This window comes from Haloarcula salina (assembly GCF_049603855.1).
In the GTDB taxonomy this organism is placed as follows: Archaea; Halobacteriota; Halobacteria; order Halobacteriales; family Haloarculaceae; genus Haloarcula; species Haloarcula salina_A.
Window position 1 is genome coordinate 662,676 of the sequence record NZ_CP187146.1, and the last position, 52,379, is coordinate 715,054.

At 66.8% G+C, this 52,379-nt stretch carries 62 protein-coding genes (2 of these 62 cut by a window edge); 29 read left to right on the forward strand and 33 right to left on the reverse strand.

The annotated features are described in order from the left end of the window. On the reverse strand, positions 1-207 hold the beginning of the coding sequence (locus ACOZ4I_RS03360; protein ID WP_424003023.1) for an Lrp/AsnC family transcriptional regulator. The gene continues 207 nt to the left of window position 1, outside the view; 207 of the gene's 414 nt are visible here — the first part of the coding sequence; its start codon is at positions 205-207; its stop codon lies off the left edge, out of view. A 102-nt stretch (positions 208-309) separates the two neighbouring features. Here ACOZ4I_RS03360 and carA point away from each other — a divergent pair, with 102 nt between their 5' ends. Further along, the gene (gene carA / locus ACOZ4I_RS03365; protein WP_424003025.1) at positions 310-1,356 is read left to right on the forward strand and encodes a glutamine-hydrolyzing carbamoyl-phosphate synthase small subunit; all 1,047 of its coding nucleotides are present in this window, start codon (positions 310-312) and stop codon (positions 1,354-1,356) included. A gap of 576 nt (positions 1,357-1,932) precedes the next feature. Here the strand turns inward: carA and ACOZ4I_RS03370 are convergent. From ACOZ4I_RS03370 to ACOZ4I_RS03410, 9 genes are all read right to left on the reverse strand, one after another. Continuing rightward, positions 1,933-2,556 carry a hypothetical protein gene (locus ACOZ4I_RS03370; RefSeq protein WP_424003027.1) on the reverse strand — a complete coding sequence of 208 codons (624 nt, stop codon included), beginning with the start codon at positions 2,554-2,556 and terminating at the stop codon, positions 1,933-1,935. Positions 2,557-2,827: 271 nt separating this feature from the next. Beyond that, the gene (gene carB, locus ACOZ4I_RS03375; protein ID WP_424003029.1) at positions 2,828-6,079 is read right to left on the reverse strand and encodes a carbamoyl-phosphate synthase large subunit; all 3,252 of its coding nucleotides are present in this window, start codon (positions 6,077-6,079) and stop codon (positions 2,828-2,830) included. Positions 6,080-6,240: 161 nt separating this feature from the next. Continuing rightward, positions 6,241-6,471 carry a hypothetical protein gene (locus ACOZ4I_RS03380; protein WP_424003031.1) on the reverse strand — a complete coding sequence of 77 codons (231 nt, stop codon included), beginning with the start codon at positions 6,469-6,471 and terminating at the stop codon, positions 6,241-6,243. A gap of 207 nt (positions 6,472-6,678) precedes the next feature. Next, on the reverse strand, positions 6,679-7,212 hold the full coding sequence (locus tag ACOZ4I_RS03385; protein WP_424003033.1) for a DUF5815 family protein: 534 nt from the start codon (positions 7,210-7,212) through the stop codon (positions 6,679-6,681). Between the two features lie 55 nt (positions 7,213-7,267). Further along, positions 7,268-8,041: a hypothetical protein gene (locus tag ACOZ4I_RS03390; protein WP_424003035.1), complete on the reverse strand. Its 774-nt coding sequence runs from the start codon at positions 8,039-8,041 to the stop codon at positions 7,268-7,270. Positions 8,042-8,139: 98 nt separating this feature from the next. After that, complete coding sequence (locus tag ACOZ4I_RS03395) at positions 8,140-8,961, reverse strand: hypothetical protein (protein WP_424003037.1); 822 nt, start codon at positions 8,959-8,961, stop codon at positions 8,140-8,142. Between the two features lie 77 nt (positions 8,962-9,038). Further along, positions 9,039-9,449, reverse strand: a complete 411-nt coding sequence (locus ACOZ4I_RS03400; RefSeq protein ID WP_424003039.1) for a DUF7124 domain-containing protein — start codon at positions 9,447-9,449, stop codon at positions 9,039-9,041. A 48-nt stretch (positions 9,450-9,497) separates the two neighbouring features. After that, positions 9,498-9,707 (reverse strand): hypothetical protein, encoded by a 210-nt coding sequence (locus ACOZ4I_RS03405; RefSeq protein WP_424003041.1) that lies wholly within the window; start codon positions 9,705-9,707, stop codon positions 9,498-9,500. Positions 9,708-9,752: 45 nt separating this feature from the next. Next, on the reverse strand, positions 9,753-11,003 hold the full coding sequence (locus tag ACOZ4I_RS03410; RefSeq protein ID WP_424003043.1) for an NAD(P)/FAD-dependent oxidoreductase: 1,251 nt from the start codon (positions 11,001-11,003) through the stop codon (positions 9,753-9,755). A gap of 132 nt (positions 11,004-11,135) precedes the next feature. Here ACOZ4I_RS03410 and ACOZ4I_RS03415 point away from each other — a divergent pair, with 132 nt between their 5' ends. Continuing rightward, positions 11,136-11,741 carry a DUF6149 family protein gene (locus ACOZ4I_RS03415; RefSeq protein ID WP_424003045.1) on the forward strand — a complete coding sequence of 202 codons (606 nt, stop codon included), beginning with the start codon at positions 11,136-11,138 and terminating at the stop codon, positions 11,739-11,741. Between the two features lie 403 nt (positions 11,742-12,144). Here the strand turns inward: ACOZ4I_RS03415 and ACOZ4I_RS03420 are convergent, their stop codons facing one another. Beyond that, complete coding sequence (locus tag ACOZ4I_RS03420) at positions 12,145-13,503, reverse strand: NAD(P)/FAD-dependent oxidoreductase (RefSeq protein ID WP_424003047.1); 1,359 nt, start codon at positions 13,501-13,503, stop codon at positions 12,145-12,147. Positions 13,504-13,583: 80 nt separating this feature from the next. Then, positions 13,584-15,803: a histidine kinase N-terminal 7TM domain-containing protein gene (locus ACOZ4I_RS03425; protein WP_424003049.1), complete on the reverse strand. Its 2,220-nt coding sequence runs from the start codon at positions 15,801-15,803 to the stop codon at positions 13,584-13,586. A gap of 122 nt (positions 15,804-15,925) precedes the next feature. Between ACOZ4I_RS03425 and ACOZ4I_RS03430 the strand changes: the two genes are divergently transcribed. Then, positions 15,926-16,801 carry a homoserine kinase gene (locus ACOZ4I_RS03430; RefSeq protein ID WP_424003051.1) on the forward strand — a complete coding sequence of 292 codons (876 nt, stop codon included), beginning with the start codon at positions 15,926-15,928 and terminating at the stop codon, positions 16,799-16,801. A 31-nt stretch (positions 16,802-16,832) separates the two neighbouring features. On the opposite strand, the gene ACOZ4I_RS03435 is transcribed toward ACOZ4I_RS03430, so the two are convergent. Further along, positions 16,833-17,129: a hypothetical protein gene (locus ACOZ4I_RS03435; RefSeq protein WP_424003053.1), complete on the reverse strand. Its 297-nt coding sequence runs from the start codon at positions 17,127-17,129 to the stop codon at positions 16,833-16,835. Positions 17,130-17,311: 182 nt separating this feature from the next. Continuing rightward, positions 17,312-19,795, reverse strand: a complete 2,484-nt coding sequence (locus tag ACOZ4I_RS03440; protein ID WP_424003055.1) for a BGTF surface domain-containing protein — start codon at positions 19,793-19,795, stop codon at positions 17,312-17,314. Between the two features lie 368 nt (positions 19,796-20,163). Here ACOZ4I_RS03440 and ACOZ4I_RS03445 point away from each other — a divergent pair, with 368 nt between their 5' ends. The 7 genes from ACOZ4I_RS03445 to dnaK all read left to right on the forward strand — a co-directional run bounded on the left by ACOZ4I_RS03445 (position 20,164) and on the right by dnaK (position 26,887). Beyond that, positions 20,164-20,814: an adenylate kinase gene (locus tag ACOZ4I_RS03445; protein ID WP_424003057.1), complete on the forward strand. Its 651-nt coding sequence runs from the start codon at positions 20,164-20,166 to the stop codon at positions 20,812-20,814. A gap of 87 nt (positions 20,815-20,901) precedes the next feature. After that, the gene (locus ACOZ4I_RS03450) at positions 20,902-21,801 is read left to right on the forward strand and encodes a DUF106 domain-containing protein (RefSeq protein ID WP_424003059.1); all 900 of its coding nucleotides are present in this window, start codon (positions 20,902-20,904) and stop codon (positions 21,799-21,801) included. Positions 21,802-21,846: 45 nt separating this feature from the next. After that, positions 21,847-22,425, forward strand: coding sequence for a (d)CMP kinase (gene cmk, locus ACOZ4I_RS03455; RefSeq protein WP_424003061.1), 579 nt, complete (start codon positions 21,847-21,849; stop codon positions 22,423-22,425). Positions 22,426-22,429: 4 nt separating this feature from the next. After that, a complete protein-coding gene (locus ACOZ4I_RS03460) occupies positions 22,430-23,320 on the forward strand; it encodes an RNA-guided pseudouridylation complex pseudouridine synthase subunit Cbf5 (RefSeq protein ID WP_424003063.1) in 891 nt (296 codons plus the stop codon). Between the two features lie 70 nt (positions 23,321-23,390). Beyond that, on the forward strand, positions 23,391-24,011 hold the full coding sequence (locus ACOZ4I_RS03465; RefSeq protein ID WP_424003065.1) for a hypothetical protein: 621 nt from the start codon (positions 23,391-23,393) through the stop codon (positions 24,009-24,011). A 106-nt stretch (positions 24,012-24,117) separates the two neighbouring features. Next, positions 24,118-24,807, forward strand: a complete 690-nt coding sequence (locus ACOZ4I_RS03470; RefSeq protein WP_424003067.1) for a nucleotide exchange factor GrpE — start codon at positions 24,118-24,120, stop codon at positions 24,805-24,807. A gap of 166 nt (positions 24,808-24,973) precedes the next feature. After that, positions 24,974-26,887 (forward strand): molecular chaperone DnaK, encoded by a 1,914-nt coding sequence (dnaK, locus tag ACOZ4I_RS03475; RefSeq protein WP_424003069.1) that lies wholly within the window; start codon positions 24,974-24,976, stop codon positions 26,885-26,887. Positions 26,888-27,089: 202 nt separating this feature from the next. Here the strand turns inward: dnaK and ACOZ4I_RS03480 are convergent, their stop codons facing one another. Continuing rightward, on the reverse strand, positions 27,090-27,896 hold the full coding sequence (locus ACOZ4I_RS03480; RefSeq protein WP_424003071.1) for a TrmB family transcriptional regulator: 807 nt from the start codon (positions 27,894-27,896) through the stop codon (positions 27,090-27,092). Between the two features lie 439 nt (positions 27,897-28,335). Here ACOZ4I_RS03480 and ACOZ4I_RS03485 point away from each other — a divergent pair, with 439 nt between their 5' ends. Then, positions 28,336-28,647 (forward strand): HalOD1 output domain-containing protein, encoded by a 312-nt coding sequence (locus tag ACOZ4I_RS03485; RefSeq protein ID WP_424003073.1) that lies wholly within the window; start codon positions 28,336-28,338, stop codon positions 28,645-28,647. A 23-nt stretch (positions 28,648-28,670) separates the two neighbouring features. On the opposite strand, the gene ACOZ4I_RS03490 is transcribed toward ACOZ4I_RS03485, so the two are convergent. Continuing rightward, positions 28,671-29,183 (reverse strand): hypothetical protein, encoded by a 513-nt coding sequence (locus tag ACOZ4I_RS03490; RefSeq protein ID WP_424003075.1) that lies wholly within the window; start codon positions 29,181-29,183, stop codon positions 28,671-28,673. 130 nt (positions 29,184-29,313) lie between these two features. Here ACOZ4I_RS03490 and dnaJ point away from each other — a divergent pair, with 130 nt between their 5' ends. Further along, entirely contained in the window at positions 29,314-30,462 is a 1,149-nt protein-coding gene (gene dnaJ / locus ACOZ4I_RS03495; protein WP_424003077.1) for a molecular chaperone DnaJ, read from the forward strand. On the opposite strand, the gene ACOZ4I_RS03500 is transcribed toward dnaJ, so the two are convergent. After that, positions 30,463-30,768 (reverse strand): MazG nucleotide pyrophosphohydrolase domain-containing protein, encoded by a 306-nt coding sequence (locus tag ACOZ4I_RS03500; protein ID WP_424003079.1) that lies wholly within the window; start codon positions 30,766-30,768, stop codon positions 30,463-30,465. It abuts the gene before it with no gap. A 79-nt stretch (positions 30,769-30,847) separates the two neighbouring features. Between ACOZ4I_RS03500 and ACOZ4I_RS03505 the strand changes: the two genes are divergently transcribed. Continuing rightward, on the forward strand, positions 30,848-31,594 hold the full coding sequence (locus ACOZ4I_RS03505) for a hypothetical protein (protein WP_424003081.1): 747 nt from the start codon (positions 30,848-30,850) through the stop codon (positions 31,592-31,594). Between the two features lie 30 nt (positions 31,595-31,624). Here ACOZ4I_RS03505 and ACOZ4I_RS03510 read toward each other — a convergent pair whose 3' ends face one another. Next, positions 31,625-31,807 (reverse strand): DUF7333 family protein, encoded by a 183-nt coding sequence (locus ACOZ4I_RS03510; RefSeq protein ID WP_424003083.1) that lies wholly within the window; start codon positions 31,805-31,807, stop codon positions 31,625-31,627. Positions 31,808-31,854: 47 nt separating this feature from the next. Then, positions 31,855-32,604: a hypothetical protein gene (locus tag ACOZ4I_RS03515; RefSeq protein ID WP_424003085.1), complete on the reverse strand. Its 750-nt coding sequence runs from the start codon at positions 32,602-32,604 to the stop codon at positions 31,855-31,857. A 131-nt stretch (positions 32,605-32,735) separates the two neighbouring features. Here ACOZ4I_RS03515 and ACOZ4I_RS03520 point away from each other — a divergent pair, with 131 nt between their 5' ends. Next, complete coding sequence (locus ACOZ4I_RS03520) at positions 32,736-33,533, forward strand: halocyanin domain-containing protein (protein WP_424003087.1); 798 nt, start codon at positions 32,736-32,738, stop codon at positions 33,531-33,533. Positions 33,534-33,559: 26 nt separating this feature from the next. Here the strand turns inward: ACOZ4I_RS03520 and ACOZ4I_RS03525 are convergent, their stop codons facing one another. Continuing rightward, entirely contained in the window at positions 33,560-34,090 is a 531-nt protein-coding gene (locus ACOZ4I_RS03525) for an SRPBCC family protein (RefSeq protein WP_424003089.1), read from the reverse strand. Between the two features lie 143 nt (positions 34,091-34,233). Here ACOZ4I_RS03525 and ACOZ4I_RS03530 point away from each other — a divergent pair, with 143 nt between their 5' ends. Further along, complete coding sequence (locus ACOZ4I_RS03530; RefSeq protein WP_424003091.1) at positions 34,234-34,509, forward strand: MarR family transcriptional regulator; 276 nt, start codon at positions 34,234-34,236, stop codon at positions 34,507-34,509. A gap of 92 nt (positions 34,510-34,601) precedes the next feature. Then, complete coding sequence (locus ACOZ4I_RS03535) at positions 34,602-35,675, forward strand: tubulin/FtsZ family protein (RefSeq protein ID WP_424003093.1); 1,074 nt, start codon at positions 34,602-34,604, stop codon at positions 35,673-35,675. A gap of 54 nt (positions 35,676-35,729) precedes the next feature. Here the strand turns inward: ACOZ4I_RS03535 and ACOZ4I_RS03540 are convergent, their stop codons facing one another. From ACOZ4I_RS03540 to ACOZ4I_RS03550, 3 genes are all read right to left on the reverse strand, one after another. After that, positions 35,730-37,076, reverse strand: a complete 1,347-nt coding sequence (locus ACOZ4I_RS03540) for an alkaline phosphatase family protein (protein WP_424003095.1) — start codon at positions 37,074-37,076, stop codon at positions 35,730-35,732. An 85-nt stretch (positions 37,077-37,161) separates the two neighbouring features. After that, entirely contained in the window at positions 37,162-37,287 is a 126-nt protein-coding gene (locus ACOZ4I_RS03545) for a hypothetical protein (RefSeq protein WP_277815034.1), read from the reverse strand. Between the two features lie 133 nt (positions 37,288-37,420). Continuing rightward, positions 37,421-37,954 (reverse strand): inorganic diphosphatase, encoded by a 534-nt coding sequence (locus ACOZ4I_RS03550; protein ID WP_424003098.1) that lies wholly within the window; start codon positions 37,952-37,954, stop codon positions 37,421-37,423. Between the two features lie 306 nt (positions 37,955-38,260). Between ACOZ4I_RS03550 and ACOZ4I_RS03555 the strand changes: the two genes are divergently transcribed. Continuing rightward, a complete protein-coding gene (locus ACOZ4I_RS03555; RefSeq protein ID WP_424003100.1) occupies positions 38,261-38,620 on the forward strand; it encodes a PadR family transcriptional regulator in 360 nt (119 codons plus the stop codon). Positions 38,621-38,700: 80 nt separating this feature from the next. Here the strand turns inward: ACOZ4I_RS03555 and ACOZ4I_RS03560 are convergent, their stop codons facing one another. The 3 genes from ACOZ4I_RS03560 to ACOZ4I_RS03570 form a co-directional block, all read right to left on the reverse strand. Then, positions 38,701-39,255 (reverse strand): DUF7108 family protein, encoded by a 555-nt coding sequence (locus tag ACOZ4I_RS03560; RefSeq protein ID WP_424003102.1) that lies wholly within the window; start codon positions 39,253-39,255, stop codon positions 38,701-38,703. Next, positions 39,248-39,844, reverse strand: coding sequence for a ribonuclease HI (rnhA, locus tag ACOZ4I_RS03565; protein WP_424003104.1), 597 nt, complete (start codon positions 39,842-39,844; stop codon positions 39,248-39,250). Before rnhA ends, ACOZ4I_RS03560 begins: the two co-directional genes overlap by 8 nt. 69 nt (positions 39,845-39,913) lie before the next feature. Then, positions 39,914-40,324: a hypothetical protein gene (locus ACOZ4I_RS03570; RefSeq protein WP_424003106.1), complete on the reverse strand. Its 411-nt coding sequence runs from the start codon at positions 40,322-40,324 to the stop codon at positions 39,914-39,916. A gap of 101 nt (positions 40,325-40,425) precedes the next feature. On the opposite strand from ACOZ4I_RS03570, the gene nreA reads away from it, so the two are divergent. From nreA to ACOZ4I_RS03585, 3 genes are all read left to right on the forward strand, one after another. After that, the gene (gene nreA / locus ACOZ4I_RS03575; protein ID WP_424003108.1) at positions 40,426-41,700 is read left to right on the forward strand and encodes a DNA repair protein NreA; all 1,275 of its coding nucleotides are present in this window, start codon (positions 40,426-40,428) and stop codon (positions 41,698-41,700) included. 25 nt (positions 41,701-41,725) lie between these two features. Beyond that, positions 41,726-41,911 (forward strand): hypothetical protein, encoded by a 186-nt coding sequence (locus ACOZ4I_RS03580; protein ID WP_424003110.1) that lies wholly within the window; start codon positions 41,726-41,728, stop codon positions 41,909-41,911. A gap of 88 nt (positions 41,912-41,999) precedes the next feature. Next, positions 42,000-42,164, forward strand: coding sequence for a hypothetical protein (locus ACOZ4I_RS03585; protein WP_174242921.1), 165 nt, complete (start codon positions 42,000-42,002; stop codon positions 42,162-42,164). 20 nt (positions 42,165-42,184) lie between these two features. Here ACOZ4I_RS03585 and ACOZ4I_RS03590 read toward each other — a convergent pair whose 3' ends face one another. Together ACOZ4I_RS03590 and ACOZ4I_RS03595 are read right to left on the reverse strand one after the other, a co-directional pair. Continuing rightward, positions 42,185-42,322 carry a hypothetical protein gene (locus tag ACOZ4I_RS03590; RefSeq protein ID WP_424003112.1) on the reverse strand — a complete coding sequence of 46 codons (138 nt, stop codon included), beginning with the start codon at positions 42,320-42,322 and terminating at the stop codon, positions 42,185-42,187. An 84-nt stretch (positions 42,323-42,406) separates the two neighbouring features. Further along, the gene (locus ACOZ4I_RS03595; RefSeq protein WP_424003114.1) at positions 42,407-42,694 is read right to left on the reverse strand and encodes a DUF5789 family protein; all 288 of its coding nucleotides are present in this window, start codon (positions 42,692-42,694) and stop codon (positions 42,407-42,409) included. Between the two features lie 156 nt (positions 42,695-42,850). On the opposite strand from ACOZ4I_RS03595, the gene ACOZ4I_RS03600 reads away from it, so the two are divergent. The 3 genes from ACOZ4I_RS03600 to ACOZ4I_RS03610 all read left to right on the forward strand — a co-directional run bounded on the left by ACOZ4I_RS03600 (position 42,851) and on the right by ACOZ4I_RS03610 (position 44,895). Beyond that, a complete protein-coding gene (locus ACOZ4I_RS03600) occupies positions 42,851-43,876 on the forward strand; it encodes a DUF7139 domain-containing protein (RefSeq protein ID WP_424003116.1) in 1,026 nt (341 codons plus the stop codon). Positions 43,877-43,949: 73 nt separating this feature from the next. Beyond that, positions 43,950-44,276, forward strand: a complete 327-nt coding sequence (locus tag ACOZ4I_RS03605; RefSeq protein WP_162412058.1) for a transcription factor S — start codon at positions 43,950-43,952, stop codon at positions 44,274-44,276. A 7-nt stretch (positions 44,277-44,283) separates the two neighbouring features. Beyond that, a complete protein-coding gene (locus ACOZ4I_RS03610) occupies positions 44,284-44,895 on the forward strand; it encodes a hypothetical protein (RefSeq protein ID WP_424003118.1) in 612 nt (203 codons plus the stop codon). Positions 44,896-44,935: 40 nt separating this feature from the next. Here the strand turns inward: ACOZ4I_RS03610 and ACOZ4I_RS03615 are convergent, their stop codons facing one another. Together ACOZ4I_RS03615 and ACOZ4I_RS03620 are read right to left on the reverse strand one after the other, a co-directional pair. Continuing rightward, the gene (locus ACOZ4I_RS03615; RefSeq protein ID WP_424003120.1) at positions 44,936-45,658 is read right to left on the reverse strand and encodes a methyltransferase domain-containing protein; all 723 of its coding nucleotides are present in this window, start codon (positions 45,656-45,658) and stop codon (positions 44,936-44,938) included. A gap of 1 nt (position 45,659) precedes the next feature. Further along, positions 45,660-46,049 (reverse strand): nascent polypeptide-associated complex protein, encoded by a 390-nt coding sequence (locus ACOZ4I_RS03620; protein ID WP_424003122.1) that lies wholly within the window; start codon positions 46,047-46,049, stop codon positions 45,660-45,662. A gap of 122 nt (positions 46,050-46,171) precedes the next feature. Here ACOZ4I_RS03620 and ACOZ4I_RS03625 point away from each other — a divergent pair, with 122 nt between their 5' ends. Next, complete coding sequence (locus ACOZ4I_RS03625) at positions 46,172-47,122, forward strand: AEC family transporter (RefSeq protein WP_424003124.1); 951 nt, start codon at positions 46,172-46,174, stop codon at positions 47,120-47,122. On the opposite strand, the gene ACOZ4I_RS03630 is transcribed toward ACOZ4I_RS03625, so the two are convergent. Together ACOZ4I_RS03630 and ACOZ4I_RS03635 are read right to left on the reverse strand one after the other, a co-directional pair. Further along, positions 47,123-47,575: a hypothetical protein gene (locus tag ACOZ4I_RS03630; RefSeq protein ID WP_424003127.1), complete on the reverse strand. Its 453-nt coding sequence runs from the start codon at positions 47,573-47,575 to the stop codon at positions 47,123-47,125. It lies immediately after the preceding gene. A gap of 36 nt (positions 47,576-47,611) precedes the next feature. After that, entirely contained in the window at positions 47,612-48,079 is a 468-nt protein-coding gene (locus ACOZ4I_RS03635) for a PUA domain-containing protein (protein WP_424003129.1), read from the reverse strand. A 504-nt stretch (positions 48,080-48,583) separates the two neighbouring features. On the opposite strand from ACOZ4I_RS03635, the gene ACOZ4I_RS03640 reads away from it, so the two are divergent. Beyond that, positions 48,584-48,766 carry a hypothetical protein gene (locus tag ACOZ4I_RS03640; RefSeq protein WP_162412049.1) on the forward strand — a complete coding sequence of 61 codons (183 nt, stop codon included), beginning with the start codon at positions 48,584-48,586 and terminating at the stop codon, positions 48,764-48,766. A 43-nt stretch (positions 48,767-48,809) separates the two neighbouring features. Here the strand turns inward: ACOZ4I_RS03640 and ACOZ4I_RS03645 are convergent, their stop codons facing one another. Continuing rightward, positions 48,810-49,307: an NYN domain-containing protein gene (locus tag ACOZ4I_RS03645; RefSeq protein ID WP_424003131.1), complete on the reverse strand. Its 498-nt coding sequence runs from the start codon at positions 49,305-49,307 to the stop codon at positions 48,810-48,812. A 311-nt stretch (positions 49,308-49,618) separates the two neighbouring features. Between ACOZ4I_RS03645 and dapA the strand changes: the two genes are divergently transcribed. The 4 genes from dapA to ACOZ4I_RS03665 form a co-directional block, all read left to right on the forward strand. Next, positions 49,619-50,539 carry a 4-hydroxy-tetrahydrodipicolinate synthase gene (gene dapA / locus ACOZ4I_RS03650; RefSeq protein WP_424003133.1) on the forward strand — a complete coding sequence of 307 codons (921 nt, stop codon included), beginning with the start codon at positions 49,619-49,621 and terminating at the stop codon, positions 50,537-50,539. Next, on the forward strand, positions 50,536-51,285 hold the full coding sequence (gene dapB, locus ACOZ4I_RS03655; RefSeq protein WP_424003135.1) for a 4-hydroxy-tetrahydrodipicolinate reductase: 750 nt from the start codon (positions 50,536-50,538) through the stop codon (positions 51,283-51,285). Before dapA ends, dapB begins: the two co-directional genes overlap by 4 nt. Before the next feature lie 153 nt (positions 51,286-51,438). Further along, positions 51,439-51,570 (forward strand): hypothetical protein, encoded by a 132-nt coding sequence (locus ACOZ4I_RS03660; protein WP_277815033.1) that lies wholly within the window; start codon positions 51,439-51,441, stop codon positions 51,568-51,570. Positions 51,571-51,683: 113 nt separating this feature from the next. Next, on the forward strand, positions 51,684-52,379 hold the 5' portion of the coding sequence (locus tag ACOZ4I_RS03665; RefSeq protein ID WP_424003137.1) for a 2,3,4,5-tetrahydropyridine-2,6-dicarboxylate N-succinyltransferase. Its footprint extends 135 nt past the window's final position; 696 of the gene's 831 nt are visible here — the first part of the coding sequence; the start codon lies at positions 51,684-51,686; its stop codon lies off the right edge, out of view.

Consider the following 52,379-nt stretch of genomic DNA (forward strand, 5'->3'; position numbering starts at 1 on the left):
CACGTCGACGCCCACTTCGATCATCGCTTTGACGTTGCCGGTCCGCGTCGCGACGGTAAAGCGTTCGATGACGCCGTCCTCGACGAGCTGTTCGACCCGGTTTCGCACTGTTCCCTCCGACGTCCCGACCTGGTCGGCGATCTCCGTGTAGGGCGTACGGGAGTCCCGGCGGAGGATCGAGAGTATCTCTCTGTCGAGGTCGTCCATCGAGATGCGAGGCTACTCCCGGTCCCGACTTGAGGATTACGAAATTCGAAACTCGGCTTCGAAAGCAACCCTTATGGCCGACAAAAGTATACGCATCTCGTAATGGCTGACGCATACGTGGCGCTGGAGGGTGACCGCGTCATCGAGGCGCGCGCACGCGCTCCCGGCACCGCCCGCGGCGAACTGGTATTCACAACGGCGTACACGGGCTACGAGGAGAGCCTCACCGACCCTTCCTACGAGGAGCAGGTCCTGACGTTCTCGTACCCGCTGATCGGGAACTACGGCGTCCGAGAGGAGCGCTTCGAGTCCGACCGCGTCCACCCGCGTGCGGCCGTCGCTCGCGAGATGACCGACGACGTGGCCGAGTGGCTCGAATCCGAGGGCGTCCCCGCCGTCGATCACCTCGACACGCGCGACATCGTCACCGAGATCCGCGACGAGGGGGCGATGAAGTGCGGTATCGCCGCCGGCCCCGACGTGACCGAGCAGGACGCGCTCGACGAACTCCACGAGTGCAAGCACATGTCCGACCACACGGACATCGGCGCGCAGGTCTCCGTCGACGACGTGGAGACCTACAACGAGGGCGGCGACGGCGCGACCGTCGCGCTCGTCGACTGCGGCGCGAAGGGCTCCATCATCGACTCGCTGGTCGAACGCGACGCCACGGTCCACGTCTTCCCCTACGACGCGAGCGAGGACGACGTGGCCGCCGTCGACCCGGACCTGCTGTTCATCTCGAACGGCCCCGGCGACCCCCAGAACTTCGAGCAGGCCGGCGAACTCGTCGAGACGTACGTCGGCGACGTGCCGCTTGCCGGCATCTGCCTCGGCCAGCAGGTCGTCGCCAACGCGCTCGGGGGCGAGACCGAGAAGATGGAGTTCGGCCACCGCGGCGTCAATCAGCCGGTGCGCGACCTGCGCACGAACCAGGTCGTGATGACGACCCAGAACCACGGCTACACCGTCGCCGAACCCGGCGAGAAGCTCGACGTGACGCAGATCAACGTCAACGACGACACCCCCGAGGGGCTGGAGAACGACGATCTCGACATCATCACCCGTCAGTACCACCCCGAGGCCAACCCCGGCCCGCACGACTCGCTCGGCTTCTTCGACGACGTGCTGGCGATGACTGGGGAGTAGCGAGGGCTCGAACGGAGTGAGAGGCCTCGTTTTGTGCGAACGGTGAGCGATAGCGAGGGGCGCGACCGCAGGGAGCGGCCCTCGGAATTGCGAGCGGGGAGGGACGACCCGCGAGCAGTAGCGCGGTTCGGAGCGAGGAGTAGCGAGGGGCGCGACCGCAGGGAGCGGCCCTCGGAATTGCGAGCGGGGAGGGACGACCCGCGAGCAGTAGCGCGGTTCGGAGCGAGGAGTAGCGAGGGGCGCGACCGCAGGGAGCGGCCCTCGGAATTGCGAGCGGGGAGGGACGACCCGCGAGCAGTAGCGCGGTTCGGAGCGAGGAGTAGCGAGGGGCGCGACCGCAGGGAGCGGCCCTCGGAATTGCGAGCGGGGAGGGACGACCCGCGAGCAGTAGCGCGGTTCGGAGCGAGGAGTAGCGAAGGGCGCGACCGCAGGGAGCGGCCCTCGGAATTGCGAGCGGGGAGGGACGACCCGCGAGCAGTAGCGCGGTTTTCACTCGCATTGCTCGCTCCGAACCGCGAGAGAGAGAGAGAGAGCGATCCCCGGGTTTCGTCAGCAGCCTCGGAGTCCCACCGTCCCTCACTCGCCGTCGTCGATCGGCTGGCCGCGGTAGTATCGCGTCTGCTTCTCCTCGGGTTCCGGCGTCGGTTCCTGCGGTGCGACGGGGCGACCCCGGTACATGACGCGATTGGCGTCGTCGCCGCCGTCGATGGATTCCGGGGCGTCGGTCTGTCGCTCCTCGATGAACGACGCGGCGGCTTCGAGCACCGACTCGTCGGTCTTGCGGTGGACCCAGCAGTGGAACATCTTCCGCGGGGTTCTGAGTGCGAGGCGATGGGCGCGGAACCCGGTCTTGTACGACACGTCCGCGACGGCCTCGTGCGGGACGGAGATGACCTCGTCCTCGTCGTGCTTCCCGACGAGACAGAGGGTCCGGCGGCCGGTGACGAGGACGACGGTCCGGCGGTCGCCGGCCGGCGAGACGGTCTTTCGCTTGGTCCCGAGGCCGATGCCGCGCTTCCCGTTCGTCAGGACGTACGCCGGCGCTTCCCCAACGTCGAGGTAGGTCACCGGCGGTTCGGTGAGCGGCGGCGACTGGGAGAACCGACCCTCGCGGCCCGCGAGGACCTCCATCGTCACCGAGTCGCTGGACGTCATCTCGGCGAGCGTGAACGCCCTGTCCGCGACGTTCCCGTCACTCATCGCTCGCGGTGGCGGCGACGGTCACAGCGTGATGCATACCCCTACTGTGACAGCGGCAGGTAAGAGAATTACGAACGTGGTGTTTTTCGCGCCACTTGGTAGTGAGTAATGAATTGTGCAGGTATTTTGTTGAAGACGACAACGAGACTCTCTCGTCGTATCACGATTCGAAACCCGAACAGCGAACGGTTCGTCGGGGCCGGACCAGTCACTCCCGGTGGGTAGCGCGAAAGAAATAGTCGCGGTCGCTACGGGGTTGTCGTCGGCCGCGTTACTCGGCGCCCCACTCGCGCTGGGTCTTGGGCCGCTCGTCGATGGCCTGGACGGCGAGTGGCTGGTCGGCGGAGTTGATCGCTTCGAGCGCGGCCTCGGCGCTCTCGCGGGTCGAGAAGTACGTCACCGTCTCCTCGACGCAGGCCTCGAGCACGTCGCGGTCGCGGGAGACGACGAGGTCGATCTCGCCGCCTTGGATGGCCTCGATGATGGCCTCGGTGTCCTCGTAGTCGTCGAAGTCGCGCACGTCGAAGTGCTCCTCGAAGCCGAGGATCGGGAGGTCGACGATCGCAGTGCCGTCGAGCGGGATCGGCTTGCCGACGCACATCTGGGCCTTCTGGTAGGCCTTGCCGAAGGAGCCGGCGGTCCCCATGACCTCGCCGGTGGACTTCATCTCCGGGCCGAGGCGCGGGTCAGAGCCCGGCAGGCGGTCGAAGGGCAGGACGACCTCTTTGACCGAGACCTGGTCGGGGATCTGCTCCTTGATGTCGAGTTCGTCGAGCGACGCGCCGGCCATGACCTTCGCGGCGATCTTCGCGATGGGGACGCCGGCGGTCTTCGAGATGAACGGGACGGTGCGCGAGGAGCGCGGGTTCGCTTCGAGGACGTACACCTCGCCGTCACGGACGGCCAGCTGGACGTTCAGCAGGCCGACCGTGTCGAGCGCGTCGGCGATGTCTTCGACGACCTCGCGGATGCGCGGCATCACGTCCTTGATCTCCTGGGAACGCGGCGGGATCATACACGCCGAGTCGCCGGAGTGAACGCCGGCGGTCTCGACGTGCTCCATCACGCCGCCGATGAGCACGTCGTCCTCGTCGGCGACGGCGTCGACGTCCAGTTCCACGGCGTCGGCGAGGAACTCGTCGACGAGGATGGGCTTGTCCGGCGAGACGCGGACGGCTTCCTCGATGTACGTTTCGAGGTCGTCGTCGTTGTACACCACGTCCATCGCGCGGCCGCCGAGCACGTAGCTCGGGCGCACGAGGACGGGGTAGCCGATGTCGTGGGCCAGTTCGAGGGCCTCCTCTTTGGAGGTCGCGGAGCCGCCCTCGGCCTGTGAGATGCCGAGTTCGTCCATCAGCTTGTTGAAGCGGTCGCGGTCCTCGGCGAGGTCCATCGCGTCGACGGAAGTCCCCATGATCTCGCAGTCGAGGTCGCGGCGCTCGAGTTCCTGTTCGAGCGGGTGGCCGATGTCGACGGAGGTCTGGCCGCCGAACTGGACCATCACGCCGTCGGCGTTGGTCGATTCGATCACGTCCGCGACCTCCTCGGCCGTCACCGGCTCGAAGAACAGGCCGTCGGAGGTGTCGTAGTCGGTCGACACCGTCTCGGGGTTGTTGTTGACGACGTGAGCCTCGATGCCGAGTTCCTCCAGCGCGCGGACGGCGTGGACCGAACAGTAGTCGAACTCCACGCCCTGGCCGATGCGGATCGGGCCGCCGCCGACCACGACGACGCTCTCCACGTCGGGGTCGATCTGGAGCTCGTTGCGGTCGATGCCCGAGACCGGGTCGCGCGTCGAGTAGTAGTACGGCGTCGTCGCCTCGAACTCGCCGGCGCAGGTGTCGACGAGCTTGAAGTCGCGGTCGGTGGTGTCGGTCTCGACGGTCTCGACCGTGACACCGGAGCCGTCGGTTGCGGCTTCGACTTCCGCCTCGTCGCCGCCGTCGTCGTCGAGGTCGGCCGGGAGCCAAGAGACGTGCGTGTCGTTGAACTCGCCGCCGGCGAGGGCGGTGATCTCCTGGTCGGTGAAGCCGGCCTGCGCGGCGGTCTCGTAGTCGCCGTTCCGGGCGGCCTGGGCGGCGTCGGCGACCTCCTCGAACCGCTCGACGTACCACCGGTGGATGTCGGTCAGGTCGACGACCTCGTCGACCGTGTATCCGCGCGTGAACGCTTCGAAGATGGCGTAGGGCCGGTCGGGGCTGGCGCGTTCGAGGAACTTCGATTCGAGTTCGTCGTCGTCGACCGTCTCGAAGTCGACGGCCGGGTTGTACTCCGAGGAGCGAAGCGCCTTGAGCAGGCTCTCGGGGAACGTCCGACCGATGGACATCGCCTCGCCCGTCGACTTCATCGCTGTCGAGAGCTCGAACTCGGTGTCCTGGAACTTGTCGATGGGCCAGCGCGGGACCTTCGTCACGACGTAGTCGATGGCCGGCTCGAACGCCGCCGTCGTCTCGCCCGTGATCTCGTTGTCGATCTCGTGGAGGCGCTTGCCGAGCGCGACCTTCGCGGTCACGCGGGCGATGGGGTAGCCCGTCGCCTTCGAGGCCAGCGCGGAGGACCGGGAGACGCGCGGATTGACCTCGACGACTCGGTACTCGCCGCCGGGCGTGCCGTCGTCGCGCCAGGCGTGCTGGATGTTACAGCCGCCCTCGATGCCGAGTTCGCGGATGACCTTCAGCGCGGAGTCGCGCATCTGCTGGTGGCCCTCGTCGGGGATGACCTGCGAGGGCGTGACGACCGTGGACTCCCCGGTGTGGATGCCCATCGGGTCGATGTTCTCCATGTTGCAGATGATGATACACGAGTCGTCCGCGTCGCGCATCACCTCGTATTCCAGTTCGACCCAGCCCTCGATGGACTCGGTGATGAGCACCTCGCTGTTGCGCGAGAGGCGCAGGCCCTTGCGGACGCGCTCGATGAGTTCGTCCATCTCGTCGACGACGCCGGAGCCGGAGCCGCCCAGGGTGTACGTCGTGCGCGCGATGACGGGGAGCCCGCCGACCTCGTCGACGGCCGCCTCGACACGGTCGACGAGCGACTCCTCGTCCAGATCCGTGACGGTCTCGCCCTCGTCGAGGGTGATGGTCGTCGAGCGGGGAACCGGCTCGCCGATGTTCTCCATGCGCTGGCGGAACAGGTCGCGGTCCTCCGTCGCGTAGATGGTGTCGAGCGGCGTCCCCATCACGTCCACGTCGTACTCCTCGAGGACGCCCTCCTCGGCGAGTTCGGCCGTGACGTTGAGTCCGGTCTGGCCGCCCAGGCCGGCGATGACGCCGTCGGGGTTCTCCTTCCGGATGATCTCGGAGATGGCCTCGGTGTTGATGGGCTCGAGGTACACCTTGTCGGCCATCTCGGGGTCGGTCATGATCGTCGCTGGGTTCGAGTTCACGAGCACGACGCGTGCGCCCTCTTCCTGGAGTGCGCGACACGCCTGTGCGCCGGAGTAGTCGAACTCGGCCGCCTGTCCGATCTTGATCGGGCCGCTGCCGATGAGCAGGATCGTACGGTCCTCGTCCGCTGTCATTGTTCCTGCGGAGCCCGCACATCGTAATAAGCCCGGCGAAACAATGCGAAGCTCGAAGCCGAATTTCGAATATCGTAATGCGGCTCCGTCACACGGGCATGCGTCGCACGCTCAGTCCGTCCGGTCGTCGAACCGTGCGCCGCCGGGACCACTCCATGGGCTCAGTTGCCGCTGTCGGGGACCCGGTAGCGGTAGGGCTGGTCACGGATGACTTCGACCTCACCGGTCTGGGCGCGGCGACCGAGGATCGTCGCGATACGGTGGGCGCTGTCGAAGTCCTCGTCGTGTTCGGCGAGCAGGTCGAGAATTTCGCTGGCCGTCATCGACCCGTCCGCGTCGGCCTCGTCGAGCACCGTCAAGATGCGCTCGAACTCGCCGTCGCGCATAGCCATACACATCTACAGTACCTGATTCCCCATATAATGCCGTCAGACAGCAGTCAGACGGCCGATTTGGGGAAATCGAGGGACGGCGAGCCGGTGAGAGTGTCGGACGACGACGGGGTCGCTGTCTGTCGCCGTCCACCGATCGGCGGCCGCTGTAGAAGCCGACACCGCGTCGCTCACCGTACTTCTCGGCGACTCTGCGGTCCGACGGCGCTAGATCGCGGTGTCGTTGCGACCGTCGAAGTCTCGCTCGCGGCGGTACTGCTCGACGAACCCGGCCACGTCGAACTGGAGCATCTGCTCTTCGAACTCGGCCATCACGTCGTCGTCCTCGGCGTGGCTCACGGCGTGTTCCATCAGTTCGACGACCAGTTCGACGACGATCTCGTGGAGTCGTCGCGAGTCGAAGTCGCTCACCCACGCCAGCGAGAAGCCGACGTTGCCGTCTTCGCTCGTATCGGCGGCGACGACGGTGTCGGGGAACTCCTCCATGACGACCCCCATCAGGTGGACGGTCGTGAACTCCTCGTAGTCGTCGCTGGTCTCGATGGTCGACTGGAGCACCTCGGTGAGGAACTCGGGGACGAACCGTGCCAGCGGGTGCGGGTCGAGCACGACGGCGTGGGTCTCGCCGCAAGCGCACTCGAACTCCCGCATCCCGAGATGGAGGTCGTGGGTGTCGACCCGCTCGCCACAGGGGAGTTCGAGTTCGGACTCGCGTCCGCCGGGCACGCGCGGTTCTGCCATTGACCGTCGTTCGGCGCTCGCGCGGTTAAAGGCCGCGATACGAGTCGAGACCCGCTCAGAACCCGCTCGCGGGCTCCGTCCCGTCGGCGAAGTCGTCGGTCGAACCGGTCGCCTGCACGTACGCGACCGTGGTCACGGCGAGTCCGAAGACGCCGACGACGCTGGAGAGCACGGTCGAGACGGTCGCCGAGATGGCCGACGGCAGCGGAAGCATTCCGAACAGGAGGCTGACCGCGATTCCGATCGCCGCCAGGACCACCGCGATGACCACCGTCGGCAGAAGGTTGTCGCCGACGACGCTGATACTGTTGCCGATGGACTCGATGACGCCGCTGTCGTTCAGCGCGACCTCCTGTCGAACGAAGAAAAACAGCAGCGCGAGCACCAGCCCCGGGATGATCAGCAAGAAGATCCCGATCGCGACCGCGATGGCCACGAGGAGTCCCGCGGCGATGGCGACGCCGACGGTGCGGCCGAGACGACGCGTCACGTCGTCGGGAATCGGATCTTGGTCGCCGCTGGCGAACGCGCGGACCGCGACGACGTTCAGCGCCTCGCCCCCGACGAAGAGGACCAGCGCGGCGACGCCGGTGACCGCGAGGGGCAGGTCGATCGCCAGCGACACGCTCCCGGCCGTCGCGGCCTGGCTCACCTGCGCACCCTCGGGGAGCCGGCCGATGAAGAGGTCAAGAAGCGCCTGCGAGAGCGACGCCCAGACGACTGCGTTGAGCAGTCCCAGGAGTACGAACGCACCGGAGAACACCGCGCCGCGCTCGCTCAGTAACTCGTCGATACCGTCTTGGAAGGCACGACCGATTTGGAGGGACACGGTTCCACTCCCGTGCCGTGGCGAGATAAAACCGGGTGAGGGTATGTCAGCAACTCACGTACGAGCTCCGATCGTCCTCTCGGCGGAAGGTGCACATCTTAGAACGTCTCGTCGGATCCGTCCGCCCGCACCTGCACGTACGCGTCCGTGATCACGGCCAGATTGAACGCCGTCACCGGGGCCTGTAGCACGATGGACGCGACCTGGAGGAGCGACCGGCTGGGGAGGTCGATCGCCTGCGGGAACACGACCGAGAGCACAGACGCGATCGCGGGAATCGCCGCGAGGAGTCCCACGAGAAACAGGAGAAACAGCAAGACGAGGATCTGCGCCGGTGCGTCGAGGAACCGGGCGAGACTGTGTTTCACCGTGTCGACGTACCCGCCGTCGTTCAGCGCGATGGCCTGCCGGAGGTACACGAGGACGACGTTGAGGACGAGCGAGAGGATGCCCGCTGCGAGGCCGGCGATGCCCGCGAGTACGGGGCTGAACGCCTGTCCGAGGACGTTAGAACTCATCGAGAGGGCGAACAGGCCGACGGCGACGCCGCCGCCGAGGACCACCGCCATGACCGCCCGCTCTCGCGCGTCGTCCGAGCGAATCTCGTCTGGGCCGGCGAACAGCCGGATCGCCCAGAACCGGACGAGTTGGCCCACGAGCATGAACACCACGACGAGCACCGCGGCCACCGGGAGCGCCAGGTCGAGGCTGAAGGGGCCGACGAAGCTTGCAACCCCGGCCCCACCGCCCGGCGGGCCGCCGCTCGGGCCGAAGGAGTCGAAGAGCGCGCGCGTGAACGACGCGCTGGCGAACTGGTTGGCGAGCGAGAACAGGAGGAACACGCCCGTCACGAGCACGCCGTTCTCGCTGAGGAGGTCGTCGAGTCCGTTCCGAAGCGCGTCACCGATCTGGAGGGCCATGTCTGTCTGCCCGGCGCGGGAACTGATAAAAATTGGGCGGTGGCGAGCCGCGAAACCGCCCGCCAGTGGCCCGTCCGTCAGGGCCAGTCGTCGCGGTCCTCGTCGCTCGATTCCGTCGGGGCCTCCGGTTCGCCGAGTTCCCACTCGGCAGCCTCGGCGGCGTCCTCGACCGCCAGGTACTCCCAGCCGGCGCGGTCGGCCAGGTCGGCGTCTTCCTCCTCGGTGCCGACGAACACGTGCCGGTCCGTGTCGAACTGCTCTTTGACGTTCTCCAGGCTCTCTTCCCGCCCGCGCGGGCCGGAGAAGAAGTCCTGCCGGATCCGGTGTTTCCGGGTGAAGTTCGTCACGACGTACGTGGGCTGTTCGGAGATGACGCCGACGTACTCGGACCACTGACGCGCGTCGTTGAACACGCTGTCGGGGTACGCCAGTTGCTTGAGGGCGTCGAGGTCGAACGCGAGTGTCATGTCGCCGCTGCCGCCGTCCATGCACGGCACTCCGCCCCAGGGTGAAAAAAGCGCGTCGTTCCCGGCCCGCTACTGCCGCCTTCGGTCCTGGTCTTCGAGCATCTCGGCTGTCTCCCGGATCGCGGCCAGTTCGCGGGTCCCCTCGCCGTCGTTCGAACCGTGGGCGTAGTTCGTCGACCAGTCGAGGACCGAACCGGCGAACGCGCTGTCGCCGTCACGCTCACCGTCGCTTTCGCGACCGAGCAACCGTGCCAGTCGCCGCCGGAGGGCGCGAAACATACCGAAACTGTGTCTCGCAGCCTGAAAAAGATCCGCCTGCAGACGTTACTCGGCCGGGGCGGACGTCTGGGCCTTCACTTCTTCGAGGTCGACGTCCTTCTCGAGCAGCAGTTCCTTCTTGTCCGCGACCTGGCGCTCCTCGCGGATGAGCTTCTTGAACTTCGACTGCTGGGAGAGGTCGCCGATCAGCACGCCGCCGATGAGCTGGCCGTTCTCGAACGCGAGACGCCGCCACTCGCTGTCGGAGTACTTCCGTTCGGCCTCGTCGTCGCCCCGCGTCGGGTGACCGAAGGAGAGGAACGGGAAGTCGAAGTGCGTGATGGAGTACGAGGAGACCCAGCGGAACTCCTTCTCTTCGGCGTCCGCGACCATGTTCGTCCCGGCGACCGAGCCCTGCTCCTTTGCCGAGCCCCACGCGCCGTTCTGTGCCTGGGAGTCGAGGATGGTGTCGTAGAACTGGGTGAGGTCGCCCGCGGCGTAGATGTCTTCGACGTTGGTCTGCATGTACTCGTCGACGACGACGCCGTCGTCGAGTTCGAGACCGCTCCCGGCGAGGAACTCCGTGTTGAAGTCCAGGCCGATGGCGACGCCGGCCCACTCGCCGTCGTAGTGGTTACCGTCGGGGTCGACCGCGCCCGTGACTCGTCCGTCGTCGTCGACCTCGAAGTGGTCGACACCGGACTCGAAGACGGGTTCGACGCCGTTCTCTTCGAGGGCCTCGTGGATGATCGACGCGCCGTCCTCCGAGAGCGCGTAGCGCCACCAGCGGTTCCCGCGCATCAGGTACTTCGCGTCGATGCCCTGTGCGGCACAGACCGCCGCGAGGTCGATCCCGAGCAGGCCCGCCCCCACGATGATGCCCTGGTCGGCCTCGTCGGCGTGCTCGCGGATCCCGCGCGCGTCCTGGAACGTCCAGAAGTGGTGAATCCCCTCGGCGTCGCTGTTGTCGACCGGAAGCTGGGCCGGCGTCCCGCCCGTCGCGACGAGGAGCTTGTCGTACTCGTAGGTGTCGCCCTCGTGCGTATTGACCTCGTGGGCGTCGGGGTCGATGTCCGTCACGTGCGTGTTCAACTGGAGGTCGATGTCGCGCTCCTCGTACCACTCCGGCTCGTGGATGGAGATCGGCGCTTCCGGGAGCTTGCCCTTCGCGAACTCCTTGATCAGAATCCGGTTGTACAGTGCCTCGCCCTCGTCTGTGAGGACTGTCACGGACGCATCCGGGTCCGCTTCCCGAATCGTTTCGGCCGCGGACGCACCCGCGATGCCGTCACCGATTATCACGTGCGACGTGCTCATGTACGGCCGATACGAAATCGGCCTTAAAGTGGATTGCTATCTGCGTATCGTTTGCGAGATCTCCGGTAAACGGGCCGAAATCGACCGGTAGTCGGGTCTTTGAAGGCGCTGCAGCCCGTATTTAGCAACAAGATGAAGATATACCAGAACCCGCGACACTGGGCGAGCAAGAAGGCGCTGACGACGCCGGGCGTTCGGTCGGTGGCGAACTACGGGCTGGTGAAACTCCACACCAGGATCTTCCTCGGGAAGGCCGACGAGGACCGCCGGGAGGAGCGCCGCGACCACCTCGACGACTTCTTCGACGCCACGATGGACACCTACGTGGCCGCGCTCCAGGAAGAGTATTCGGAGGCCGAAGCCCGCGAGATCACGCACGTGCAGGCCAACTTCGACTTCTACAACCACGGCTGGACGGAGATGATGGAGTTCCCGGCCGCGGAACTCGAAACACACTTTTCTCGATACGATGAGTTCTTCGAGACCCACGGCATCACCATCGACGATCCGCTCGGCTCGTTCCGGCCGGCCGACGGCGTCGCCGAGGCCCCGTCGACGCCGGAGAAACTGGACGACCCGGAGCATCCCCATGCGGTCGGCGGCTTCGCCGACGACGTGTACGTCGAGACCGAGGACGGCGAACTCGTCGTCGGCGGCGGCGAGGAACCCGACGACGTGAGCCCGGCGGACGCGCCGGTACTCGACGAGGACGACGTGGAGAACGCGGCCGGCGACTGACCCCGGACGACGCGTCGCGCGGCGCGCCCGTCAGGTCACTGAGCGCGGCTGTACCCACTCGGAACCGGTGAGCCGACGGACCCCACCCCTGAAACGTCGGCGCGCGGTGTGGACCCACTTCGCGTTCTGAGCGGTCCTCGCCCCCCAGCGAGTCCCCCTCACACGGTCCGCGGCCGACACGGCCTCGTGACCCGGTAGGTGTGGCCGATAGATCGGAGCCCGCTTCCGAAGACTCCAGTCCTGCTCTGTACCGTACGCGCGATACGATACAGTCTGATTAAGGAGTGGTTGGCTCATAAAACTTACTTATGCATTAACATATGTCTGACGATAATTAGCGTATTGGTATATAGTGGTACGTATTCGGAGGCCACACACAGAGGGGTGATGCAGTACGAAGCAGTCAGTCGGCCGATTCCGACGCCGGGGTGTTCGGCTGCTCGATCCCGGTTTCGCGGCCGTCGATTCGGTCGGCACACTCGAAGCCGGCGACGACGCCGCCGTTGAGCGAGCGTTCGGGGTACTGGGCGCGCGAGGCCATGCCGGCGTAGTACAGGCCGTCGGCGACGGCGTCGCCGAGGTCGTAGGGGACGACCATGTCCAGATAGCCGCGCTCGTACACCGGCGCGGTTCGGGGGTTCCGGGCCGTCCGAATCCAGTTGACGGCATCGCGGTCGAACTGCGGGAACAGGGTTTCGATGCCGCTGAACCAGGTCTCGGCCACTTCGTCGTCGGTCTGTTGCCAGACGTCTTCGGATTCGTCCTGAATGTACCGGGCCACGTACAGCAGGTGCTCGCCGCCGTAGCGCTCGGTCGAGACGAAGTTAGTATGCTCGATGAGCGCACCGAACGGCGCGTCGTCCGCGATGTTCAGCCAGTAGGTATCCAGCAGCGACTCCTCCATGCTGATGACGGAGCAGACGGTCCCCTGGAAGTCGATGTCGCAGGCGTAGCCAGTCAGGCCTTCGAGCACGTCCGGCATCGTCGCCACGACGACGCTGTCCACGTCGTGGTTCGTCGAGTCCGCGCCGTCGGTCGCCGTCAGCGACGAGACGCGCCCGTCGCTCGTCTCGATGTCTGTCACGCGCGTGCCCGTCTCGATGTTCTCGCGGCCGACGGCGTCGACGAGCGCGTCGAGCAGGCGGCCGAAGCCGCCGTCGAAGTAGCCGAGTATCTCGCCGTTCAGGAGGTCTCGCTCACCGCGGAACTTGATGCGGCCCAGCAGCCACGCCGCGCTCACGTCACCCTTCCGGCTCCCGAACTTCGCGTCCAGCAGCGGCTCGAAGAACGTCTCGTAGACGTTCTGCGTGGTGTGCTCGCGGGCGAACTCCTCGACGGGGACGTCCTCGAAGTCCTCCAGTCGCTCGTAGGTGTCGAACTTCGGAACGCCGCCTCGAACGTCGATGTCCAGCGTGAGCATCCCCAGCCGGAACTTGTCGTAGAGGCTCCAGTGGGGAAAGGAGAGAATCTCCCAGGGCTTGTCCATCGGGTGGACGACGCCGTCGACGTAGTAGGCGTTCTTCCCGACGTGCCACTCGACGGCGTCGCCGAGCCCGAGGTCCTCGGCGAGGTCGACGATGGTCTCCTCCGACTTCGAGAGGTGGTGATAGAACTTCTCGATTGGGTCGCCGGCCGTCTCGTAGGTGGCGGCCAGCCCGCCGAGGTCATCGCTCGCCTCGAAGACGCGCACGTCGTGGCCGCGCTGTTTCAGCCGATACGCTGCCGAGAGGCCGGCGATACCGCCGCCGACGACGCCGATCATACCCCGACGTATCAGCGGTCGTGGGATTTAGTTTGCGCTTTGGCCGGCGACCGGGACGGGCCGGCGGGACCGTCCCCGCGTCAGTGGCCGGTTTCGATTCCTGCGTCGCCTCCGACCTCATGCGGTCGGTTCGCCGCCTCGAACTCGGCGGCCGACGCTTGCTGGAACTCGAGGACGGCGACGGTCCCGGTCGGCTCGTTGTCCTCGAACCAGAGTTTGCCGTTGTACAGATCCATCATCACCGAGACGAAGTAGATGCCGAAGCCGCCGGCGGTCTGATCGGGCGTGAGCCCGCGCTCGAACACGGTGGTCTTCAGTTCGTCGCTGATCCCCGGCCCGTCGTCGGCGATGCGGAGTTGGAGCCAGTCGCTGGCCTCCTGTACCGACACCGTCACCGTCGGCGTGGCGGTGTCGTTGTGGTCGATTGCGTTCCGGAGGATGCTCAGGAGTACCTCCTCGAGCAGTTTGTTCGCCTGGACGTAGTAGTCGCCACTCAGTTCGCACTCGATGGACGGGCACTCGTACTCCGCTCTGATGGACTGGACCGATCGCTGGACTGTCACGTCGAGGTCGACGACCTCCAGGCGCTCCGCCTCGCTGGCCGTCACCGTGTTGTTGATGTCGCGGATCGTCTCGCTCATGTCCGTGAGCCGTCCGCACCAGGTGACGATACTGTCGAGGTGGCGTCGCTTCGACGGGGGTACGTCGTCGCGGACGTGCTCCGCCCGCCCGCGGATGACCACCATCGCGTTGTGGAGCGAGTGTCTGAGCACGCCGTTGAAGAACTCGATCTGTTCGCGGCGGCGCTTGACCGACCCGCGGCTCTGCCGGAGTTCGCGCTCGCGCTCGACCTGATCGAGCGCGACCTGCGTGGTCTGGGCCAGGACCTCGGCGTATCGCCGGTCCTCTGTGGCGAAGTCGCCGTCGCCGGTCGTGCCGATGGCCAGCACGCCGTGCGATCCCAGTGGGAGCATGAGCGCGGCCCTGAGCGCCCCGACACCATCGCCTTCCAGACTGACCGTCCGAGCCTCGCCGCGCTCGTACGTCTCCCAGAGTGCGCTGTCGGACCGGTCGTCGGGCGACGCGGTGAGCAGGTCGTCGTCGACCTGTTCGTCGACCGCCTCGCTGACGACCATCGGCTCCAGACGCTCGTCGCGTTCGAGGAACACCCCGGCCGCGTTCTGGTCGAGCACGGCCGTCGCGAACTCGACCGCCATCTCCGCGATGGACTCTGCGGTCTCCGCGCCGATGAACTGCTGGGTAGCGGACTGGAGCGCTTCAAGTCGCTCCTGGCGACGCTGCTGTCCGGTCACGTCCCGGAGGACGACCAGCCGGCCGCGCTCCTCGCCGAACTGGTCGGTGATCTCCGTCGTCCGGGGGTTGTAGTACGTGAACGGCTCGCCGAAGGTGAACACCTCGCCCCTGTCGATCTGTTCGACCAACCCCGGGGCGACGTCGTCGATGGTGTTTCCCACCGGGGCCGGGTGGTCGAGCACGCTCGCGGCCGCCGCGTTGAAGTCGACGACGACGCGCTCGTCGTTCAGCGCGATGACGGGGTCGGGGAGGTCGTCGACGAGGCCGTCGCCCGACAGTTGGGTCACCGACAGCGAGTCGTCCTCGAACAGCGCCCAGCCCACGAGCGCCGTGTTGAGCGAGAACGCGATCGGCGTGAAATCGAGCCCCGGATGGAGCGTGAGGCCGGTACTATGTGCGACCGAGACGGCGAGTGGGAGCCCCGCACCGGCGACGATAGCCGCGGTCTGTTTCCGGTAGACGTTGCGAGATTCGAACAGGAACTCGACGAGGAGCGCGTAGCCGAAGACGAGCAGGACGTACCCGACGGCCGACTGGACGGCGTACACCGCGCCTCGACGCACGACGAACAGCGTCGCGCCGCGCTGAGCGACCGGGAGTACCGTCGTCTCGACCAGCCCGTGTATCGGCGCCGTCAGTAGCAACAGCACGTAGGCGTTCGAAGCGAGGACGATCGCGGCGAGACGGAGCGGGCTGAGCCACTCGCGACGCCCGGTGTAGATGAGAGCAAACACGACCCACAGCGCGACGACCTGCGCCGCGATGATCCGGTCGAGTGCGTGGGCCGCTGTGGCCGCGCCCGGCGTGTCGGCGAGGAGCTGTGTGATCGCGATGACACACCAGACGCTTCCGACGAGGGCAAGGAGGCCGTACGAGAGCGCCCCGGGCCGGTCACGGTTCTGTGACGCCATGTACGCGACCGTGAGCGCAGTGACCACTCCCCCCGCGTTCCCGAGGATGGCGACGGCGACGAGGTCGACATCCATGACTGAGTCTACCGGACAGACATCGGTTCGACTCTTATTGCTTTGGGCTGGTTCTCACTCGTGAGAGCGAACCACTGTGTCGGTTCGCTACCTTTTTGCCTACACTGCTGAAATTCCCGGGCATGCTGACAGTCCGGGCGCCGGCTACCAGTGCGAACCTCGGGAGCGGCTTCGACGTGTTCGGTGTCGCACTGGAGCGTCCGGCGGACGTGGTCCGACTGGAGAAGGCGGACCGGATCACCATCGAAGTGACCGGGGCCGGCAGCCAGTACATCCCGGAAGACCCCGACAAGAACACCGTCGGCGCGGTCGCCGAAGCGCTCGATGCGCCCGCGCGAATTCAGATCGACAAGGGCGTCCGCCCGGCCTCCGGGCTCGGCTCCTCCGCCGCGAGCGCCGCCGCCGCGGCCGTTGGGCTGAACGAACTGTACGACCGCGGCCACACGCGCGAGGAACTGGTCCCCATCGCCGCGAAGGGCGAGGCCGTCGTCTCGGGCGACGCCCACGACGACAACGTCGCCCCCTCGATCCTGGGCGGATTCACCATCGCGACCGACCAGGGCGTCACGCAGGTCGACGCCGACATCCCGCTGGTCGCCTGCCTGCCCGACATCGTCGTCTCGACGCGCGACGCCCGCCGGGTGGTCCCCGAGACCGCCCGCGTCGAACAGGTCGTCGAGACCGTCGGGAACGCCGCGTCGCTCACCACCGGGATGCACCGCGACGACCCCGAACTCGTCGGGCAGGGGATGCACGACACCATCGTCACGCCCGCCCGCGCGAAACTCATCGACGGCTACGAGACCGTCCGCGAAGCCGCGCTGGAGGCCGGCGCGACCGGCGTCACCATCTCCGGGGCGGGACCGACCGTCATCGCGGCCTGCGCGGAGGCCGACCGGCGTCGCATCGCGAGCGCGATGCTCGACGCCTTCGGCGATCGCGGGGTCGACGCCCGCGTCTACCAGACCCGAATCGGCCGCGGCGCGGAGGTTTTCTGAGCACCGGCCCGGACGCGTCTCACTTCGACCGTCACCCGGCGACGAGTTCGGGCGCGACGGCCACGAGCGCGAGCAGACACACCAGCACGAGAATCCCCGTCAGGCGGAGGACACCGGCCGCCACCCGCCGGTCGCTGGGGAGTATCTCGGCGACGCCGGACAGGGCGGCCCCGGCCAGCAGAAACAGCACGGCGACCGAGGCGGCGTCGCCGACGAGCGCCGAGTACGCGTACAACAGGCCGAGCGCGAGCGCGCCGGCGAACATGACGGCCGCGTGACGGCGGCCGGACGGCTCGCTGAATAGCGCGTCGCTGATCGTGGAGGGCATCACGATGCACTGCGCTCACTGGCGGAAAAACACTTGCGGCGCGTTGACCCCCTCCCGCTGTCGATGTCAAACCGCCCTACAGGCTGCGATATCCTGTCTTCGACCGCCCGTCGGCCGTCGTGGTCGCTGGTGCGACGTGACGTGTTCAAAAAAGAAGCTGCCAGGGACCGGACCCGCCTCGGTCAGACGTCGCGTCGGGCGGCGAGGAGCGCCGCGGCGACGAGCGCGACGAGTGCGGCGAGTGCCGTGAAGCCGGGGCCGGACGCGGGCGTGGTGCCCGATTCCGTCGGCTCGTCGGTGCTGGCCGCCGTGGGCTGTTCCTCGGTCGACGCCGCGGTCGATTCGTCGTCGCGCTCCGTCGCGGTCGGTTCGTCCGTCGACCGCTCGGTCGGCTCCTCTGTCGGCGTTTCAGTCGCCTCCCCGGAGTCGCTCACGTTGGCGCTCGCTGACTCGGCGGAGCCGTTCGCGGCGGCCGCGGTGACGATGCGGCCGTCTTCGTCGGCGGCGAAGCTCTCACCGTCGACGTCGAGGACGTCCGCGGTGAAGTTCGCACCCGGCGAGTACTCGCTCATGTCGGCCGTAGCGGTGAACGTCCCGCTCGACGTGACGGTCGCGGCGGGACGGTGGATGAACGGGTTCGCCTCGCTCTCGGAGTCGAGGCTGACCTCGATCTCCGAGCCGGGTGCGACCGTCGTCGTGCCCGAGACGGACTGGTTCGCGGCGGCCTCGACGGTCACGAGTCCGCCGGTCGTGTCGAGACCCGCGTCGCGGTCCGTGATCGTGTAGTTGGCCGTCCCGCCGTCGTCCTCGTCGGTCAGCCCGGTGGCGGCCGAGACGAGGAACGTCGCCGTGACCTCGTCGTCGCCGTCGTCGCGGAGCGGCGTCCCGCTCTGGTAGTTCGCGTCCGCCAGTTCGACGGCGACGAAGTACGTGTCGTTGTCGGGGTCGTCGACGACGACGACGTTGCTGTCGTTGAGTTCTAGCGGATCCTTCTCGGCGTTCGCGCCGACGTTCGTCCGATTGACCCAGAGGGTGAACGCGTCCCCGTCGCCGGCCGCCTGGAGGAACGCGTCAGTGGTGTCGCTCGCGCCCTCGACGTCCGTCCGGTAGTCGAGCGCGCCCTCGATACCGGAGGCGGAGATCCGGTGGACGACGACGTCACCGTCTGCGACCTCGGTCGACTGCGTGAGGTTCGCGCCGACGCGGTCGTAGATGCCGACGTCCTCGTCCGTGAGGTCGGCGTCCTTCGGGGCGACCCAGCTCTGGACCCGTTCGGTCGAGCGTGCTTCGAGCCGGAGCGTCCCGACGGAGTCGGGGTCGTCGCTCGGACCCGTGCCGGCGGTCGCGTTCATCTCGTAGCTGGCCGCATCCAGCGCTTCGGCTGTGAGGTCGGCTCGCGCGAACGACCCGCTCTCGCTGACGCCGCTGATCTCGTCGTCGCCAGAGACGCTGAGGACGTCACTTGCCGAAACGCTCGTGTTCCCGCTGTTGGGGACGCCGGCGAGGTAACTGTTGAACAGGACGGTGACTTCACCGTCGCCGTCGTCGTCGGTGATCTGCCCGGAGACGGCGTAGTTGTCCTCACTCTCGTCCCCGATGACGACGTAGCCGTCGTCGGTGTTCTCGAACTGGTAGGTGACGCTGACCACGTCGCCGCGCTCGTCGGAGACGACGCGCTCCGCGAAGCGCACCTCGCCCTCCTGTGACTCGGAGACGGTGATGTCCGCAGAGGTGACCGTGACGCCGGTCTGATTGTCCGTGACGCTGACCGTGTACGGGCCGTCACCGGCCGTGTGGCTGCCGAAGTCGAACTCGACGGCCTCGGTGCCGTCGAGGGTCTCGACCGCGGTCGCGACTTCGTCGCCGTCCCCGTTAGTCAGCGTCGCGGTCGCCGCCGTGCCGCCGCGGACGGCGCTCACGTCGGCGGTGATGCTGTCCTCGTCGGTGACGTCGGTGTCGCCAGCCTCGACAGTGAGGTCGAGGTCGCTGACGCGGAACCCGGCCGTGTCGGACCCGGACGTGATGTCGTAGCGCTGCCCCGCGTCGATGTCGTCCGTGTCGAAGACGTAGACCTGGCTGCTGTCCGCGTAGCTGCCGTCGAGGACGACGCTCCCACCGTCCGCCTCGACGAGCAGGTTCGTGTCCGAATCGGCGTCCGTGTCCTCGATAGCGATGACCTCGCCGTGGTACACGTTCGCGTCGGAACCGCCGGCGGCAGCCGGTGTGACCGTCTGCGAGGTCACGTCGATGTCCGTCGCGGTGACGGACCCGCTCCCGAAGTCGGTGAGCTGCACCGTCAGGTTCCGGTTCGGCGTCACGTCTTCCGCGAGGTCGATTTCGACGCGGCCGCTGGTCCCGTCAGCGTCGATGCCGTCGACCAGCGTGCCGGTGACATCGTCGCCGTCGAGGTAGACCGTCAGTTCGCCGGTCCCGTCGAGGCCGTTCGTGACGGACTCGTTCAGCGCCAGTTCGACCGTACTGCCCCCGCTGGCGGCCGAGTACTCCACGGCCTGCTCGACGCTCACGTTACTCGCGGCGGCCGCCGTCCCGGAGACGGCGACGGTCCCGGCGACCACTGACATCACTACCAGTGCCGCGAGGAGCAGGCTCCGGAGCTTATCGGCCGCTCCCGGTCTCGATTCTGTTCCTGTGCTGTCCGTCCACATCGGCAGTCTCCACCGCGCGCCTCGCGCGCCGTTCGGAGAGCCACGCCGAGTCGAACCGTCGGCATTGTACACCATGCGTTTTAGGCAAGCCTAAAGTAACACAAATAGGTTGCGAATTTTAGGCTAGCCAAAAAATATGATGCTTAGCGGAACGCGCCGTGCCGACCGACCTGATCGTCAGACCGGCGCGTCGTGTGTTTTTAGGCCGGCCTAATCTATAAAGGCCTTCCGATCTTTAGGCTGGCCAAAAGTGTGGGTCATGACGACAGCTCGATCGCACCACTCTCCCGTCAAATGGCGGATGGTGGGTCCCGCTCGCACGGACGCGTTTGGACAACCATTTAACGGACCCCGGAGAACTCGCGGCTATGTCGAACCCGCGAATCCTGATTCTCGGTCCGCCGGGAGCCGGCAAAGGAACGCAGAGCGCGAACCTCGCCGACGAGTACGGCGTCGAACACGTCACCACCGGCGACGCGCTCCGCGCGAACAAGGACATGGACATCAGCGACATGGACACCGAGTACGACACGCCTCGGGAGTACATGGAGGCGGGCGACCTGGTCCCCGACGCGGTGGTCAACGCCATCGTCGACGAGGCCCTTTCGCAGGCCGACGGCTTCGTGCTGGACGGCTACCCGCGAAACCTCGACCAGGCGGAGGAACTGGAGGACATGACCGACCTCGACGTCATCCTCTCGCTCGACGTCTCCCGGGAGGAACTGGTCGACCGACTCACCGGTCGGCGCGTCTGTGACGACTGCGGCACGAACTACCACGTCGAGTTCAATCAGCCCGAGGAGGAGGGCGTCTGTGACGAGTGCGGCGGCGACCTCATCCAGCGCGATGACGACAACGAGGAGTCCGTCCGCAACCGCCTGGACGTCTTCGACGAGAACACCGCGCCCGTCATCGCCCACTACGAAGACCACGACGGGTTCGTCGCCATCAACGGCGAGCAGACGCCCGACGAGGTGTGGGCCGACATCCAGGCCGCCGTCGACGAGCGCACGGCCTGAAACCGGCCTGAGTGGCCGTTCGAAGCCGAGACCGCCGAGACGGACAGAGTAAAACGTTGATATGCCGTCGTACCTCAAGCACACATAATGGCACGTACCGCGCCGAAGGTAGAACGACTCGCCGAGGACGGCGAGGAACTGACCGACGCGCTCGCGGAGGTCCTCTCGGTGGCCGAAGAGCAGGGGACCGTCACGTGGAGCGATGTCAGTGACGACATCACGAGCGGCGAGTGGGGTCGGCTCATCGAGTCCGGTCTGCTCATCGACGCCGACGGCGAGGGGTTCGTCGTCGACGACCCGGAGGGCGTCCGCGAGGCGCTCGAAGACGCCGACGCCGCCCCGAGCGACGACGACGAGGACGGCGGCTGGTCGACGTGGGACAAACTCGCCGGGCTCGGGACGCTCGGCCTGTTCGCGGGCTACTCGCTGACCTCCGTCAGGGACGTCATCGCGGGCGGATTCGTCGACCTCTTCCTCGGTCCGCTCAACGACCTGCTCCCCTTCTACGTCGTGATCCTGGTCCTCGCAGTCATCACCGGGACGACTTCGACCATCCTGCAGGACAACCTCATGGACATGTCCGGGATGGGCGACCACCAGGAGAAGATGGAGGACTTGAAAGAGCGCCGCCAGGCCGCCAAGGAGCGCGACGACCAGGAGGCCCTGGACCGCCTCGAACAGGAGCAGATGGAGCTCATGACCGACCAGATGGGCATGTTCAAACAGCAGTTCCGCCCGATGGTGTGGATCATGCTGGTCAACATCCCGCTGTTCCTCTGGATCTACTGGATCGTCTTCGGCGGCGGCCAGATCCACGACCCGACGCCGCCGGTCATCACGCTCCCCATCTTCGGTGAGGTGGAGGCCTGGCGGAACGCGGTCGCCGGCCCGATCCAGGCGTGGATCCTCTGGTACTTCCTGTGTTCGCTCTCCTTTACCCAGATCATTCGGAAGGCGCTCAACGTCGAGACGACGCCGACCGGGTAGGCGCGAAGAGACAGCATTTTCTACCGGGACCCCCCGAACTCCTGTATGTTGATCACCGTCTCCGGCCCGGCCGGCAGCGGCAAGAGCACGCTCGCGAAGAGCCTGGCCGACGCGCTGGACTACGAACACGTCAGCGGCGGTGACATCTTCCGCTCGCTCGCCGAGGATCGGGGGATGACGCCGCTCGAACTGAACAAGGCCGCCGAGGAGGACGACCAGATCGACCGCGACCTCGACCGGCGGCTCCGTGACATCGCCGCCGAGCGCGACGACCTCGTGCTCGAATCCCGTCTCGCCGGCTGGATGGCCGGCGAGTACGCCGACATCAAGCTCTGGCTGACCGCGCCGCTGGACGTGCGGGCCGACCGCATCGCCACCCGCGAGAACAAGCCCCTCGAACAGGCCAAGACCGAGACGCGAGAGCGCGGCGAGAGCGAGGCCCAGCGCTACAGCGACTACTACGACATCGACTTCGACGACCTCTCTATCTACGACCTGTCGGTCAACACTGCCCGCTGGGACCCGCAGGGCGTCCTGAGCGTGACGCTGCACGCCGTCGAGTCCTACAGCCCCGACGGGGACGAGGGGAAAGCGCCGGTCGAGAACATCCGGTACGAGTTCTGAACAGATGACGCTCCGCGCCCCGCCCGGCGACCGCGACATCGAGTCGCTCTGTTCCTTTGGCGTCGTCAACCTCGACAAACCCCCGGGACCGTCGGCTCATCAGGTCGCGGCCTGGGTGCGCGACGCCGCCGGCCAGGACCGGGTCGCCCACGGCGGCACGCTCGACCCGAAGGTGACGGGCTGTCTGCCGGTCCTGCTCGGCGACGCCGCCCGGATGGCGCGGATCTTCGACGACGCCGTCAAGGAGTACGTCGCGGTGCTGGAACTCCACGACCGCGCGCCAGCCGACGTCGAGGACGTGATCGCCGAGTTCGAAACCGAGGTCTATCAGAAACCGCCGCGCAAGAGCGCAGTGAAGCGCCAGCTCCGCTCCCGGCGGATTCACGCGCTGGACGTGCTGGAACGCGAGGAGCGCCGCCTCCTCCTGCGGGTGCGCTGTGAATCGGGGACGTACATCCGGAAGCTCTGTCACGACATCGGGCTGGCGGCGGGGACCGGCGCCCACATGGGGGACCTCCGCCGGAGCGCGACGGGAACGTTCGACGACGGGGCGCTCCGCTCGATGCACGACCTCGTCGACGCGCTTTCGTTCGCCGAGGAGGGCGACGAGGGCCCGCTACGCGACGTGATTCAGCCGGCCGAGCGCGCGCTGGTCCACCTCCCGCGGGTCGTCGTCGCGCCGAGCGCCGCCCGCGAGGTCGCGGAAGGCGCACCCGTGTACGCGCCGGGCGTCCTCGACGCCGAACCGGCCGAAGTGGGCGATGCGGCGCCCCAACGCGACGCGCCGGTCGTCTGCGTGACGCCAGACGGGGCCGCGGTCTGTCTGGGAACGCTCGTCGCCGACCCGGATGCAGACGACGGGCTCGTGGTCGAACTCGACCGCGTGCTGGTGTGAGTGGCCGGCGTCGGCCCGTCGCGGTCGGGCGCGCGGGAAGACATAACTTGATTCGTCACGAAGATTCAGTATGGGACACTGGATCGACCCGGACGAGGCCGATCCGTCGCAGTGGCGCGGCGAGGGGCCATTCGAGGACCTCCGTCGCGGCGAGGAGACCGTGTCGGTGCTCGACCGGGCGAGCCGAACGCCCGTCCCCTACCAGTACGAGGTCGACATTCACCACACGGCGGACGTGGCCGAGCAGTTCCGGTCGCACGACTACGACAACGCCCGCGTCATCTACAACTGCGGTATCGACGAGACGCGCCGGATCAAACTGCTGACCCGGGGCGTGTTCTGGGGCGACGGCGAGACCCACCAGCGCTTCCAGGCCCAGTACCGGCGGCCGCCGCCGCCCACCGAAGACGTCCCGTTCGGCGAGTACGCCGTCTGGAGCCGCTACCACCACGGGACCATCGAGCGAACAGACGACGGTGTGCGGTTCGTCGAGGACGAGTCAGGGCCGGAGGAGTCGATGCGCACGCTCGACTGGGACGAGCTGTTCGACCCGGTCAAGGAGCGCCTCGCCGAACTGGAACTGATACGCAACCCGGAGTTCGCACGGTATCGGCTGCTGGAGCGCGGCGAGTGGGACGACTTTCGGGCGCGGTTTCGCTACGACACGGACGCCTTCGCCGTCGGCCCATAGTCAGCCCGTCGTCGGCTCCCAGCGCCGCCGGTCTCCGTGGCCGTTGCGCTCGCGACCACGCGCCGTTTCTGAAATCCTTTTATCTGCGAGACGACTTCCCTCTGATATGACCGAGCAGGACGCAGCCGACGACGCGGCCGCGACCGAGGAGTCGACCGGTGAGGCGGGCCAGAACGCCGCCGAGACGGCGGATGCCGCCGTCGACCTGGACGACGCGCCCGAGGACGTCTCAGTCGAGGACGTGGACCTCGATGTCGAGGCCGACGAGGCGCTGGTCGACCGCGTCGCGGAGTCCGACCCCGAGGACGTCGCTCGCGAACTGGCCGCGCTCCGGACGCGCACCGAGGCGCTCGAATCGCAGGTCGAACGACAGGACGAGGAAATCGAGGAGCTGGAATCGAAGCTCAAGCGCAAGCAGGCGGACTTCCAGAACTACAAGAAGCGGATGAAAAAGCGCCGCGAGCAGGAGCAACAGCGCGCCACGGAGGACCTCGTGTCGCGGCTGCTCGACGTGCGCGACAACCTCGACCGGGCGCTCGACCAGGACGAAGACGCCGACATCCGCGGCGGCGTCGAGTCCACCCTGCGCCAGCTCGACGACGTGCTCGACGCCGAGAACGTCGAGGTGATCGACCCCGACCCCGGCGAGGACGTGGACCCGACCCAGCATCAGGTGCTGGCCCGCGTCGAGAGCGAGGCGGACCCGGGGACGATCGCCGACGTGCACCGCCCGGGATACGAGATGGCCGAGAAGGTGCTGCGTGAGGCGCAGGTCACCGTCTCCGAAGAGGAGTAACGACCGGTCGACGGCCAGCGAGCGGTCGCATTGCGGTACAGTAAATAACCACCGGTCGTCCCGTTCCACGGAGTATAAAACCGCCGGGAGGCGCGCCCTCGTGTCGGTTCTCGCATCAGTACATCTAGCAACTTTTAACCGGCCGAGTCCGCTATGAGCCGATAACATGGCGAGCAACAAGATTCTGGGTATCGACCTCGGGACCACGAACAGCGCGTTCGCGGTCATGGAAGGCGGCGACCCCGAAATCATCGTCAACGCCGAAGGCGAGCGCACGACGCCCTCCGTCGTGGCATTCGACGACGGCGAGCGACTCGTCGGGAAGCCAGCGAAGAATCAGGCGGTAAAGAACCCCGATCAGACCATTCAGTCGATCAAGCGCCACATGGGCGAGGACGACTACTCGGTCACCCTCGACGGCGAGGAGTACACGCCCGAGCAGGTCTCGGCGATGATCCTCCAGAAGATCAAGCGCGACGCCGAGGAGTACCTCGGCGACGAGATCGAGAAGGCCGTCATCACCGTCCCGGCGTACTTCAACGACCGACAGCGCCAGGCGACAAAGGACGCCGGCGAGATCGCCGGCTTCGAGGTCGAACGCATCGTCAACGAGCCGACGGCGGCCGCGATGGCCTACGGCCTGGACGACGAGTCCGACCAGACCGTCCTCGTCTACGACCTCGGCGGGGGGACCTTCGACGTGTCCATCCTCGACCTCGGCGGCGGGGTCTACGAGGTCGTCGCGACCAACGGGGACAACGACCTCGGCGGCGACGACTGGGATCACGCCATCATCGACTACCTGGCCGACCAGTTCGAGGACGAACACGGTATCGACCTGCGGGACGACCGCCAGGCCCTCCAGCGCCTGACCGAGGCCGCCGAGGAAGCCAAGATCGAACTCTCCTCGCGCAAGGAGACCCGGATCAACCTCCCGTTCATCGCGACGACGGACGACGGGCCGCTGGACCTGGAGGAGAAGATCACCCGCGCGAAGTTCGAGAGCCTGACCGAGGACCTCATCGAGCGCACCGTCGGCCCGACGGAGCAGGCACTGGCCGACGCCGAATACGACAAGAGCGACATCGACGAGGTCATCCTCGTCGGGGGCTCGACGCGGATGCCCCAGGTCCAGGAGCAGGTCGAGGAGATGACCGGCCAGGAGCCGAAGAAGAACGTCAACCCCGACGAGGCCGTCGCGCTCGGCGCGGCCATCCAGGCCGGTGTCCTCTCCGGTGACGTCGACGACATCGTCCTGCTCGACGTGACGCCGCTGTCGCTCGGTGTCGAGGTCAAGGGCGGCCTGTTCGAACGGCTCATCGAGAAGAACACGACGATCCCGACCGAGGAGTCGAAGATCTTCACGACCGCCCAGGACAACCAGACGCAGGTCCAGATCCGCGTCTTCCAGGGTGAGCGAGAGATCGCAGAGGAGAACGAACTGCTCGGCGCGTTCGCGCTCTCGGGTATCCCCCCGGCTCCGGCCGGCACGCCCCAGATCGAGGTCTCCTTCAACATCGACGAGAACGGCATCGTCAACGTGGAGGCCGAGGACAAGGGCTCGGGTAACAAGGAGGACATCACCATCGAGGGCGGTGCCGGCCTCTCCGACGACCAGATCGAGGAGATGCAACAGGAGGCCGAACAGCACGCCGAGGAAGACGAAGAGCGCCGCGAGCGCATCGAGGCCCGCAACGAGGCCGAGGCGTCGGTCCGCCGCGCCGAGACGCTCCTCGACGAGAACGAGGAGGAGATCGACGCCGACCTCCAGTCCGACATCGAGGCGAAGATCGAGGACGTCGAGGAAGTCCTCGAAGACGAGGACGCCGAGAAAGCGGACTACGAAGAGGTCACCGAGGCTCTGAGCGAAGAGCTTCAGGAGATCGGCAAGCAGATGTACCAGGAGCAGGCCCAGCAGGCCGCCGGCGGAGCCGCGGGCGCTGGCCCGGGCGGCGCTGCGGGTGCCGGTCCCGGCGGGGCTGCCGGTCCGGGCGGCGCGGCCGGCGGAGCCGCCGAACAGGGCGAGGAGTACGTCGACGCCGACTTCGAAGACGTTCAAGACGACGACGAAGACGAGTGAAACGAGTGTGAGGAGTCGTCTTGAGCTCGATAGACGAGTGGAGCGAGTCTATCGGTGTCGCAGAATGCGGCTGATGGGGTGGGTGCTTCGACCGACGAGGAGACTGCGAGTCGCTTTCGACGACTCGGAACCCGGTTCGAGTGGCGTTTCTGCCGTCCGAGCACCAGACCGTTTCTATGAGACGGCTGTCCGTCCGCCGCGCCTAGTCGTGGTCTGGAAGCGCGGTTTCGACGGCGTCCTGGGCCAGCAGTCGTCGGGCGATGACGACGAGTCCGTTGGTGAGGCCGGTCCCGAAGATCGCCCGTTCCTCGCCGGTGTCGGGATCGATCGAACTGACGAGGATCTCCGAACGGTCGACCAGCAGGACTCGGCCGACAGCGGGATCGCCGGTCCCGCCCGTCTCGCTTTCGAGCCAGCTCAGCCCGGAGCGAAAGACAGTCGCGTCCGGAATCTCTCGCTCGACCCGTTCGACAACCTCGCTCGACGGCGTTCCGACCGAGAGTTCGACGCTCTCGTCCAGTGCGCTGAGAGTCTCGATCAGCGAGTCCGTCAGTACGGCGTCGCTCCCGACGATCAACACGACCTCGTCGGTCGCGTCCTGGGCGATCCGCGCCACCCGGTTCTCGACGGCGCCGGACCCGGTGAGCGACCAGATCTCCGGCCGATCGGTGTCATCGTCACCTTCCACGGTCTGGATGTCTTCGAGCGCGGTTTGAAACCGCTGGATCTTGGTCTCGTACTGATCGCGGAGCGTCTCGGTGGCTTCGGACAGTGGGACGGCCTTGAACCGCTGTGGGCTCGAGTGCTGGACTTCCACCAGTCCCTTCGCTTCGAGGACGCGAACCGCATCGTAGACACGTGTGCGTGGAACGTCTGTCACTTCGCTGAGTGACTTGGCAGTGCCGTGTGGCATCCGAGAGAGTCCGACGAAACACTTCGCCTCGTATTCTTTCAACCCCAGTTCCTGGAGTATCTCGACTGCATCTTCGTGTGTCAAATCTGATGTCATGTGTCCCAACCTACGACCCCGTCTGTTCTGGGGTGTTGTCGATTTTTGTCCCTTCTGGTAGAAAGACGTTATCACTACCTTCTCGGGCGGTTCACTCTTGTGCGTTCACTGTCCCGAACACGTTCAATACTGACGTACGACTGGGTTCATGATTCGATTTTGTAACTTAGTATCGGGTGACAGATTCGATTTACCCAATTAATCACAAAACGGTTATCCCGGAGAAGTACGTATCTGTAAATGGCACGCAGCACCACATGTGTCCCAACCACATCGACTGCGTGCCATTTACCCTCACAAAACCCCTTTCAGGCCTGTTAGCGCCTCTCCCGACGATGTCCGACCGCTGGCGACGACCACAATCGAACCCTTTCTGGTCAAGGTATTTTTTATGATGATAACAACAGTACTAAGTCAGTCGGCTGTCGGTACGGTGACAATGAACGGTCCGAACGGGTCATCGGCGTCGAGCGCCGACGACGGCCCCGACGTTATCCACGCGAACTTCGACTGGGGCTCTGTCTCGCCGTCGATGGCTGTCGTCGAGACCGTCGCAATCGCCGCAGACCGGAAGCCGACAGATCTGCAACCGCTCATCGAGACCTTCGATCCCGACGCCCTCGATACGCTGGTCGGGAACGTCGACGCCGCCGAGTCGGATCTCACACTCGCCTTCCACGTCGACGAGTTCCACGTGACCGTCACCGGGGACGGAGACGTGTTCGTGGAGTCGAACCGACTGCGGTCCTGAGTCCGGCCCACCGCTCGATACGGTCACGCGGTCTCGTTCGAGAGTGTCACCGTGTCGAGCGTGGTCGTCCGTTCGTTCGGTGCGCCGAGGGGGCGGCCGGTCCAGCGGAGTGCGACGGTGTCGCCGGCTTCGAGATGAAAGCCAACAGAGGCGTCCCCGTCGAGGTAGTTCCCGTCGCCGTCCGCGTCCACGCGCGGGTCGTCGACGGTGAGTGTGTCACCGGACTCGACGGGCAGTCCCCGGTCGTCAGCCCACGTCAGTCGGGTGGTCGCGTTCCGGTCGGCGTCGGTGACGACGAGCGCGAGTTCGTGCGTGGCGGCGTCGGTGAGGGTGTCCCCTGCGTACGTGAGAGTGACCGTCCCCGTCTCGGCCTCGAACTGGCCGTCGACGGTCGCCGACGGGGCGGCCGTTCGGAGGTCGGCTCCCGGCCCGACGACCAGGGCGGCCAGTCCGGCGAGCACGAGCGCCGCGACTCCCCAGACGACGATTCGCTCGACGGTGACGGCACCTCGGCTCCGGGGCGACGCAGGGCTCATTGCCGGAGACCTCTGCCGGCACGAAAATAAGCGCCCCGGTACCGCGCTCGGTCGCGTTCGTCAGTTCGTCGGGCCGGGCCGGGAACCCGTTCTTTTCAAGTGGCTCAATCGTCTATGCCTCCTACAACGAATGAGTCAGGATTTCTACGAGATACTGGGTGTCTCGCGGGACGCCTCCGAAGACGAGATCAAGGAGGCCTACCGGGAGAAGGCCCGGGAGTACCACCCGGACGTGAGCGACGAGCCCGACGCGGAGGAGAAGTTCAAGCAGGCGAAGAAGGCAAAGGAGGTGCTGACCGACGACGAGAAGCGCCAGATGTACGACCAGATGGGTCACGAGCGCTTCGAGCAGGCGGAGAAGCGCGGCGGTGCCGGCGGGGCCGGCGGCCGCGGCGGGATGGGCGGCGACCCGTTCGGCGGTGGCGGCGGCTTCGACATGCAGGACATCTTCGACCAGTTCTTCGGTGGCGGCGGCCGCGGCGGTGGCGGGAACCGCCCGCGCCAGGGTCAGGACCTCCAGACGCGATTGGACATCGACCTCGAGGAGGCCTACGAGGGCGCGACGAAGCAACTGACGATCACGCGCCCGGAGGCCTGTGACGACTGCGACGGGGCCGGGCACCCGCCCGACGCCGACTCACAGACCTGTCCCGAGTGCAACGGGCAGGGACAGACGACGCGCGTCCAGCAAACGCCGATGGGGCGCGTTCAGCAGACCGCCACCTGTCGCCGCTGCGAGGGCGACGGGACGCTGTACGACGAGACCTGCTCGACCTGTCGCGGCGACGGCGTCGTCCAGAACGAGGCGACCCTGGAGGTCGAGGTCCCGGCCGGGATCGCCGACGGGCAGACGCTGCGGATGGAGCGCGAGGGCGCGCCGGGCGAGCGCGGCGGTCCGAACGGGGACCTCCTCATTCAGGTGAGCGTCCGCGACCACCCCGACTTCGAGCGCGACGGCGACGACCTGACCCACCAGCACCCCATCTCGTTCCCGCAGGCCGTCTTCGGCGACACGATCAATGTCCCGACGCTCGACGGCGAAGTCGAGTTCGACGTGCCGAGCGGGACCCAGAGCGGCGAGGTGTTCCGGCTGGAGGGCAAGGGGATGCCCCGCCTGCGCCGCCGCGGCAACGGTGACCTCTACGTCCAGGTCCAGGTCGTCACGCCTGACGACCTGAACGCAGAGCAGAAGGAGGCCCTGGAGCAGTTCGCCGAAGCCGGTGGGGAGGAAGTCGACGTGGAGGAGGGCTTCTTCGAGAAGCTCAAGAACTCGCTGTAGTCAGCGCCCGCTCGCCGGCGTCCCGTTCGAATCGAGTCGGCTATCGTACTTCGAGAGTGCCTGTGACAGCGCCCGGTCGGCGTCGATGTCGAGTTGTTCACACAACGCCAGCAGCGCGAACAGCGCGTCGCCGATCTCGTCTTCTGGAACTGACAGCGCCGACGGATCAGCGCCGTAGCCCGTCGTCTCGTTGACTTCCGCGGCGATTTCACCCAGCTCCCCGAGCACGTCGAGCAGGCGGTACGCCGGCGGCGTCTCGATGTCGTTGCGGTCGACGAACGCGGCGACCTGTTGCTGCTGTTTCATTTCTAGCCACTGCCGCGGGCTGCGTATATCGGTTTTGTGGCCCGCGCGCTTTTTGACCGGCCGGACCGAACGGCCGGGTATGCAGGTACTCGCCGACCTCGTCGCGGACGCACGCGAGCGCGACGGCGTGCTGTTTCGCTCGCCCGAGCGCTCGACGCCGTACAGTTACCGGGATTTCGCCACGAACGCCTGGAAGGGAGGGAACCTCCTGCGACACTACGGCGTCCGACACGGGATGCGCGTCGCCGTCGTCGTCGGCCCGAAAGAACCGTCCGAGAGCGACGACCCGGGCTATCTGCGGGACGGCCCGGACGCGCTGCTCGCGTTCCTGGCGGCGGGGCTCGACGGCGCCGTCGTGGACATGGACCCGCCGAGTGCGGTGGACGCGACGGCGCTGGTCGCCCCGGCGGGGTGGCTGGACCGCTACACGCTCGGGCCGGGGACGAAGGGGCTGGCCTACGGCGGGCCGGTCGAGGACCCGACGGTCGCCCAGTTCGAGCGGGAACTGTGGAGCGAGAACCCGCTTCAGCCCCCGGGCGAACTCGCGCCGGACGACGCCCTGCTGGCGGCCGATCGGACCTACACGCACGGGGAACTCCTGGCCGAGAGTCGCCGCGTCGCGGCCGACGCCGACCTCGACGCGGAGACGACCGTCGCGGTCCGCGCGCCGATGACGAGTGCCGGCGCGCTGGTCGCCGGTCTGCTCGCACCGATGCGGACCGGAGCGACGGTGGTGTACGGCGACGCGGACGCCGCCGACGTGGCCGTCGCCGACGGAGACGCGCCGGAAGAAGTGGTTATTCGGCCGGCCGAGGCGACGCCGTAGTCTGGGTCCTCGGCCGGCGGGCGGCCGCAGTCAGTGGCTCGCGCGGTACTCGCCGTGCTTGACGCCGAGCGCGAGGATGAGCGCGAAGACGACGATCTGCCCGATGCTGACGGGGAGCGCGATACTCGTCGGCATCCCCATGAACGACCCGCTCACCATCACTGCGACGAGTACGAGAAAGGCGACCGCGGTTTTCGTCTGGTCGAATTCCATGACACCGGGCCGTTGGGACCGAACTCGTCTAAACGTTCGGCTACCGGTCACTCGGTGGGGCGAACGAGGTCCGCGAGCGTCACGAGCAGGCCGAGCAGCCACCCAAGCGGGAACGAGATCCCGAGCCAGATGACGACGTAGGCGAAGCCCTGGCGCTCGAAGTTCTCGATGAAGAAGTCGGCGACCCCGACGACGGTCAGCACTTCGTAGAGGAACCATCGCGAGAGCGAGTCGCTCGCGGGGATGACGACCGACGCGACGGCCGTCGAGTACAGCGCGGCGACGACCGGCGGGAGGAAGATGGCCGTCATCGCGAAGGGATACGCGAGCGCGACGGTCGTCCCGCGGCCGCCGACGCGTCTGAACGTGACGGCGAGGGCGGCCGAGACGGTGGCGACGCCGCCCGCGACCGCGACGGCGGTGAAGCCGCCCGAGACCAGATCGATGCTTCCGGGCTCGTAGCGCGCGAGCGCGGCGAGGCTCCCCCAGACCAGCACCGAGAGGAGCACGACGCCGACGGCTCCCAGCCGCGTCGCCGTGCCGTCGATGCGCCGCGTCTGATAGCGCAGGAAGACGCCACAGAGGACCAGCGGGTAGACGACGGCGATGACCGGCACGCCCAGCGCCGACCAGAGCCGATAGAGGGCCATCCCGGACGCCGAGTCCGGCGTCCAGGTCCCGAGGACAGTGTCGCTGGCGTCTCGCTGGCGTGGGTAGACGATCTCCATCCAGGTCTCGTGTAGTCGATTGAGGTCGAAGCGGATTCCGCTGACGACCCCCTCGCTCCCGACGGACATACCGAGGGGTTTGGGAGTACCCGGGTTAAAGCTTTCAGGCCGATCACTCACCTTTGATATCGCTGTCATTCGGGGGTCGATGCCGACTCGAAACCGACATATTCACGACGGGGACTCTCAAACTGTCGAGTATGACAGACGGTAGAGCGGACGTGTCCCGTCGGGCCTTCCTGCGGACGGCCGCGGGAGCCACGGCTGCCTCGGCCGCTGCGGGCACTGCAGCTGCACAGGAAGGGACGACCGAAGCCGGCACGGAGAACGCCACGGGGACTCCGGCCGGGACCGGGACCCCCGCTGCAACAGGGACCGCTGGCGGGAGTACCGGGACTGCAAGCGGCGGAGAGACCGGGACCGACGGCGGAAGCGGCGGCGGTGGCGGTGGTGGCGGTAGCAGCGGCGGCACGCCGGACTTCGGCGGCTTCCTCGACCCGGTCGGGAACTTCGACGGCACGGTCGTCGATGCGACCGGGCAGGACACGGCGACGGTCGAGGTCGGCGTCCAGGCCAACGGCGGCGCGTTCGGGTTCGGCCCGCCCGCCATCCACGTCGACAACGGCGCGACCGTCCAGTTCGAGTGGACCGGCGAGGGCGGCGGTCACAACGTCGTCTCCGCTTCTGAGGGCCCGCTCGACTCCGGCAGCGCCACCTCCAGCGCCGGCGTCAACTACGAGCACACGTTCGAGGAAGACGGCATCTACAACTACGTCTGTGTCCCTCACGAGAGTCTGGGCATGAAAGGGTCCGTCGTCGTCGGCTCCGACTACCCGACGGTGTCCTCCGGCGGCGGTGGGGGCGGCAGTTCCGGCCCGCCCGAAGTTCCGGGGAGCGCGAAGTCCCTCGGCGTCGCCACCTCCTTCGTGATGGTCGCGACGCTCGGTCTCGCGTACTTCTTCATCCGGTACGGCGGCGATTACGAGACGCCCGAATAGCCACTGTTCCCGTTCTCATCCGTCGGTTACACCGAGTCCGGCCCGGTGTGGATTCGCAGATCGACGTCCCGTTCTCGCCCTTCGAGGTCCTTCACGACTCGCTCGACGATTCTCGTGGCTTCCTTCCGGATGAGCGGTTTCACCTTCTCGATGACCCAGTCCATCGAGACGAGCCGCGGCAGGTCCACAGCGTTGCTCGACGCCGAGTCCGGGTCGAAGGTGATGCGGAGCCTGACCCGCGACGCGGTGTCAACGTCGGCGGGCGCGTCGTCCGGGTCGGGTTCGACGCGCCAGTGGCCCTGGGCGTCGATGTCTTTGACGAGCCGCCAGTCGATCTCCGTCGGCGGCGACACGTCGGTCACCTCCGAGCGAGCGGTGTAGGAGAGTTTCCACCACGAGAAGACGAGGTCGTAGGTCGTCCCCGGTGTCCCGTCGCCGTCCTGCTCGACGTGATCGAGGTACTCCGAGTAGCGCGCGTAGCCGGGGAAATCCAGCAAGAAATCGTAAATCTCCTCGGGCGGAACGTACACGACTGTGCTGACCTCGACTTCGTCCACGTCCCCAACACCGGAGGTGCCGGACGTAAGCTTTCGGGCGCCCCCGTCGGTGCCGAATGACGCATCGGTTGCCGCAACATTCTCGCAACGCATAATTGAGAACAGAAAATATTATCATGCTGTATCGGATACGGTGATGTACGATGAGCGCTTCCGACATTCAACACGCAGACACCGACAGTGACGGCGACCCGACCGGGTGGGACGCGGTCCGCGAGCTCCCGCCGAGCGCGAAACTGGTCGCGAAGGTCCTCGAGTACAACGACACGCTGACCCAGAGCCAACTGGCAGACGAGACGCTCCTCCCGCCGCGGACGGTACGATACGCGCTCAACCGCCTCGAAGAGGTTGGCGTCGTCGACTCACGGTTCTCCTTTGCCGACGCTCGCAAACGCATCTACACGCTCCGAATCGAGTAACACCCCGCGATTCGGTCTGCAGTCGCCGTTCGAGGCGCGACCGCCGTTCTCAGGGGGCAACGTTGATTAGTCGGCCTCCCAAGTCTTCCAGTATGAAAGTCGTCCTGATTGGTGTCGGCCAGGCCGGTGGGAAGGTAACACAGTCCCTGGTCGAATTCGACTACGACATGGGGTTCGACGCCGTCCGCGGCGCGCTCGCTGTCAACACGGCGCGAGCCGACCTCCAGAACCTCGACATCGACACTGCCCTCATCGGACAGGACCGCGTGAAAGGCCACGGCGTCGGCGGCGACAACGAACTCGGGGCCCAGATCATGCAGGAGAACGCCACCGAGGTGCTCGACGAACTCGACGGCCGCATCACGACCGAGGCCGAGGCCATCGTCGTGGTCGCCGGTCTCGGCGGCGGTACTGGCTCCGGCGGCGCGCCGATGCTCACCCGCGAACTCAAACGCATCTACGAGAAGCCGGTGTACGTCCTCGGCGTCCTCCCCGGCCGAGACGAGGGCGGACTCTACCAGGCCAACGCAGGCCGCTCGCTCAAGACCGCTGTCCGCGAGGCCGACTCCCTCCTCCTCGTGGACAACGACGCCTGGCGCGGCAGCGGCGACAGCGTGGGCGAGGGCTTCGAGCGGGTCAACGACGCCATCTCCCAGCGCGTCGGACTCCTCCTCGCCTCCGGTGAGGCAGTCGAGGGCGTCGGCGAGAGCGTCGTCGACTCCTCCGAGATCATCAACACGCTCCGCGGCGGCGGCATCGCCTCCATCGGCTACGCCAGCGCGCAGGCCAGCGAAGACCCCGGGGAGAACGTCAACACCATCACCAGCGTGACCCGGAAGGCCCTCCTCACCAGCATGAGCCTGCCCAACGCCGTCGAGGCCGACTCCGCGCTCCTCGTCGTCGCCGGCGACCCACAGCGCCTCTCTCGGAAGGGCGTCGAGCGCGCGCGGCGCTGGGTCGAAGACGAGACCGGGAGCATGGAGGTCCGCGGCGGCGACTTCCCGCTCGCCTCCGAGAAGATCGCCTCGCTCGTCGTCCTCTCGGGCGTGGAACGCTCCGCACGGGTCGACGAGTTCATGGAGCGCGCCCGCGAGGCGGCGGACGCCCAGGGCGGGACGACAGACCCCGACGAGTTCACGAACGAGGAACTGGACGGGCTGTTCTAGCGCTAGTCGCGCACTATCTCGCAGAGCGAAGAAAACCGACGGCGTCGCCGCTATCTACTTCAGCAGGCTTGCACCGTCGAAGTCGCCGCGGTCGTAGTCGTGGTCCAGCAGGTCGAGGATGGTCGGTGCGATGTCGTAGAGGTCGGCGTCGTCGATCCGAGCGTCCGGGTCGTCGACGAGCAGCGTCGCGTTATCGAAGCTGTGCATGCCGTTGCGCGGGCCGACGCCGAAGACGTCGTCGGAGCCCTTGAACCCGGCCTTCAGGTCGAACCCGTGGTTGGGGACGACGACGAGGTCCGGCGCGATGTCGTCGTGGTCGCCACGGAAGGCGTCCTCCTTGGTGACGACGCGGTCGGCGACCTTCTTGCCGTCGGGGCCTTCGAGTTCTTCGAGGCGCTGTTTGAGGTCGGCACGGACGGACTCGTACATGTCTTTCGGGACGCCGCCGTTCGGCTCGCGGCCTTCGAGGTTGACGTAGAATCTCCCGGGGATGAGCGAGTAGGCCTTCGTGTCCTCGCCGATGTCGCCGAGTTCGGAGTGGTCGTCGTCCTCGTACTCGAGCCACCCCTCCTGTTCGAGCCACTCGTTGAAGTGGACCTCGTAGTCGAGCGAGGTGAAACCGTGGTCGGAGGCGACGACCATCGTCACGTCGTCGGGGAGTCGGTCGCGCAGGTCGCCGAGGTACTCGTCGACCTTGCGGTAGAACTCGAGGAACGCCTCCTCGTTCTCGCCGCCGCGCTCGTAGTCCTTGAACAGGAAGTGATTCACCCGGTCCGTGGTCATGAACACGCCGAAAAACAGGTCCCAGTCGTCCTGTTCGACGTAGTGTTTGAACGCCTCGTAGCGTTTTTCGAGCGTCTTGTGGGCGTCGTCGACGAACTCGGACTTGTCGTCGTCGTGGCCGAGCTTGGCGTTGACGTCGATGCGGTAGTCGTTGTCCTGGAGATAGTCGCGCAGGTCGTCCGGGTAGGCGGCCTTGTCGACGCCCGGCGAGAGGAAGCCCGAGACCATCCGCTGGACGTTCCGCTGGGGCGGGAAGGTCACGGGGACGTTGAGCACCGTCGCGTTGCGGCCCTCGTCGGTAACGCGGTCCCAGAGGCGCGTCGCCTGCACGTCACGACCCATCGGAACGTACGTGTCGTAGGAGCCGACTTCGCGGTCCTGGAAGCCATAGACGCCGGTCTGTCCGGGGTTGACGCCCGTCGTCAGCGCGGGCCAGCAGGCGCTCGACTCCGGCGGGACGATGCTGTTGATCGGTCCGGCGCTGCCCTCGGCGGCCAGTTCCGAGAGGTTCGGGAACACGTCCGGGTGCTCGTCGATGAGGCTAAACGGTACGCCGTCGATGCCGAAGAAGGCGACACGCGGTGCGTCGTCTCCCTTCAAACGGTCGAACAATCCCATGAGCGCTGTTAGTCAGGTCGGGAACAAGAAGCTTCTTTTCGAACTGCCGTCGTGGAAAGCGGCAAGGTGCTCGCTGACGACGTGTTCAGGCCGAACGGTCCGCGTTCTCCGGGACGACGGTCAGGTGCGCGATCCCTGGCGTCGGCCGGCGTTCGGCGTCCGGTACGACGGTCGGGTGGTCTAGCGCCGCGTCGGTCTCGTCGGTAGCCATACAGGATTACCTATCCGCTAAAGCCTGAAAAGATTACCCATGCTCATACATAATCGGAAAGGTCTGCCGCTATTACTTCGAGACATAGGCCACTCGTGCGAGTGACGCGCGAAAAAAGAAACGAGCGGTTTTCTCAGTTGAACTCTTCGTCGTACAGTTCCTGCGCGTGAACGATTGCGTCCTTTGCCGCTTCCTTGTCTTCCCACCCGAGGGTTTCGACTTCCTTGCCCTCCTCCAGGTTCTTGTAGGTCGAGAAGAACTCGTCGATCTCGTCGAGGGTCTGCTGGGGGATGTCGTCGAGGTCGTCGACGTGGTCGTACCGCGGGTCCTCCGTCGGAACCGCGATGACCTTGTCGTCCTGCTCGCCGTCGTCGTCCATCTTCATCAGAGCGACGGGGCGGGCCTCGATGACACAGCCGGGGAAGGTCTGGTCTTCGACGAGCACGAGGACGTCGAAGGGATCCTCGTCGTCGTAGTACGACTGCGGGATGAACCCGTAGTCAGACGGATAGTGGACGTTCGAGTGAAGCACCCGGTCGAGGACGACGCCGGGGATGTCCTTCTCGTACTCGTACTTGTTCCGTTCGCCTTTCAGGCACTCGACGACGGCGTAGATCTCTTCGGGCGGGTTGGGTCCGGTTTCGAGGTCTTCCCAGAGGTTCGTCATCACCGGCGTCTGCGCAACGGCGTCAAAAAGTACTTTCGTAATCGCCGTGAAACTGCTCGCAGACCACGATTATCTGTTCACTAATCAGATCATATCTAAAGATAGAAATAATTTTAGGACGCACTTAATCCCGCTTTTCGACCTGTCAGACGGATACATGGCGGCAGATTCATATTATAAATTCTCGTACCTATTAGCTACCTATCTTAACTTGGGGCGCCGTGTGTCGGGTGTTTCCTTCGGTATATCGTGTAATGTGCGCCAGAGTTAACAAGTGTTAAATAGCTTGCTGACATTTACCCAACTATGTCAGAGGCACAAACAGTCAGCAGCAGTCCGGGCATCGCGAAAGAACTCACGGCTTTCCAGCAGAATATCCTGGTTATACTCGCCGAAGAGCCGCGGTATGGTCTGGCTATCAAACGTGAACTCGAAACGTACTACGACGACGAAGTCAACCACGGCCGTCTGTACCCGAACCTCGACGACCTCGTCGAGATGGGTCTCGTCGAGAAGAGCGAACTCGACAAGCGAACGAACCAGTACTCGCTGACCGAGGAGGGCAAGGAAGCCGTTCTCGACCAGCTCGGTTGGGTCTTCGGCAAGTTCGTGGCCGATGACGGCCGCGCCGACGAACTCCGCGACCTGATCGCCGCACAGCAGTAACTCGCGCAACTGGGCAATTGCGCAATTTTTCGCCGGTAACAACCGCTTACTAGCCGTGCTGACGCGCCGATCGGTGCGAATTAGCTGTCCGATACGCCGCCAGCAGCCGCGTCCACGGTCAGTTCGACGGATCGCTCGAGGACTGCTCGCTGGTCGTTGGTCGGCCACGCGTTCCGCGGGAAATACTCTTCTCGGAACTCCCGGAGTTCGTCGGGGGTCGCGTCGGCGATGGGCTTCGCGTAGTGGTTCCCCATGAAGTCGGCCAGCGCCGCCGCGTTCGCGCCGTGGACCTCGCCGTGGTCCTCGGTGACCGCGTCGACCACGGCCCGGTTCCGCTCGTCGACCGTCTCCCACTCGTCCGGGTCCCCGGGTCCCGACAGCTGCACCTCGACGCCCCGGTCCACGTCGTCGATCCGCTCGGGCCGGATGACGCCGTCTTCGACCCACTCTCGCGGGTGACACACGAGTACCTCACCCGTGTCTTCCGACCTGATGCGCGCGGTGTACCCGTGTTCGGACAGGCACTCCGTCCGCTCGGCGCGGTACGCCTCCGCCTCTGCGTCGTCGACCGCCTCGCGAGCGAGTCTCGTGAGCCGTTCGGCTCGGTCTATCACGTCTGCTGACAGGTCAGTCATCGTCGAGTGCGTCGTTCGCCAGTTCGTCGGCGCGGTCGTTTATCTCCCGCGGAACGTGCTCGATGTGCCAGTCGTCGAAGTCCGTGAGTAGCTCCCGTACGCGGACCCGCTTTTCACGGAGTTCCGGGTCGTTCGTGTTCCACTCGCCGCGGACCTGCTTGACGATCAGTTCCGAGTCACCGCGGATGCGCACCTCGTCGAAGCCGTAGTCGCGCGCGACCTCGACAGCGCGGATGAGCGCCTCGTACTCTGCCTGGTTGTTCGTCGCTCTCCCGATGGTCTCGCCACCTTCCGCGACGATTCCGCTGTCGTCGACGAGGACGTAGCCGACGGCGGCGGGCCCGGGATTCCCCCGTGACGCGCCGTCGAAGTACGCGTGGACGCGTCCGCCCGCCTCGCCCCGCAACAGCGCTTCCAGCCGCGCGGTGTCCTGGCCCTGCACGACGACCTTCCCGTCGTACGCGACCGCCGTCGCCCCGCCGTGGTCCGCGCGCCACTGCTCGTGATCGGTGTTCCCCGACTGGACCGAGACGCCCTCGGCCTCCAGGCGCTCACGGGCCGCCGTCTCGTCGCATTCGATGACCGGCATCGTCCGTGGGTGGCCGACGCGGTCGTATAGCCGTTGTGGTCCGTTCGAGCTCGCTCGCCCGTCGGCCGCTCAGTTTCCGGTCTGCTCAGTCCTGGCCCGCTCGGCGATCCGCTCCCCGCCGGACCGCTGCTGTTCCTCGCCGCCGAGGACGCGGCCCAGGACACCGATGACGCCGCCCGCCGTGACTATGCCGCCCGCGACGAACATGATCGTCAGTATCGGGTCGACCGGTTCGATGAACAGCGGTGAGACGAACAGGATGACGCCGCTGCCGATGGCGAGCGCGACCGACATCGGAGCGACCGGCTTCCCCGAGGAGACCCGGTAGGTGGCGTGGCCGAGCGCGAGCGCGGCCATTTCTCCCACGAGCAAGTTCACGAGCGCCTGTTCGTAGGCGACTGGAAGCACCGCCGAAACAAAGATGACGGCGACGCTGACCAGCGTGGCGGCGAGCAGGAGCCACTTTGATGTATTGACCATGATTTATATCACCTGTTGTTACTCAATCCACCATTGTAAGAGTTGCTCTCGCACGGCCGCCCCAGAAAGGTTCTTGGGCGGGAGGGGCGAAGTCGGCACAGATGCAGCTCGACGAGTTCATCGAGGGATTCGAGCGCGACGAGGCCGCGGAGCGGCGGCGGCTCGCGGCGGAGAAGTCCTACGCGATCACCGACCACCTCGAAGACGTCGAGCGACAGTTCGAAGAAGTCGTCCAGGGCGATTCCCTGTTCGGGTCGACCGCGCCCGAGATCTTCGTCGGTCGCTCGGGGTACCCGAACGTCTCGACGGGGCTGCTCTCGCCCGTCGACACCGACGCCGCCGCCGAGGGGTTCGCCACGAGCAGCGAGTGGTACCAGCAGGGGCTGGGCATCGAGGACGTGCTCCAGCGGCGGACCGGGATGGTGAACTCCACGCAGTCGACCGCGGTCGATTCGGTCAGCACCAAAGGCGGCGTCCACGACGTCTGGAACGGGTTCGTCGGCGTCCAGCGCGAGGTGGCGATCGCCGACCGCCCGGTCGACGTCGAGATCGGCCTCGACGGGACGCCGCAGATGGACGTGGGCTTCGACGACGTGCGGACGCCGACCGGGCCCCGAGCGCGGGCGACGGGGGCCGACCTCGCGGAGAATCCTCACGTCCCGCGCGCCGTCGAAAAGACGCTCTCGGACGACGACTGGCGCGCCGAGGGCGCGATGACGTACCTCTACCGGCGCGGTTTCGACGTCTACGACATCAACACGATTCTCTCTGCGGGCGCGCTCGGACAGGCGAGCGAGCGCTCGCTCGTGCCCACGCGCTGGTCGATCACGGCCGTCGACGACACCGTCGGCCAGTACGTCCGCGGGACCCTGCGGAACGCCGACACCCTCGACAAACCGGAGCTGTGGTACAACGAGTACATGGGGAACCGCTACTGGGTCGTGCTCGCGCCCGGCCGCTGGGAGTTCGAACTCGTGGAGATGAAGGGCCCCCAGAGCGTCTGGAACCCCCGGCCCGACGCCGGCTACTTCCTCGCGAGCGCCCACGAGGGCTACGAGGGCCGGACCGCCTACGTCGAGGAGACCGCTGGGGCCTACTACGCGGCCCGGTTGGGCGTCCTCGACCACCTCCGGGAGCGCGACCGGCAGGCGAAGTGTCTCGTCCTCCGCGAGATCACCGACGACTACTGGGCCCCGGTCGGCGTCTGGCAGGTGCGCGAGGGCATCAGAAACGCCTTCGATGGCGAGCCCGGGACCGGCCAGTCCTTCCGCGAGGTGCTCTCGGCCATCTCCGACCAGCTCCCGGTCGGGCTGGGTCAATTGCGCCGAAAGTCCGAACTCGTCGCCGGACTCCAGTCCCAGCTCAGCGACTTTTAACAGCCACGGTCGCGTACATCACCGCATGGTCCCCTTCCCGCTATTTCCCGGCCTGCCGGGCGCCTTCGAACTGGTCGTTATCCTCGTGATGATGTCCCTGGTCCTGATCGTCCCCATCGCGCTCATCGTCGCCGCGTACATCTTTGGCAAGCGCCGTGGGCAAGCGGAAGCGGCTGCCGGAGACGAAACGGCCGACCGTGCCGACTCCTGAGGAATCGCCAGACGGCGGCCAGTCGCCGTCAGCCCCGCTCTCGGGCCGAATCGACTCGTTTATCGGTGCGACTCTCCGAGGGGTATCTGTGTCCCCACAGCGTCCCCACTCGGAGCCGCTTCGAAGCCGCGCGTTCGAGATCACGGTCGACGGCGGCCGCGAGACCTTTCGGGCCCTCAGTATCGAGCACGCAGACTGCGAGACGGAGTGGATAATGTCGGATACGGTGTACGCGCTCGACAACATGCGCTGACACGGCGTCGAGACATTTTCTCAGCCGTTCACCTCGGGCCTTCGACCGCTGCGCGCCGGCGAGAGGGTGCACCACGCGATTGCGATCACGCCGATCAAACACGCGCCTAGCGAAACCAGTGTGGCGGCGGGCAGGTGATCGCGGATGATCGCGACCATCTGGCAGGCAACTCGATTCCACCGTTCGGTCACACCCGCTTCAACGTTCCGCCGGTGTGCGGTGACAGAAAACGACGCGGCGAGTCACTCGGTCGGAACCGGGCCGGTCCCGAGGACCTCGCGCACTGCGTTCTCGAACTCGTGTCGGTCGGCGAAGTACGGCACGTCGACGTCTTCGAGAACCGACGCGAGTTCCTGGGGCCCGTCCGGCGTCCGGATGGTCGTCTCGCCCTCGCGCTCGACGATGGTGCTGTGTTCGATCCCCCACGTCAGCCGCGCTGAGACGCGGGACAGCGGCGCGCCCTCGACGTCCGGTCCTTCTCCGAGTTCGACGGCCGGGGCCTCTTCCTCCTCGCTGTCGTCGTCGCTCATACTCCGAGTGTTCCCGCGGGCCCGATTAGTGCTTTCGGAACGCGCGCCCGCTGCGAGACGACCTGCGGCGCGCTCTCGTATTCCTGGTTACGCGCGTGCCCGCGTCATGCGCGTGTCTGACGGGTAGTTTTATCCGATGTCGTGGTAGTATGGCCCATGACTAGTCTCTCCGACGTGTACGAGGGGGATGTCGGACGAGTCGCATCGCGCCGTCAGCAACTCGTCGGGACGGCGCTGTTTCTCGCGGGTGCCGCCGGGCTCGTTGGAGCGATCGCGCTCGCGACCACCGGAATCGGGGGCCGATACGGGCTGGACGCCTACGCTGCCCGACGGCTCGCCGGAACCGTCGCCGGACTCGGGCTGCCCTGTGTCATCCTCGGGCTGTTCGCCGTCCTCCCGACCAGCCTGCGGGTCCGGGCGACCGCCGTCGGGGGAGCCGGCATCGCCGTCGTCGGCGTCGGCCTGTTCCGGCAGCTGTACCCCTACAGCTGGACCAGCAGCGACCCGCTGCTCGCGCTCCTCACCGGCGTCGTCTACTTCGCCGGCGTCGTCACGGCGTTCTGGGCGCTGTTCGCGGCACTGGCGACGTTCAAGACGCGGAACGACCCGGGCGGCACCGCTCGCATGGAGGTCACCGAGGAGGGGACGATTCGACTCGTCGAAGAGGCCCGGTCGATTCCCGGTCTCGGCGGCATCGGCTTCTTCGGGGCGGACCCCGACGGCGGCGTCGAGACTCAGACGAACCGCGCGGCGACCGGCGGGGCCGTCAGCGACGGCGGCAACGACGGCGCGACCGCGACGCGGCCGAACAGCCAGCGCCGGCAGTCGGCTCAGCGGCAGTCTGACCGCACTGGAACCGCCGACACCGGCCGCTCGAACGCGTCGACCCGCTCCGCGTCCCAGTCCGGGACGCCGCGGGGCCCCTCGGAGAGCGCGCTCGACCCGTCCATCGCACAGGCCGGCCCGGAAGCGACGCACTCGACCGACGGTGGAACCGCCGCGAAGAGCCGCGACACGATCACGGAGACCGCCGTCCACAAGGGCGAGCCCGATACGTACTGCGGCAACTGCCGGCACTTCCAGTACGTGATGCAAGACGGCGACATCGAGCCGTACTGCTCGTTCAAGGGAGAAGTGATGGACGACATGGAGCCCTGCTCGGCCTGGATCCGCAACGACTGAGACGGACGGCGATTCGTTCCCGTCCACGAAACCGGGCGTTTAACACGCGTGGCCGGCCAAGGCTGGACCAACAATGGAGTTCTGCGACGAATGCGGTTCGATGATGAAAACGGAAGACGACACCTGGGTCTGCGGGAGCTGTGGCTACGAGAAGTCCCGGAACGCCGAGGCCGAGCGCGAGATGGCGGTCACGACCGAGGGCCAGGAGGAGTCCGAGATCGTTGACACCTCCGAGGTCGACGCCGCGGACATGGGCCCGACGACCGGGGCGCGCTGTCCCGAGTGCGGCAACGACCGGGCGTTCTACGAGATGAAGCAGATCCGGGCGGCCGACGAGTCCGAGACGCGCTTTTTCACCTGCACCGAGTGCGAGCACAAGTGGCGCGAGGACGACCACTGAGCTGAGCGTGCCCGACGCCCCCTCGTTTCCGGCGGTTCCCGTGGACCGCCTGCGCGACGGCGGCTGGACGCTCGTCGACGAGCGCGTCGAGACCGTCTTCCAGTTGCCGACGGCACGCGTCGAGGGGGCGACGAGGGTGTACGACGCCGCGGAGACGCGGGCGGCCGTCGAGGCGGCGACGGGCATCGACCGGCAGTGGCGGTTCTTCTTCGCGACGGCGCTGTCGTTCACGCCGTCGCTCTCGCCGGGCATCGGCCCGGCCATGATTCTCCCGACGGTCAGGTCGGAGGCGCAGTCGGCCTTCGCCGACCAACTGCGAGAGAGGGGCTTCGACAATGTCGAGCGCGGCCGGACCGAGCGGGTCCGCGTCGACAGCGGTGCCCGCGCCCGGCTCCGGACGTACAGCGCGTCGCTGGCGCTCGAGGACGCTGACGCGACGCTGTCGATCACCGGCTGGGTCGGTGTCTGGCACGGCGACGGCTTCCGCATCGCCGCCGGCGCGTATCCCGACCGCTCACTCGCGGCGCTGCTCGACGTGGCAGAGCCGGACGACATGCTCGAACGGACGCCGTCGGACTACCAGTCGGAGCTACTGGATCTGATTCGCGCGGTCGAGTAAGTCGGGTGCGGCACTCGCGAGTGACCCCGGCGGCTGGCCGTCAGGGCCGGCGAGCGAACGTCAGGTAGCCGGTGTGGCCCACGCCGCCCGTGGACGGGCGTGAACCGCGGTCGTCGAAGTCCATCTCCCGCTGAATGGTGTCGAGCGTCTCGATCTGTTCGAGGCCGACCTCGGTGGCCGCCTCGGCGGCGGCTCGCGTGTTCTCGACGAACGGTGAGTACACCGCGAGCGAGCCGCCGCGCTGCAGGAGCGTCGGGGTCCGCTCGACCACGGTCGGCGCGTCCTCGGTGTCGAGCGTCAGTACGTCGAAGCCCGATAGCTGGTCGAGGTCGTCGGTCACGTCGCCCGTTCGGACCTCGACGGCGTCCTCGACGCCGGCGACGGCCATGTTCTGTCGCGCGACCTCGGCAAACTCGGGGTCGCGCTCGTAGGTCACCACGTCCGCGCCGAGCCGCCCCATGTACGCGCTGAGGATGCCGGTCCCGGTTCCAGCGTCGAGGACGCGGTCCCCGGCGGCGACACCGGTCTTGCCGACCACGAGGCCCACGTCGCGGGGCATCATCGGCGCGCCGGTGCGTTCGAGGTGATTGAACAGGTCCGGGCCACGAAGCCGGCGAACGGTGAAGCCGTTGCCCAGATGCGTCTCGACGACGTCGCCCGGTTCCACGTCTTCGGGGATTTCCAGGATACCGAGGTCGGACTCGAAGCGCTCGCCGGGGTCCAGCAGGTACTCGCGGTCCTCGTGGACGAAGAGGTAGGCCACGTTACTCCAGTTCGTCGACGGCGTCCGCGAGGTCGCCGTCGTTGGCTTCCAGCGCCTCGCGTGCGGTGTCCTCGTCGACACCGGCCCGCATCGCGACGAGTTCCACGTCGTCTTCGTCGACGCCGTCGTCGCTCTCGGCCTCGTCAGCGCCGTCCGCCGCGTCGGCGCTCTCGCTCGCGTCGACGTCGCGGCTCTCGGGGTCACCGACGATCTGGTAGGTCTTCTGGCCCTGTGCCTCCATCAGCTGGACCTCCGCGTCGCTGAAGACGAGTTCCTCGTCAGGTGTGCGGATGACCACTTCCTGTGCATCGATGTCCTGCATGTCGATGCCCATCTGTTCCATCATCTGCTTCATCTTGCGCGGGTTCATCCCGCCGCCTCCGCCAAACATACGTGTGAGTCGCGTGGCCGGGCAGAAAAGCGTAGCGACCCACACCGCCGGCGAGCGCTCGCAGGCGCGTTCGCGCTCTACCGTTTCGTAACGGTTCTAAGGCTCGGTCGTCCATCCTCGCCGTGTCGCTGCTTTCGATCTTTGCGACGGCCATCCTCCCGGTCGTGGTGGTCGCCGCCGCCGGCTTCGCGCTCGGGCGGGCGAAGGGGGTCGACCCCGACGCGCTCAACACCGTCACGGTGTACGTCCTCGCGCCCGCCCTGGTCTTTCACAGCCTCACCACGTCGACGCTGGGCGGCGGGACGATTCTCAGCGTGGTCCTCGCCGTCGCGCTGTTCACGGCCGCGATGCTCGCCGTCGCGGAGGGCGTCGGCCGCCTGACGGGCCACGCCGAACCCTTCCTCGGCGCGTTCGTCCTCGTGTCTGTGTTTCCCAACACCGGGAACTACGGCATTCCGCTCGCGGACTTCGCGTTCGGCGCGACCGGGCGCAGCGTCGCCGTCCTCGTGACCGCGCTCCAGGGCGTGCTGCTGTACACCCTGGGAATCTACGTCGCCGCCCGCGGCAGCGGCGGCAGCGCGCTCGCCGATATGCGTCGGGTGTTCGGCGTGCCGCTCGTCTACGCCGTCGTCGTCGCCCTCGCCGCCCGCTGGCTCGGAGCGGTCCCGCCGACAGACTCGACGATGATGCAGACGCTCGAACTACTCGGAAACGCCTCGATCCCGGTGATGCTGCTCATCCTCGGGATCCAGCTGTCGAACGTCGACGGGGACAGCGACTTTCGATCGGTCGGGCTCGCGAGCGCGATGCGGCTCCTGCTCGCGCCGTTCCTCGCGCTCGCCGCGGTGCTCGCAGTCGGGTTCGGGGACCCGACGGTCGCGCGGGTGGTCGTCCTCCTGCTGGCGACGCCGACGGGCGTGACGACGATCATCCTCGTCGGCGCGTTCAGCGGCCAGTCCGACGGTCGTTCGGCCGGCGAACTGGTCAGCGCGACGGTGTTTCTGACGACGGTGGCGTCGGCGCTGACGGTGACGGTGCTGGTCTGGGCGCTCCAGACGGGGCTTGTGCTGTGACTACTCCTCCGCGAAGATCTGGATCTCGTCCGCGTCTATCTCTACGTAGTGGTTCGACCCCGCTCCAACGTCGAACCGATCGATAGGGAGCTTTCGGGTCTTCGTTGGCCTGCCGTCCACAGCGACAGTTAGCGTGTACTCACCGGGTGAGTGGATCCCAGGGTCGTACTCTACGGCTTCGTCAGCCGCCAGCGCCACCGTCTCATCGATCAGCGCTGTTCCGTCGTGCGTGAGGGTGACGGAGACGGTCAGGTCACTCTCTGTAGGGTTGTGAACGACGAACAGGATCGGATCGTCTGGTGGCGGCGTCACCGTCGGTGTTGCCGACGATTCCGGTGTGGTCGTCGGGGATGTTGCTGGGGTCTCGCTCGATGTCGTGGTAGATCCACTGGGCGCGACACAGCCAGTGATTGGGGAGAGCGCGAGCGCGGCGAGGAACGTGCGGCGGCGCATATCGCACGTCTCGAAAGGAGCGGCAAGTGCTTTCTGTCAGTCGTCCGCGCCCTGCCGGACCTTCACTGCCATCCCCGTCTCGAAGTCGTCCATCCCGCTGCCCGGGAGTTCCGCGCGGCCGACCGCGAGCAGGTCCCCGTCCTCGTGAACGACCAGGGTCTCGTCGCCCGGTCGGAGGCCGTCGTCGGCCGACTGGACGAACTTCGCGAAGGCGTTGCGCCCCTCGCGGACGAAGGGCTCGCTCTCGTCGCCGACGACCACGCGGTGGCGCGGCGCGGCGAAGGCGTCGAGCAGGCGGCGGCCGCCGGCCAGTCCGAGCCTGAAGCGGCCGTCGCTGCCGTAGGTCGCCACGCGGCCGTCGCCGGCGTGGACCTGCCGCGGCCGGCCGGAACTGGTGTGGGTCACGTCGAGCGCGTCGGCGTCCGCGAACAGCGCCGCCCCGCCCCCGCCGCCGAACTGGTAGTCGGCCGCGCGGCGGAGTCCCCGGAATTCGCTGTCTGTCATGGCCCGAGTTCGTCGCCGGGCGATAAACCCCCTTTCGGTCTGTCGCGACGGGGATGCCTCGATTCGCTGGTTCGAGAGGAAAAGAGAGAGGAAATGGTGGGTCGAATACGGGTGGACACCGCACGGCTTGCCCGAACCGTCGGGTCCACTCCGAGAGAGTCGTCCGCGTGATCGCGCGTCGGTCGAACCGGAATGCCTTCGGTTTCGTCAGGGACGCGCCCTCGCGGCGAGTGTCGCGACCGCGAGGACGCGACGACCGGTGGGCCACGATACCAACACCGTTCTCGACGGACAGTTACCGACACCCACAGTCACTGTGACCCGGGCGAAACCGGGATGTCTGTGCGAATGAGTGTACTGCTTCAGTGGGACAGGCGGATGTGGCGGCAGACTGGCAGGCACTTGCCCGTCGCACTCGAACGACACGGTGTATGATACCGCTTAACGCACTCCCGTCGTGCGATTTTGGGGAAATTTATACCGGATGACTTCCAAGGGGACGATATGGCAACGGACACGCGGAAAGTGGCGCTGGGCGTCCTGCTGCTGGTCGTCAGCAGCGCGCTCATCCTCGGCACAGGAACGATCGATATCGGCATCCCGACCGTCGCTGCGGGGCTGGCCGCGCTGGGGCTCGCCGCCGGCGCACTGCTGGTCGGGACGTCCGAAGAAGGTCGCCCGGTCTAACGCCGCCGCTTCTCCGGTAGCTCTCAGAACGCGACGTCACCAGCTACAGCAGGAACCGCTCGGAGTCGTCGCTCATGTCGATGAAGCCGTCGACGGCGGCCTTCAGGTCCTCCGAGGAGGATTCCTCGAACCCCATCGCCTCGGCGCGACACCCCTCGTGGCGGAGATAGCGACAGAGGCGGGCGAAGTCGCCGTCGCCGGTACAGAGGACGACGGCGTCGTTGTGCTTCGCCAGCGTGACGGCGTCGAGGCTCATCCCCACGTCCCAGTCGGCCTTCTTCGACCCGTCCTGGAACGTCTTGATGTCCTTGATGCGCGTCTCGAACCCGATATCGACGAGGGCATCGAAGAACGATTCCTCCTCGGGCGAGTCCGCCCGGATGACGTAGGCGATCGCCCGCGTCAGTTCCCGGCCGTTGACGGCTTCTTCCAGCAGTGCGGCGTAGTCGATATTTCGCGTATAGAGGCTCCGGGCGGTGTGATAGAGGTTCTGCGCGTCGGCCAGGACGGCCACGCGCTGTCCCGGATGCGAGACTGTCATATCAGGTCTTGTCACCCCTGCCGGGATATGCTTTCGGGGTCGTCAGGCGGAGAGCACAAGAGCTAAGTCGCTGACACGCAGTCGTTCCACTATGCGACGACGCCGCCCGTCACGCCTCGGTTCGCTGCCGCTCGGCGAGCGCGTCGTCCGCGCGAAACGCAAACCGCCGTTCTAGCGGCTCGGAGCGGACGTGGCGACTCCGTTTCGGGTCGGATTCTCAGATCGTCGACAGCCCTCGGCCCGTCTCCGGCTGTCGGCCGCACCGTCTCCAACCGGACGACATATCCCACACCGACACGACACCCCCAGCAATGACAGACATCGACTTCCGCGGCGTGTTCCCGGCCATGTGCACGCCCTTCGAACAGGACGGCAGCATCGACTTCGAAACCCTTCGGCGCGACGCCCAGCGGCTCGAATCCGCCGGCGTCGACGGCCTCGTCCCGGTCGGCTCGACCGGCGAGTCCGCGACCCTCTCGCACGACGAGCACATCGAGGTGGTCGAGGCGGTCATCGACGCCGTCGACGACGTGCCGGTCATCGCCGGCTCCGGCTCGAACAACACGGCGGAGGCGCTGGAACTCTCCCAGCGCTCTGCCGACGCGGGCGCGGACGCCCTGTTGCTCATCTCGCCGTACTACAACAAGCCAGAACAGCAGGGCCTCGTCGACCACTACACGGCTATCGCCGACGCCGTGGACCTGCCTCAGATCGTCTACAACGTCCCGTCCCGAACGGGTCAAAACATCGTGCCCGACACCGCGGTCGAACTCTCCTCGCACCCCAACATCCGGGCGTACAAGGCAGCGAGCGGCGACATGAACCAGATTTCCGAGATCATCGAACGCACCCGAGACGAAGACTTCGCGGTGCTCTCGGGCGACGACGGCATGACGCTCCCGATGCTGTCTGTCGGCGCCGACGGCTGTATCTCCGTCGCCGCGAACGTCGAACCCGAGCGGACCTGCGCGATGGTCGGCGCGGCGCTCTCCGGCGACTATGCCCGCGCTCGTGACCTCCATCACGAACTCGGGCCGCTGTTCCGCGCGCTGTTCGTCGAGACCAACCCCATCCCGGTCAAGGAGGCCATGCGCATCCGCGGCTACGGCCCGGCCCACGTCCGGTCGCCGCTGACCCGCCTCTCGGACGAGCACCTCGACCACCTCCGCGACGTACTCGCCACGCTGGAGACGGAGGACCTCGAAGACGAGTACGCAGAGGTCGAGCGATGACGCGGGTCGCGGTCAACGGCGTCACCGGACAGATGGGGCACGCAGTCCTCGCGGCCGCCGGCGACGCCGACGTGGTGGTCGGGTTCGCCACGAGCGCCACCGACGCCGTCGAGGGCGTGCCGGTCGTCCACCCTGACGACGCGGCCGACGCGCTCGCGGAGTACGACGTCGACGTGGTTGTCGACTTCGCCGTCCCAGAGGGCGCGCTAACTGTCGCCGAGGCATGCGCGGACGCGGGCGTGCCCATCGTCGTCGGGACGACCGGCTTCGACGAGGACGGAATGGCCCGCCTCAAGGACGTGAGCGAGTCGGTCCCGCTGTTGAAGGCGACCAACTTCTCGCGGGGCATCCAGGTGCTCCAGCGCCTCGTCCGGGAGGCCGTCGGGACGCTCGACGAGTACGACCTGGAACTCATGGAGACCCACCACAACCGCAAGGTCGACGCGCCCTCGGGCACCGCAAACTCCATCCTCGACGTGATTCAGTCCGAGAGGGACGTTGAGCCGGTGTACGGCCGGGAGGGACACGCGCCTCGCGACGATGACGAGATCGGCGTGTTCGCTCGCCGGGCCGGCGACGTCCGTGGGGAGCACGAACTGCTACTCGCGGGCGACGACGAGGTGCTCTCGCTGTCCCACCGCGCCGAGGACCGCGGCGTGTTCGCCGCCGGCGCGCTCGACGCCGCGTCGTGGCTCGTCGGCCGCGACGCGGGATGGTACTCCTTCGGCGAAGTCGTCGACGCCTGAGCGCTGCCTGCTGTCGACCTCAACCGATTCGGCCGCGTCACCTCGCCGGTCGCACTGGCTGGCGCGACGATGTTAATATGCGATAATACGCAACCAAACAGTTTTCTCCATATTACGGGTAGCCTTATATGTGGGATTCGCCGATCATCGTGTATGGCTACGAACCAGCGCGTCCAACTGCCAGCGACCGATTGCCCGCACTGCTCCGGCGAGTTCAAAGCGTCGGCCCCCAGCATCAGCATCTGCGACGACTGCGGCTACATCCCCGGTCAGGGCGCGGACTGAGCCGGACGGCGGACAGAGACCGACAGCCGACGGACGAGCGACGGAGTGTGTCACAGTAGCACAGTCGCCCGAAAACCCGGAGAGGTAAGCCCCCGGAGTCGCAACCGGGTGGTATGAGTCTCGAAGCCGACATCGACGACCTCTGGCAACGCAAACAGGACGGGCTGACCGCCGCCGACGCGACGGACGACCACCTGAACACCCTCGACGAGTTCCTGGCCGCGCTGGAAGCCGGCGAGGTCCGCGCCGCGGAGAAGTCCGACGGCGAATGGGAGGCTAACGCCTGGGTCAAGCAGGGCATTCTCCTCAACTTCGGCCTGCGCGAGACGGTGGCTCGCGAGTACGGCGGCGTCGACTACCACGACGTACTGCCGCTGCGCGAGACGGGCGACCTCGGCGAGCGCGGGACCCGCAACACGCCTGACGGGACGACGATCCGCCGCGGCGCGTACCTCGGCGAGGACTGCATCATGATGTCGCCCTCCTTCGTCAACATCGGGGCCTACGTCGGCGACGGCACACTCGTCGACTCCTGTGACACCGTCGGTTCCTGCGCCCAGATCGGCGAGAACGTCAAACTCGGCGCGAACACGCTCATCGGCGGCGTTCTCGAACCCGTCGAGAACGCCCCGGTCATCGTCGAAGACGAGGTGTCGCTGGGCGCTGGCTGTCGCGTCACCAGCGGCTTCGTCGTCGGCGAGGGCTCTATCGTCGGCGAGAACACGCTTTTGACTCCCCGGATTCCGGTCTACGACCTCGTCGAGGAGGAAGTCATCTACGGCGAGCTCCCGCCGGAGCGGCGCGCGTTC

What these genes read in the sequence shown, in the direction of transcription:
- ACOZ4I_RS03620 (WP_424003122.1), bottom strand. Translation starts at nt 46,049, where the DNA reads ATGTTTGGCGGAGGCGGCGGGATGAACCCGCGCAAGATGAAGCAGATG.
- ACOZ4I_RS03600 (WP_424003116.1), top strand. Translation starts at nt 42,851, where the DNA reads ATGACTAGTCTCTCCGACGTGTACGAGGGGGATGTCGGACGAGTCGCA.
- carA (WP_424003025.1), top strand. Translation starts at nt 310, where the DNA reads ATGGCTGACGCATACGTGGCGCTGGAGGGTGACCGCGTCATCGAGGCG.
- ACOZ4I_RS03550 (WP_424003098.1), bottom strand. Translation starts at nt 37,954, where the DNA reads ATGACGAACCTCTGGGAAGACCTCGAAACCGGACCCAACCCGCCCGAA.
- ACOZ4I_RS03405 (WP_424003041.1), bottom strand. Translation starts at nt 9,707, where the DNA reads ATGTTTCGCGCCCTCCGGCGGCGACTGGCACGGTTGCTCGGTCGCGAA.
- rnhA (WP_424003104.1), bottom strand. Translation starts at nt 39,844, where the DNA reads ATGCCGGTCATCGAATGCGACGAGACGGCGGCCCGTGAGCGCCTGGAG.
- ACOZ4I_RS03595 (WP_424003114.1), bottom strand. Translation starts at nt 42,694, where the DNA reads ATGAGCGACGACGACAGCGAGGAGGAAGAGGCCCCGGCCGTCGAACTC.
- cmk (WP_424003061.1), top strand. Translation starts at nt 21,847, where the DNA reads ATGTTGATCACCGTCTCCGGCCCGGCCGGCAGCGGCAAGAGCACGCTC.
- ACOZ4I_RS03660 (WP_277815033.1), top strand. Translation starts at nt 51,439, where the DNA reads ATGGCTACGAACCAGCGCGTCCAACTGCCAGCGACCGATTGCCCGCAC.
- ACOZ4I_RS03460 (WP_424003063.1), top strand. Translation starts at nt 22,430, where the DNA reads ATGACGCTCCGCGCCCCGCCCGGCGACCGCGACATCGAGTCGCTCTGT.
- ACOZ4I_RS03480 (WP_424003071.1), bottom strand. Translation starts at nt 27,896, where the DNA reads ATGACATCAGATTTGACACACGAAGATGCAGTCGAGATACTCCAGGAA.
- ACOZ4I_RS03410 (WP_424003043.1), bottom strand. Translation starts at nt 11,003, where the DNA reads ATGAGCACGTCGCACGTGATAATCGGTGACGGCATCGCGGGTGCGTCC.
- ACOZ4I_RS03505 (WP_424003081.1), top strand. Translation starts at nt 30,848, where the DNA reads ATGCAGGTACTCGCCGACCTCGTCGCGGACGCACGCGAGCGCGACGGC.
- ACOZ4I_RS03510 (WP_424003083.1), bottom strand. Translation starts at nt 31,807, where the DNA reads ATGGAATTCGACCAGACGAAAACCGCGGTCGCCTTTCTCGTACTCGTC.
- ACOZ4I_RS03520 (WP_424003087.1), top strand. Translation starts at nt 32,736, where the DNA reads ATGACAGACGGTAGAGCGGACGTGTCCCGTCGGGCCTTCCTGCGGACG.
- ACOZ4I_RS03560 (WP_424003102.1), bottom strand. Translation starts at nt 39,255, where the DNA reads ATGACTGACCTGTCAGCAGACGTGATAGACCGAGCCGAACGGCTCACG.
- ACOZ4I_RS03570 (WP_424003106.1), bottom strand. Translation starts at nt 40,324, where the DNA reads ATGGTCAATACATCAAAGTGGCTCCTGCTCGCCGCCACGCTGGTCAGC.
- ACOZ4I_RS03435 (WP_424003053.1), bottom strand. Translation starts at nt 17,129, where the DNA reads ATGCCCTCCACGATCAGCGACGCGCTATTCAGCGAGCCGTCCGGCCGC.
- ACOZ4I_RS03590 (WP_424003112.1), bottom strand. Translation starts at nt 42,322, where the DNA reads ATGGTCGCGATCATCCGCGATCACCTGCCCGCCGCCACACTGGTTTCG.
- ACOZ4I_RS03395 (WP_424003037.1), bottom strand. Translation starts at nt 8,961, where the DNA reads ATGGCCCTCCAGATCGGTGACGCGCTTCGGAACGGACTCGACGACCTC.
- ACOZ4I_RS03635 (WP_424003129.1), bottom strand. Translation starts at nt 48,079, where the DNA reads ATGACAGACAGCGAATTCCGGGGACTCCGCCGCGCGGCCGACTACCAG.
- ACOZ4I_RS03555 (WP_424003100.1), top strand. Translation starts at nt 38,261, where the DNA reads ATGTCAGAGGCACAAACAGTCAGCAGCAGTCCGGGCATCGCGAAAGAA.
- ACOZ4I_RS03515 (WP_424003085.1), bottom strand. Translation starts at nt 32,604, where the DNA reads ATGTCCGTCGGGAGCGAGGGGGTCGTCAGCGGAATCCGCTTCGACCTC.
- ACOZ4I_RS03380 (WP_424003031.1), bottom strand. Translation starts at nt 6,471, where the DNA reads ATGGCTATGCGCGACGGCGAGTTCGAGCGCATCTTGACGGTGCTCGAC.
- ACOZ4I_RS03485 (WP_424003073.1), top strand. Translation starts at nt 28,336, where the DNA reads ATGAACGGTCCGAACGGGTCATCGGCGTCGAGCGCCGACGACGGCCCC.
- dnaK (WP_424003069.1), top strand. Translation starts at nt 24,974, where the DNA reads ATGGCGAGCAACAAGATTCTGGGTATCGACCTCGGGACCACGAACAGC.
- ACOZ4I_RS03385 (WP_424003033.1), bottom strand. Translation starts at nt 7,212, where the DNA reads ATGGCAGAACCGCGCGTGCCCGGCGGACGCGAGTCCGAACTCGAACTC.
- ACOZ4I_RS03530 (WP_424003091.1), top strand. Translation starts at nt 34,234, where the DNA reads ATGAGCGCTTCCGACATTCAACACGCAGACACCGACAGTGACGGCGAC.
- ACOZ4I_RS03605 (WP_162412058.1), top strand. Translation starts at nt 43,950, where the DNA reads ATGGAGTTCTGCGACGAATGCGGTTCGATGATGAAAACGGAAGACGAC.
- ACOZ4I_RS03640 (WP_162412049.1), top strand. Translation starts at nt 48,584, where the DNA reads ATGGCAACGGACACGCGGAAAGTGGCGCTGGGCGTCCTGCTGCTGGTC.
- nreA (WP_424003108.1), top strand. Translation starts at nt 40,426, where the DNA reads ATGCAGCTCGACGAGTTCATCGAGGGATTCGAGCGCGACGAGGCCGCG.
- ACOZ4I_RS03420 (WP_424003047.1), bottom strand. Translation starts at nt 13,503, where the DNA reads ATGATCGGCGTCGTCGGCGGCGGTATCGCCGGCCTCTCGGCAGCGTAT.
- ACOZ4I_RS03440 (WP_424003055.1), bottom strand. Translation starts at nt 19,795, where the DNA reads ATGTGGACGGACAGCACAGGAACAGAATCGAGACCGGGAGCGGCCGAT.
- ACOZ4I_RS03445 (WP_424003057.1), top strand. Translation starts at nt 20,164, where the DNA reads ATGTCGAACCCGCGAATCCTGATTCTCGGTCCGCCGGGAGCCGGCAAA.
- ACOZ4I_RS03450 (WP_424003059.1), top strand. Translation starts at nt 20,902, where the DNA reads ATGGCACGTACCGCGCCGAAGGTAGAACGACTCGCCGAGGACGGCGAG.
- ACOZ4I_RS03540 (WP_424003095.1), bottom strand. Translation starts at nt 37,076, where the DNA reads ATGGGATTGTTCGACCGTTTGAAGGGAGACGACGCACCGCGTGTCGCC.
- ACOZ4I_RS03415 (WP_424003045.1), top strand. Translation starts at nt 11,136, where the DNA reads ATGAAGATATACCAGAACCCGCGACACTGGGCGAGCAAGAAGGCGCTG.
- ACOZ4I_RS03370 (WP_424003027.1), bottom strand. Translation starts at nt 2,556, where the DNA reads ATGAGTGACGGGAACGTCGCGGACAGGGCGTTCACGCTCGCCGAGATG.
- ACOZ4I_RS03430 (WP_424003051.1), top strand. Translation starts at nt 15,926, where the DNA reads ATGCTGACAGTCCGGGCGCCGGCTACCAGTGCGAACCTCGGGAGCGGC.
- ACOZ4I_RS03630 (WP_424003127.1), bottom strand. Translation starts at nt 47,575, where the DNA reads ATGCGCCGCCGCACGTTCCTCGCCGCGCTCGCGCTCTCCCCAATCACT.
- ACOZ4I_RS03490 (WP_424003075.1), bottom strand. Translation starts at nt 29,183, where the DNA reads ATGAGCCCTGCGTCGCCCCGGAGCCGAGGTGCCGTCACCGTCGAGCGA.
- carB (WP_424003029.1), bottom strand. Translation starts at nt 6,079, where the DNA reads ATGACAGCGGACGAGGACCGTACGATCCTGCTCATCGGCAGCGGCCCG.
- ACOZ4I_RS03645 (WP_424003131.1), bottom strand. Translation starts at nt 49,307, where the DNA reads ATGACAGTCTCGCATCCGGGACAGCGCGTGGCCGTCCTGGCCGACGCG.
- ACOZ4I_RS03470 (WP_424003067.1), top strand. Translation starts at nt 24,118, where the DNA reads ATGACCGAGCAGGACGCAGCCGACGACGCGGCCGCGACCGAGGAGTCG.
- ACOZ4I_RS03400 (WP_424003039.1), bottom strand. Translation starts at nt 9,449, where the DNA reads ATGGACGGCGGCAGCGGCGACATGACACTCGCGTTCGACCTCGACGCC.
- dapA (WP_424003133.1), top strand. Translation starts at nt 49,619, where the DNA reads ATGACAGACATCGACTTCCGCGGCGTGTTCCCGGCCATGTGCACGCCC.
- ACOZ4I_RS03465 (WP_424003065.1), top strand. Translation starts at nt 23,391, where the DNA reads ATGGGACACTGGATCGACCCGGACGAGGCCGATCCGTCGCAGTGGCGC.
- dapB (WP_424003135.1), top strand. Translation starts at nt 50,536, where the DNA reads ATGACGCGGGTCGCGGTCAACGGCGTCACCGGACAGATGGGGCACGCA.
- ACOZ4I_RS03425 (WP_424003049.1), bottom strand. Translation starts at nt 15,803, where the DNA reads ATGGATGTCGACCTCGTCGCCGTCGCCATCCTCGGGAACGCGGGGGGA.
- ACOZ4I_RS03580 (WP_424003110.1), top strand. Translation starts at nt 41,726, where the DNA reads ATGGTCCCCTTCCCGCTATTTCCCGGCCTGCCGGGCGCCTTCGAACTG.
- dnaJ (WP_424003077.1), top strand. Translation starts at nt 29,314, where the DNA reads ATGAGTCAGGATTTCTACGAGATACTGGGTGTCTCGCGGGACGCCTCC.
- ACOZ4I_RS03535 (WP_424003093.1), top strand. Translation starts at nt 34,602, where the DNA reads ATGAAAGTCGTCCTGATTGGTGTCGGCCAGGCCGGTGGGAAGGTAACA.
- ACOZ4I_RS03500 (WP_424003079.1), bottom strand. Translation starts at nt 30,768, where the DNA reads ATGAAACAGCAGCAACAGGTCGCCGCGTTCGTCGACCGCAACGACATC.
- ACOZ4I_RS03545 (WP_277815034.1), bottom strand. Translation starts at nt 37,287, where the DNA reads ATGGCTACCGACGAGACCGACGCGGCGCTAGACCACCCGACCGTCGTA.